Raw genomic sequence first — 55556 nt, 5'->3', positions numbered from 1 at the left:
AAGCGCTGAGCAGCCTGTGGTTGGCCCATCGGTTGTTCAGGGCCTGGACCAGGAAATAATTCATGGGAAGCCTCGTCAAGACAGTGTGGGAGCGAGCCTGCTCGCGATGGGGACTCACATCCAGCATAGCCGGCTCTGGCAGACCGCTATCGCGAGCAAGCTCGCTCCCACAAGGGATTTTGTATGAGCTGCAAATCCTCCTTGCACCTTGGTCCCTGTGGGAGCGAGCTTGCTCGCGATAGCGGCGGCGCAATCACCGCCAGTTAGCGCCATGCCCTTGGGTTAAAGCCCCACATCCGGCAACACCGGCCGATTGGCCAGGGCCTTGGCCATGATCTGCTCCACATACACCCGGTCCGCTTCCGGCAGGGCCAGGCGCGGTGGGCGGGTGAGGGCGCTGCCACGGCCGGCGATGGCTTCGCACAGCTTGATGCATTGCACCAGGTCGGCGCGGGCGTCCAGGTGCAGGATCGGCATCAGCCATTCATAGATTGGCATCGCTTCGGCGAAGCGCCCGGCGCGGGCCAGGCGGAAAATGGTCTCGCCTTCCTGGGGGAACACGTTGGACATGCCCGAGACCCAACCTTCGGCCCCCACGGCGAGGCTTTCCAGCACCACGTCATCGAGGCCTGCGAACAACACAAAACGGTCGCCGACTTCGTTGCGCACGTCGATAAAGCGCCGGGTGTCGCCGGAGGAATCCTTGAAACACACCACGTTGTCGCAATCGGCCAGGGAAATCAGGATGTCCGGTGTCACGTCATTCTTGTAGATCGGCGGGTTGTTGTAGACCATCAGCGGCACGTCGGCGTGCCGGGCCACGTAGCGGAAATGCTCGGCGGTCTCGAAGGGCTTGGAGCCGTAGACCAGCGCCGGCATCAGCATCACCCCGTCGACGCCGACCTTGCGCACCGCGTTGGCAACCTTGGCGGCTTGCACGCTGGTGAACTCGGCCACGCCGCAGATCACCGGCACGCGGCCACGGGAGGCGTCTACCGCGACTTCGGTCACGGCGATTTTTTCCTCGGCGCTTAAGGAAGTGTTTTCCCCCACCGACCCGCAGACCACCAGGCCGGAAACGCCGTCACGAATGACGTTGGAAATCACTTGGTGGGTTTTTTCCAGGTTGATGGAAAAGTCATCGTTGAATTGGGTGGTGACGGCGGGGAAGACGCCGCTCCAGTTGATGCGTTTGCTCATGGGTTGTCTCCGGTTATGGTATTTCGTATACGCAAGTAAAGTTGGATTCACAACAAATCTCCTGTGGGAGCAAAGCTTGCTCGCGATGCAGGCGCCTCGGTTTCCCGGAAGACCGAGTCATTTTCATCGCGGGCAAGCCTTGCTCCCACAGAGGCGACGCCAGTTCAAAAAATCATGCACCCGGCCAGGTATCCGAAAGCCGATAGCCCTCGGGCCACGGATCGGCCGGGTCGAGCAACAACTGATGCGTCCCGGTGATCCATGCCCGTCCGGCGATGCACGGATAAATCGCCGGGCGTCCGGCCACGTCGGTCAGCGAATCGATGCGGCAGTGGAATTCGGAACCGATGATCGAGCGGCCGATAAAACGCTCGCCGACCTGCATCAAGCCCTTGGCCTGCAGCACCGCCATGCGTGCCGAGCAGCCGGTGCCGGTGGGCGAGCGGTCGATCTTGCCGGGCTGGATCACCACGGCGTTGGCGCCGGTGGCGATGCCGTTTTCATGGACGATGGGCGCGGCGATCTGGCAGAACGAGATGTGCGACCAGTCGGGGTTCAACGGATGCACGAAGCCCAGTTGTTCGTTGGCGGCGCGGGTGATCTTCAAGCCCACGGCCACCAGTTCGGCGGCTTCGTCAGGACGGATGGCAAAGCCCAAGCGCTGGGCGTCGACGATGACAAAGCTGTCGCCACCATACGCCGTGTCCACCTGCAACGAGCCCAGGCCCTCGACTTCGATCCAGGCATCGAGGCGGTCGGCGAAGGAGGGCACGTTCTTGATCTCGACCCGTTGCACCTTGCCGTCGCGGCAGTCGGCCACCGCTTCGATCAGGCCGCCCGGGGCTTCGAGCACCAAGCGGGTCTGGGGCTCGGTCATTGGCAGGATGCCGCTGTCCAGCAGCACGGTGGCGACGCACAACGAGTTGGAGCCGGACATCGGCGGGGTATCGGCCGGCTCCATGATGATCCAGGCCATTTGCGCCCGCGGGTCCTTGGCTGGCACCAGCAGGTTGACGTGGCGGAACACACCACCGCGGGGCTCGTTGAGGACGAAGTTGCGCAGGGTCTGGTCCTGGGCGATCCAGCGTGACTGTTCCCACACGGTGGCGCCGGGCGGTGGGGCGACGCCGCCGACGATCACGTCGCCGACTTCGCCTTCGGCGTGGCAGCTGACTACATGGATGATTTTTGATGAGCGCATGGATCAATCCTTGTGTTGTCTGGTCGGGCCTCATCGCGGGTAAGCCTTGCTCCCACAAAGGGTTTTGTGGTGCACCCGAAATAGTGTGGGAGCGAGCTTGCTCGCGAAGGGGCCATCGGCTATTTCACCGACTTGAGAAAAGCCGCCGTCTCCGGCTGCACCGGATTGCCAATCACCTGGTCCGGCGGCCCGATCTCATGGACCCGGCCATTGCAAAAGAACGCCACGCGGTCGGACACGTCCCGGGCGAAGCGGATCTCGTGGGTCACCAGCACCATGGTCATGCCGTCTTCGGCGAGCATGCGCATGGTGTCCAGCACTTCGCCCACCAGTTGCGGGTCCAGGGCCGAGGTGGCTTCGTCGAAGAGCATGTAGTCCGGCGACATGGCCAGCGCCCGGGCGATGGCCATCCGTTGCTGCTGGCCGCCGGAAAGCTTGCCGGGGAAGGCCTTGAGCTTGTCCCCCAGGCCCACATGCTCAAGCTGTTGCACCGCCAGTGCTTCGGCCTCCTGCCTGCTTTTGCCCAACACTTTGCGCGGCGCCAGCATCACGTTTTCCAGCACGGTCAGGTGGGGGAAGGCGTTCCATTGCTGGAACACGATGCCGATCTTCTGCCGCAGGCGATTGAGGTCGGTGGCGCGGTCATGAACCTCGATGCCGTCCACGCGGATGCTGCCTTTCTGGATCGGTTCCAGGCCGTTGATGCACATCAGCAGGGTCGACTTGCCGGAGCCGGAACCGCCGATGATCGACACCACTTCGCCCTTGTCCACGGTCAGGCTCACACCCTTGACCACTTCCAGGTCACCGAAGGATTTGTGCACGTTTTCGATCTCAATCATTTTCCTGCCACCTTCTTTCCAGGCGTGCGCCGAGGCGGGCGACCACCAGGCTCATGACGTAGTAAATGAGGCCCGCGATGCACAGCACCAGCAGGGGTTCCTGAATGCGCGTGACGATGGTTTGCGATGCCCGCAGCAATTCGACAATGCCGATCCACATCACCAGGGCGGTGTCTTTCATCACGCCCAGCACCAGGTTCAGCCAGCCGGGAAAGGCCACCCGCGTGGCGATCGGCAGGACGATGAACCGCAGGTCCTGCACATAGCTCAGGCCCAGTGACCGACTGGCCCGACGGGTGCTCAACGGCACCGCCAGCACGCCACCGCGGACGATCTCGGTGAAGTAAGCCGCGGCGTAGACGCCGAGGACGATGCAACCGACGGCAAAGGCGCTGAGGTTCAGGCCGGCGATGCTCTTGAGCGAGTTGAACAGCACGAACTGGATCAGCAGCGGCACGCTGCGAAACACGTCCAGCAACCAGGCCAACGGCAGGCTGGCCCGTGGCAACAACGCCCGCAACAGGCCGAACAGCAACCCGGCCAGGGTGCCCAAAAGGATCGACCAGACGGTCAGTTGCAGCGTGACCCAGGCCCCCTCGAGCAAATACAGCAGGTCGTTGACGCTGAGGCTTGTAGAAAACATGACCCACGCTCCTCAATAACGAAACAACCGCCAGGACAACAGCCGGGCCAACCCGACGATCAGCTTGGCGATCAGGTAATACAGCAGCGCCGCGAGGGCGAAGTATTCGAAGGTGCGGAAGGTCTTGACGTTGTATTCCTGGGTGACACCGGTGAGGTCGTTGTTCAGGCCGACGACCACGCCCAGGGATGTCATCAGCACCGCCCAGACCATCTGGTTGGTCAACGGGTAGAACACGATGCGCAACAGTTGTGGGACGATGATCATCCGGTACGCCTGGAAGGCGCTCATCCCCAGGGAGCGGGCGGCGCGCATTTGCGTACCGGGTACGGCCTTGAGGCCGCCGCGAAAGTTTTCCGCCAGGTAGCCGGCGTTGTTGAAGGTGATCCCGGCCAGCAAGGCCAGCCAGGAACTGACGTGCAGCCCGAGGGAGCCGAGGCCGAAGTAGAGAATGTAGATCTGGAACAGCGAGGGCGTGTTGCGGGCGATGGACACCCAGCCATTGCCCACGCCCCGCAGCAAGCGATTCGGGGCCTGGCGCATCACCGTCAGCACCAGGGCGATCAGCACGCCGAAAATCATCGACAGCGCGGCCGTCTCGAACGTTACCCAGGCCCCGGCGAGCATGTCGGGCAGGGCGCGCAAGGCCGGACGCCATTGGAAGCTGTAGTCAAACATGAGTCGGGCTCCCCCTGCGGGCGATGGGTTGCAGCCATGTCGGCGGCTGGCCGCGGGTCGAGGCGGTGCAGGCGGCCTCGACGCATTCGGCGAGGGCGGCAAAGTGCACCCCACGCCCGACCAGGCCGGGTGCGTAGTGGGCGTATTTACCGGAGTTGGTCATCAGCGTGGTGGCGTGGGGCGGAATCACCGGTTCGCCCAGCATGCACCAGCAGGTATCGGTCACCAGCACCGCGCCGAAGGTCTCGATGGCGGCCAGATACCCGGCTTTGCGGGCCTGCTCCAGCACTGTCCGGCCGCAGGTGATCGCCAGCACCACATACGGATGCTTGACCCGGCCCGTGCACAAGGTCGCGAGGGCGGCGAATTCGCTGAGGGAGAAATGCGGGTTACCCAGGGACACCACGTCCACCCAGTTGTCCCGGGCGCTGTTGAGCTCGCGCCAACTGGCAAGCAGGCCGGCGGCATCGACGCTTTCCTGCGGCAAGGTGACGTCGCTCTCCAGGACATCGGCAGGGTCGAGGGCTTCCGGCGTTACCCCGGCGATGTGGAACAACGGCGCGGCGCTGGTGGTGGCGAACGCGGCGCCAAAGGCCTTGAGGTCGTCCAGGGTGGGGGCGGCATGTTCCAGCCCACGTATCAGCGGGATGCGCCGGCCCGCCAGGCTGCCGATGTGATAACCCAGCAGCGGATAGAAACTGTCGTCCACGTGACCCAGCGCCGGTACGTCGACGATCAGCCGGGCCTTGCGCGGGTCGTCGAGGTGGCAGCCGGTCAACGGTGCCCGTCCGCACAAGGCGATGCAGATATCGAGGAAGTCCGGATACTTCTGCGTGCGCGCCCCCAGCACGCTGTTGGCGTAGACCACCGCGTTGGATTCGGCCCAGACGATTTGTTCGCCGGCCTTGGGCGCGGTGTCCAGCAGGTAGGGGGCGCAGGTGAAACTCAGTTGCGCGCCCATCGCCATGTAGGCATCGCCCAGGGCACTGGCCGGTTCACCCAGGGCCGGATCGACCCCCAGTTCCCGCCAGCGCCGCTGGTCCACGGAAATGGAGTTGAGGGTGGTGGGCACGCGAACCTTCGCCCCCCACTGCACCAGTTGTTCGGCAAAGCGCAGGCTGGCCGGGCCGGTGTAGATGCAGCCGTCGATGTGGGCCTGGGTCACGTCCAGCAGTTGCGTGGCGCCCTGGATCTCGGCCATGCGCAGCACGATTTGCATTGCCACTTGGGCAGCCTTGCCGTGAGCGCCGTCGAGCAATGCCCGGTCCTGTTCGCTCAGGGCCAGGCTCGAGGACGTGGGCAGCTGCGGCGCTACGTCAGAACCTTGCCAACCGTCGTTTGGCGGCCGGCCAGACAGTGTCAGGACGTCGCCTTCCAGGCGCACGAAACCCTGGCCGCGCAGCCCATTGAAGGCCTCGTGCCCCACGCACACCACCGGCAGCGAGCGTTGGAAAATCACCTGCGCTACCAGCACGCCCAGGGTCAGGATTTCATCGGCTTCGGCGAGCACCAGGGCTGCCGGTGCGTGGCCGTTGCTGATCAGTTCCATCAAGACGCTGCTGCCGGTGCAGGAGCCGCGTCCGCTGGGGATCGCCAGCACGCGCCCGGCCAGGCGTTGACCACTCAAGGGATGGTGGCGGTCGATGATTTCACCGCTGGCTGGATCGACCCCGCCCCAGAAACTCAGCCCCACGTCGGCGAACAGCAGGGCGCCCTGGGCGGCACCCTCCACCAGGCTGCGGCCTTTCACACGGACAGGCGTGCTTGGCATGCGCCGATCCTCAGTAGTAGACCTGGGGAACGGTCAGGTTGGCCGGCGGGATGTCGGTGCCGACCCATTTGACGAACAGTTCCTTGTAGCGACCCGTGCGCACCTGCTGGTTGACGAACAGGTTGAGGTAGTTGAGCAAACCGTATTCGCTGCGCTTGGCGCCGAGGGACACGTAGTCGATGACGTAGGGCGCGTCACCGGCGATCTTCAGGCCCTTGTACTTGCCCGACTTGATGGTCGCGGCGGCCACGGTGTTGGTCACCACGGTGGCGTCGATGTGCCCCTGGGCGACGGCCAGCAAGGTGTCGTTCTGCGACTGGTAGGCGCGGAAGCTGCCACTGCCCCAACTCTTCTGGTCCTTCTCCAGGGCGATGGCTTCGTAGGTGCTGCTGGTGTTGCCCAGGGCTTTGCCCTTGAGGTCGGCGTAGCTGTTGATGCCGGTGTTGTCGCGGGTCAGCACGACCATCTGGAAGGCGAAGTAGGGCACGGTCAGGCCCACGGTCTTGGCCCGCTCCAAGGTGTCGGAGGTGGAGGCGACGATGACATCGGCGCGGCCGGACAGCAGCGCGGGGATTCGGTCGGAGAATGGGGTTTCCACCACTTCGGCATCTACACCAAGGACCTTCGCCAGGTCGTGGCAATAGTCCACGTCGAAGCCCGCCGGTTTGTTGCTTTCGTCGCGAAAACCCATCGGGGGAAAGTCCAGGGTCACGGCGCAACGCAGCTTGCCGGAGCCGATGATGTCATCGAGCTTGTCGGCGTGGGCGGGGGCGATGAAAAGCGGGGTGAGGACAACGCTGAGGGCTACGGCCAATGCAGGGTTTTTCATAAATGCCTCGCTGTCGAATAAATGCGGTGAGATATCGTATTGAGGATTTCGTATACGATATTAGATAAGCAATCGGCATGCCCGTTTCCGCTTGGGGCGCAGTAATGCCACTGGAGGGCTGATCTAGAGGCTTTCCCGACTGGTGATGACGCATTATGGGCAGGGCGCTACGTTGTCGCGGGTGTTACAGATGGGAGCAGCCACGGGGCCCGACGCCCCATCAGGGAACAAAGGTCAGCGCTGATTCTCGCGATATTGGCTGGGCGACAGGCTGGTCAGGGCCCGGAACTGGCGGCTGAAGGCGCTGTGGTCGGTGTAACCGCAGCGCAGGGCGATCTCGGTGATCGGCAGGTCTTTGTCGAGTAACAGCCGTGAGGCTTCTTCCAGCCTTGCCTTGTGAATCATCTGCCGCGGCGTGAGTTGGAAGATGCGTTTGCAGTGCCGCTCCAGTTGCGCCACCGATAATTCGGCAATGGCGGTCAGCTCGGCAAGGCTGATGGGGCGGGCGAAGTGCTGCTTGATATGGGCGTCCACCGCCGCCAGTTTGTGGAACGCCGGATGGCTCGATTGCGGCAGTTGCAGGTCGCGGGAAATGCCGGCCAGGCCGACGATCTGACCGTTTGGATCGTGCAGGGCGAGCTTGTGGGTCAGGCACCAGACGGGTTGGTTGCCGTAGTACAAATGCAGTTCGAGCTGGTCGGCCAACTCCCGCCCGCTGGCCAGTACCCGGCGGTCCTGTTCGGTGTACAGCGGACCGAAGTGCTCGGGGAACACTTGTTCGGCGGTGAGACCGAGCAGGTCGCCGCTGTGTTTGAAACCGCAGCGGCGGGCCAGGGTCTGGTTGACGAAGGCGTAGCGGGCCTGCTTGTCCTTGATGAAAAACACCACGTCCGCGAGGGTGTCCAACAGCGGGGCGATGGGTTGCAGGCTGCGCAGCAGGGTGTCGAGGTCGCAGGGGGCTAGGGAAGTGAGCGAGGGGTACATGGCCGGCGGCGTCTTTTTTTGTGGGAGCTATGGCGCAGTGTCAGTCGAAAATGTGCTGTCTGTCACGCCGCCATCGCGAGCAGGCTCGCTCCCACAGGATTCCGGTGTGTTCACAGATCTGGGGGTTATGACAATCCCCTGTGGGAGCCGAGCTTGCTCGCGATGACGGCGGCACAGGCAGCATCTCTACCAACTGACCCACCGCTATCGCGAGCAAGCTCAGCTCCCACAGGGTATGCGGTGAGTGCAGGTTGTATGACTATGCAGGTCTGAGTGGGATGTGTGTCGGGTTCAGGTGGGCGGGGTTTCTTCCAGGTCCAGCAAGGTTTCGATTCGCGCCGGGCTGAAAGGCGGGCGGGGTGTCGGTGGTGTCCAGTCGAACAGGTGTTCCAGGGCGGCGCCGCACACTCGGCCCTGGCAGGCGCCCATGCCGCAGCGGCTTGCCAGTTTCGCTTCGCGCCAGTTTTCGTGGCCGACCAGTTCGCCATATGGCACGTCTTCGCAGCGGCAGATCAGGGTGTCGTTGCGGGCCAGGGTCTTGAGCCGTGGATCGAGGGCGAAGGCTTTGTTCAATGCCCCGGCGAAACCCTGCCAGCGTGCGCGGCGCGGCCACAGCTGCTGGGCGGCTTCGGTGTCGCCGACGGCGGCATGGCCGGCGATGGCGCCTTCCACCAGCGCCAGTTCGCTGCCGCCAAAACCGGTGCATTCGCCTGCCGCGTAATGTTCATGGCGAGTGGTCGCTTGCCAGGCGTCAACCGCCAGCGCCTGGTCTTCAACCGCGCAGCCCAGGGCCTGGCCCAGTTGGGTATTGGGAATGAGCCCGAAGCCACAGGCGAGCCGGTCGCAGGCCAATTCAATTGTCTTGCCTTGTTGATGCAGACGCACGCCCTCCAGCCGTTCCCGACCGAGTGCTTCCACCACATGGGTGTCGGTACGGTAGTGCCGGTCGAACAGATTGAACGATTGGAAAAACTTCCCCGGCCAGCGCGGCAGTTGCGCGGCGAAACCGCCAACAGCGGTGCGACGAGCCTGCTCGGCGATACGCAACACCTGTGCGCCTTGATGCTTCGCGGTGGCGGCGCTGGCCAACAGCAAGGGGCCGCTGCCGGCGATGACCAGCCGTTCGCCACGCACCGGCAAGCCCCCTTTGATCAGCGCCTGCAACCCGCCGGCGCCGGTCACGCCGGGAAGTGTCCAGCCGGGAAACGGCAGCAGCAGCTCACGGGCACCGGTGCAGAGGATCAAGCGTTCGTAGCTGATCTGCCAGCCGCGCTCGGCATCTTCCACCAGCAAGGTTTTATCCGCCGCGCAGGCGATCACGCGAGTACCCGCATGGCAGCGTACGTTGGCGCAGGTGTGCAGTTGCTCGCGCAGGCGTCGGGCGGCGCTGGGCAGGTTGGCCTGGGGGCCGTCACGCCAGATCTGCCCGCCGGGCAGCGGGTTGTCGTCCAGCAACACGATGCGCGCGTCGCTGCTGGCTGCGGCGAGGGCGGCGGCCATGCCAGCGGGGCCGGCGCCGATGATCAGCAGGTCGGTGGTTTCGTTCATGGGCGGGTCTGCACCTGCATGCCGTCGTGGCACAGGGTCTGGCAGGCCAGGCGTCGACGGCCGTCGATCAGTACCCGGCACTCCTGGCAGATACCCATGCCGCACAACGGCGCACGGCGCTGGCCGCTGACCGAGGTGCGACTGCAACCATCCGCGCCCAACGCCAATGCCGCCGCGACGCTGGTGCCGTTGGCGACGTACAGTGGGCGGCCGTCCAAAAACAAGTCAGGCATGGCTCCAATACTCCTTGGCTAAGTGGATGTCAGGAGCACACCCAAAACCTGTGGCGAGGGAGCAAGCTCGCGCTGGGCCTGTAGGAGCTGTCGAGCGGAGCGAGGCTGCGATCTTTTTCCTGATAGCTGGAATCTCAAGCGAAAGATCAAAAGATCGCAGGCTTCGCCAGCTCCTACAGAGTCCTGCGCGAGCTAGCTCCCTCGCCACAGGGGATGTGTGTCGGGCTTCAGGCATGGGTCGGTTCTCCCAGAAAACGCTGCGGCAGGTAAGGCTGCGCGGCCAGTGGTGGGGTTTCGTCGAACAGTTGCGCGACGAGCAGGTCGGCCGTTGCCGGCGCCGTTGTGACGCCCAGGCCTTCGTGACCTACCGCCAGCCACAACCCTTGGCGCTGTGGATGTTGGCCCACCAGCGGTAAGCCGTCGGGGCTCGCTGCGCGAAAACCGGTCCAGGCCCTGATGCCGTTCAGATGCGCCAATCCTGGCAAGTATTCGACGGCGCGCTTGAGCATTTTCGCCAGCATCCAGCCTTCCACCTGCGGGTCGACGGTGCCGAACTGCCGCGAGGCACCGATGAACAATTGCCCGGTCGGGCGCGGCTGGATATTGCACGCCACCGACGGTCCGCTGGCGTTATGGGCGCTGGTGACGTAGCCCAGTTCCACCAGGGTGTGGGTGACGGTAGCGGGGTAGCGGTCGGTGATCAGCAGGTGGCCCTTCTTCGGCACGATCGGCAGTTCCGGGCACAATTCAGTGGCCTGGATGCCATTGGCGAGAATCACCGCTTCGGCGCTCAACCAGCGACCGTCATTGAGGCGCACGCGAGCGCCGTCGACTTCGCTGACCTGTGCCCGTTGCTGGCGAATGTTCGGCGCGTCGAGCATCCAGCGCGCGGCCGCCGGGGCGTAGAGGATGCCGTCGCCCTTGATCAGCAGCCCACCTTCCAGCCCCGGGCGCAGCTCGGGTTCACGCTGATGCAGCGCGGCGTGGCCGATCAATTCGCATGCTTCACCGTGGGCCAGCAGGTTCAGGTACTTGCTGTGGGCCACCGCCATTTCTTCGGCATTGGCTGCGAGCCACAAGGTGCCGTTGTTGCGCCAGGCGCAGCCGTCGGGCAGGGACGGGGCCAGCTCGCGCCAGCGCTGCAGGGAATATTGACTGAGGGCCAGTTCCGCCGGGTTGTCATCCAGCACCAGCAGGTGCCCCATGCCGGCCGCCGTGGCGCCGTGCCAACCGGCGTCCAGCACCAACACGTTGATGTTGCGTCGGGCCAACGCCTGGGCACAGGCCGCACCGATGATGCCTGCGCCAATGATGATCACGTCGGCGACATGGCCCTCGCTCACGGACGAATGCCCCAGGCGAATGGGTCATCCGCTTCGATGATCAGTGTGGTTTCGGCGCTGATGTAGGCGCGACCGCGAATGGTCGGCACGATGCGCTCGCCCGAGTGCTCGTAGGAACCCTCGAACTCACTGCCAATGACACTGGCCTGGCGCCAGATCTGCCCGGGTTGCAGTTTTCCATCGGCCGCCAGGCACGCCAGTTTGGCGCTGGTGCCGGTGCCGCAAGGGGAGCGGTCATAGGCCTTGCCCGGGCAGAGCACGAAGTTGCGGCTGTCGGCTTGCGGGTCGTCGGCAAACAGTTCGATGTGGTCGATCAGGCCGCCGTCCTCGCCGCGAACACCCTGTTGTTCCAAGGCTTGCTGCACGGCGTAGGTGTAGGCGGTCAAGGCGTCGAGATTATCGCCGGCCACGCGTTGGCCATGGTCGGCGATCAGGAAAAACCAGTTGCCGCCCCAGGCCACGTCGCCCACCACCTGGCCGATGCCAGGCACCTCCAGGGCCAGCGCCTTGCGGTAACGGTAGGCCGGCACGTTGCGCACGCTGACCGAGCGGTCTTCGTGCAAGGTTGCCTGTACCGTGCCCACTGGGGTCTCGATGCTGTGCACGCCGGGGCCGATCCTGCCCAGGTGGGCCAGTGACGCCACCAGGCCGATGGTGCCGTGGCCGCACATGCCCAGGTAGCCGCTGTTATTGAAAAAGATCACGCCGGCACAGGCGCTCGGGTCCACCGGCTCACAGAGCAGCGCCCCCACCAGCACATCGCTGCCCCGCGGTTCCAGCACGCAGGCGCTGCGCCAGGCGTCGTGTTCCGTGGCCAGGCGTTGCTTGCGCTCGGCCATGCTGCCCTGGCCCAGGTCAGGAAAACCGTCGGTGACCAGTCGGGTCGGTTCGCCGCCGGTATGGGAATCGATCACGGTGATGCGTTTCATGGGAGGGCCACGTCCGTTCAGATGAGTGACGGCAAGCGTGGCCCGCGCCGGGGGGCGACGGCTTGATGGTTTTATCTGTCGCCGATGACGAAATCGGCACAGGGCCGATCCATCAATGGCTGGAAGGCAGGAACTTGAACAAGGTCTCGCAGACGCCGGCGATGTGTTCGTCCAGTAGCATCACGGCGCGCTCGACGTCACCGGCGCGGCAGGCCTTGATGATTTCCCGGTGCTCGTGATCGGCGCGTTCCTTGCCCGCCGAAAGGCTCATCTGCATGCGCAAGTAGCGCTCCAGCTTGTCATGGACCGAGCGGATCAAACCCACCATGAAGGGCCGTTGCGCCGGTTCGTAGAGGCAGGCATGCAGTTGCCAGTTCAGCTCGGCCCAGCGCCCGACGTCGTCTTCACCGACGAACTCCCGGCAGATGCTTTCGGCACGGGCGAAGGTGGCTTCGGTCATGTTGGGAATCGCCAGGCGCAGTACTTTGTCTTCCAGCAGCATCCGCACCTCGAACATCTGCGCCAGCTCCGCCTCGGAAATGCGCGTCACCATCGCCCCGCGATTGCGCTGGAACATCACCAGGCCCTCGGCCTCCAGACGCTTGAGGGCTTCGCGAACGGGGATCTTGCTGACGTTGAACTGCCGGGCGATGTCATCCTGGCGAATGGGCTCGTCCTCTGCAAAGTGCCCGGCCACAATGGCATCGCGCAGGTGGCGGGTGATGATTTCCGAGGTGGAAGGGGTGTTGCCCAGGTCAGGCAGGTTGAACTTGGATAAAGTCACGGCGGCGGGTCGTTCGGCTTAGGTGGGGATATGGTATACGACTTTTCCGGGCGCGGTGTCCGGGGAGGCGCTGTAGGAGCTGGCGAAGCCTGCGATCTTTTGATCTTTCGCTTGAGATTCAAGTGTCTGGGGAAAGATCGCAGCCTCGTTGCACTCGACAGCTCCTACACAGCTCCTACACAGCTCCTACACAGCTCCTACGCAGTTCCTACGCAGTTCCTTGGCAAAGGGTTTGGGTCAGCCGTGGGACGGGTGGCTCACATAAGCGTTTGTCCGGACGATGCGCCATCCGGTGATAGACGCCCCCGCCAGCAGTGCCAGGCCGAACACGATCAACGCCACGTCAGCACCGAAAGCGTCAGCCAGCAACCCGGTCACCACCACCGGGATGCTGAATCCGACATAGGCGAACAGGAAGAACCCGGCGCTGACCCGGGCCTTTTCCGTGCCGGCCATGGCCGTGACGGCTGACAACCCGCCCAGGTACAGGAAACCGTAGCAAGCGCTGCTGGCGCCCAGTGCTCCGAGCAACACGGCGAGCAGGGAGCCGGCGCTCGCGCCCCAGGCCAGCAAAACGTAGCTCGCGGGCAGGATCAACAGGCCCAAGCCCGTGGCCCTGGCCGGTTGCATGCGTCGAACCCAGGGTTGGAAGAGCAAGCCGCAACTGATGACCGTGAAGGTCGACAGGCCAGACCAACGCTGCAAGTCGTGGGTCGCCAGCACTGACGGCAATATGGCGATGACCAGGCCCGAGGTCGCCCAGGCCAGCAGCATGGAAAAACTATAGGGCAGGCTGCCAGCGGGAAACAACGGCAGGCGCAGCAGCGGTGCGTCTTTGATCTTCAGCGCCGGGTCCGGTAACCGCCAGACCACGACGATCGCGATGGCAGCCAACATCAGCTGCAACCAGAAGCTGCCGGGCGTGGCGCTGTGATGGACGAACAGGAACAGACTGGTCAACGCCGCGCCCAGGCCAAAGCCCAGGGAAGTGCTGGCGGTGACCCGGTTGGCCGGCGAGCGGGGATCGCGGGTTGCCATGAGCTCGGCCATATAGGCGGTCGACGTGGCCGAGGCCAGCCCCGTGCCCACCCCCATCATCAGGCGCGCCACACCTAGCGCTTCCAGGCTCGGCCAGAGCAGTGTCACCAGCGTCGCCAGCATCGACAGCCCGAGCGCGACGAGGATCAACGGTTTGCGTCCCACCCGGTCGGCCAGCCCGCCGAACGCCAGTAGGACCGGCAGTACGCCCAGCACATAACCGGAAAACGCCACCGCCGTGGCGCCGGCCCCGTAGCCGGACAACTGCGCGTAGGTGGTGTACAGCGGCGCCTGCAGGTTGACCGCAAGGGTGATCAGGCAAAGGCCGAAAGCCAGTCCCCAGGAATGTCGATGGGATGGGTTCAAGGGGGTTCCTTAAAGGGTGTGCATGAAGTCCCGGGGACTATCTCTGCCGGGCACAGCGCAAACAAGGAACAGACCCAGGCCATTTGTGCTTAACTGTTCGCTCAAAATTCGAGAACACTTAGCCAAGAGTGCCAGCCGTGGACCTGAAGATCGATCGCAACGTTGCCGAGCCCGTGATCCGGCAACTCGTGACGCACCTCATGGGCTGGATCAACGCCCATGGCATCCGCCCCGGCGCGCGCATGCCGTCGATTCGCCAACTGGCCCGGGAAAACGGCCTGAGCCTGTCGAGCGTGATCAAGGCCTATGACCAACTGGTCGCCAGTGGGGTGCTGGAGTCCCGGCACGGCGCGGGTTTTTTTGTCGCGCAGCAGTTGGTCCGGCCCGTGGAGCCGGAGCCCGAAATGGATAACGCGCGGTGGCGGTTGTTCGACAATGAATCGACGCAGCTCAAGCTGGGGTGTGGCTGGCTGCCCGACGCCTGGCGCGACGACACCGACCTGGGCCAAGCGATCCGCCAAGTGGTGCGCAGCGACAACCACGCGTTGTTCAACTACAGCACCCCGTTGGGCTCGCCTCATCTGCGCCTGCAACTTCAAAAGCGCCTGGGCCTGATCGATATTCACGTCGACCCGGCGCAAATCATCACCACCCAAGGTGCCAGCCAGGGCCTCGACCTGCTGGTGCGAACCCTGCTCAAGCCCGGTGACCTGGTGCTGGTGGAAAGCCCCGGCTACTACAACCTGTTCAATCTGCTGAAGCTGCATGGGGTCAAGACCGTGGCGGTGCCAAGAACCGCCCAAGGCCCGGACATCGCCTGCCTGGAACAGCTTCTCGGCGAGCATAAACCTTCGTATTTCTTCATCAACAGCATGTACCAGAACCCCACCGGCACCAGCCTGGCGCCGAGCGTGGCCTATCGTCTGCTGCAACTGGCAACGGCCCATGACTTTCGCCTCATCGAGGACGATATCTACGCCGATTTCCAGAACGGTCCGACCTCACGCCTGGCCTCCCTGGATGCCCTGGACCGGGTGATCTACCTGGCGAGTTTTTCCAAGACGCTGTCCAGTTCGCTGCGCGTCGGCTACGTGGTCGCCCATCCCGAGATCATCCAGCGCCTGGCCGAAGTCAAGATGATTACCGGCATCGGTTGTTCGCTGCTGGCTGAAAACGTGGTGGCGACGTTGCTGGCCAACGGTGCCTATCGCAAGCTGATCCAGCGCTTGCGCCAGCGCCTGAACAAGCAGATGGCAAGTACGCTGCGCCAACTGGACCCGGCCCACTGGGAGGTATTTGCCGAGCCGATGGGGGGCCTGTTCGTCTGGGCCAGGCCGCGGTGCCTGGCGGCACAACGGGTGCAGCAGATCGCCCGGGAGCTGCAGATCCAACTGTCCCAAGGCTCGACGTTCCTGCCCCAGGGCGAGGCGTGCGACTGGTTGCGGTTGAACGTGGCTTATACCCAGGATCATCGTGCGCAGGTGTTCTTCCAGCGGGTGGAGCAGGAGTCGATTGTGGCGGGCCAATAGGGTATGGGGGGATTGTTCTGGCGCCATCGCGAGCAAGCTTTGCTCCCACAGGGGAGGGCCGGGGCCAGTCACAAGACTTGTACCCACTGAAGATCTCTGTGGGAGCAAAGCTTGCTCGCGATGACGGACTGACCGGTCACAAAAAACATCAGTGTTAATGGGAATAGATATCAAACGACAATGAGTTACTGTATCTTTCGCGACACATTTTTGTCAGCCTCCCGATGTGGGTGGCTTGTTTCCATTAGGATTGTGCATCGATGCGTCGGATTCTCGTTTCACTCTGTGTGCTCCAGGCTTATTCCGTTCCTACCTGGGCCGAAGAGCCAATCCCTGCCAAGCCGGCCTCCCTTGAATTACAAGCCACGGATATCGTGGGTGATTCAAACTATGAATCAGCACAGGGCCCGGTGAAGGGTTATCACGCCACCCGTTCGGCCAGCGCCACCCGTACCGACACGGCGATCCATGAAACCCCGCAATCCATTTCCGTGGTGTCTCGCGACGTTGTCGAAGACCTCGGCGCCACGCGCCTGCAGGACGCCCTCGATTACGCTGGCGGGGTAGGCCGGGGCAACAACTTCGGCGGCCAGGGTCTGACCACCTTCACCGTACGCGGTTTCACCACCGGAGAGTTCTACCGCAACGGCTTCCCGATCAACCGTGGCTACCCGAACATGCCGGACGCCAACACCATCGAGCGGCTGGAAGTCCTGCGCGGCCCGGCCACCATGCTCTATGGCCGTGGCGACCCGGGCGGCACCTTCAACGTGGTGTCCAAGCAACCGTTGGCCGAGCGCACGGTGACCCTGGGCAGCCAGGTCAGCGACCAGGGGATGCGTCGCGGTACGCTGGACGCCTCCGGTCCGTTGGATGAAGAAGGGCGCCTGGCTTATCGCCTGAACGTGATCGGCGAGGGCGGCGACACGTTCCGCGACCACGTCGAGACCGAGCGCTACGGCATCGCGCCGGTGGTGAGCTGGCAGGTCAACGACACCACGCGCCTGACCTTCGAAGGCGATTTCATGCGCAACAATGCGCCGCTGGACCGTGGCGTGACCCATTACGCCGGCCAGCGCGGCACCGCGTCGCGCGATACGTTCTTCGGCGAAAAAGACGCCGGCAAGTTGCATAACGACAACAACATGCTGCAGGTGCGTTTCGAGCACATGCTCAACGACGACTGGACCCTGGCCGGCGGTACCCAGTGGCTCGACGGCACCTTGCAGGGCAATGCCATCGAAGGCAATGGCATCGCCGCCGATGGGCGTACCCTGGGTCGCAACTTCAACTACCGCAAATTGGAATGGACCGACCGCGACACTCAGCTCAACCTCACCGGGCATTTTTCCACTGGCGGGTTCGAGCACACGTTGCTGACGGGTATCGAGTATGAAGACTACGACTACCAGTCCATTATCCAGCGCTCCTCCGGCGCTGTCGGGGCCTACCCGATCGATATCTTCGACCCGGTGTATGGCCAGCCACGCCCGGCGTTGACGCGCACGCCCACAAATGACCAGGAAAATCTGAAGACGTTTGGTGTGTTCGTCCAGGATCAGGTGGCGCTGACTGAGCGCTTGAAGCTGTTGGCCGGGGCGCGTTTTGAGCGGTTCGAGCATGAGTACGAGAGTTTTGTCCCGCAGAACCCGCCCGGTAGCCGGAACTGGAACGTCACCGACAGCGCCGTCACCCCGCGCCTGGGTGTGATCTACGACTTGACCGACACCGTGGCTGTCTACGCCAACACTGCCCGATCGTTCAAACCCAACAGCGGTGCCAGTCGCGAAGGTGGCGGGTTCAAGCCGGAAGAGGGCAAGTCCTACGAAATGGGCGTCAAGTGGGAAGCGCTGGATCGCCAGTTGAGCGTCGATGCGGCGGTGTACCAGATCGAAAAACGTAACGTGCTCACCACTGACCCGGTGGACTCCACCTTCAGCGTGGCCGCCGGCGAAGTGCGCAGCCGTGGTTTCGACCTGAACGTGGCGGGCAATTTGACGCCGGAGTGGCGCATGATCGGTGGTTACGCCTATGTGGATGCCGAAGTGACCAAGGACAGCAATATCCCGTCCGGCACCCGCTTGCTCAACGTGCCCAAGAACACCTTCAGCCTGTTGAACGTCTATGAGTTCCAGGATGGCGGCCTCAAAGGGCTGGGCCTGGGGCTAGGCGCCAAGTATGTGGATGAACGGGCCGGCCAGACGGCGGCGAATGCGTTCTCCATGGACAGCTACACGGTTGTGGACCTGCTCGGCTACTACAAGGTCAACGAGCGGATCCGCCTCAACCTGGATCTGAAGAACCTGTTCGACGCCGACTACGAAGAAGGCGCATTCGGTAACGTCTATGCCTACCCAGGCGCACCGCGGACCGTGCAGGCCGGTATTTCCTACACGCTCTGAATCCAATGCGTCATGAAAACCCCGAAGGTCCTGCCTTCGGGGTTTTTCTTTTTACCACTTGCCTGTTTACCACTTGCCTGTGCTCATCCCACCGTCCACCGGCAGTATCGCGCCAGTCGTGAAATCGGCGCCCGCCAGGTACAACACGGCCTCGGCAATTTCCTCGACGGTGCCCACGCGACCGGCCGGCGCCAGGTTGTCGAGGAATTCGCGGTGAGCCGGGTCGTGCATGGGCGTGTCGATGATGCCGGGGGCGACGGCATTGACCTTGATGTTGTGGGGCGACAGTTCCAGGGCCAGGGCGCGGGTCATCTGGTTGACACCGCCCTTGATCAACACCGGCAGTGCTGCCGGCACCTGGATGTTCGGTTGCAGGGCCACGGCGGCTGAAATGTTGATGATGAAGCCTTGCTGGCGCCCGATCATGTGCGCGGCAGCAGCCTGGCTGGCGTAGACCAGCCCCTTGAGGTTGGTGTCCAGTAGCGCGTCCAGGTCCTGGGGGCTGTATTCGACGAAGGGTTTTGGCAGGAAGAAACCGGCATTGTTCACCAGCCCGTCAACGGCGCCAAACGCCGCGACGGCTTGGCTGATGAGGGCGGTTGAAGTGGCCGGGTCAGCGATGTCGCCGGCCACGCCGATGAAACCGGCCGGGTGGCCGAGCTCGGCGGCGGCAGCGTCCAGGCCGGACGGGGAGCGGGCATTGCCCACCACGTTATAACCCCGACCCAGGAACGCCTTGACCAAACCCAGGCCGATCCCGCTGGAAGCGCCGGTGATGATGACGGTTTTGTTGAGGCTCATGATTGACTCCTGATCACATTGAATTGAACCGGTGCGCCTGTGTTGGCGGTGGTTGAGCTCAGGGTATTGATGCGCCAGGGTTTGATAAATAAGGCTTCTGGTACTTGAGTTGATACGTCATGTAATCAATGATCGGATCAACACAAACCACTGTGGGAGCGAGCCTGCTCGCGATAGCGGCATATCAGCCGACTCAAATGTTGACTGACATACCGCTATCGCGAGCAGGCTCGCTCCCACAGAGTTATTGGGGTGGTAGACATAGAAAGCCCGGTCAGTTGGACCGGGCTCGAAAGGGCAGAGCGTTATTCCTTCGGAAGACTTCGATACGCTGTCGTCGTCATCCCCGCGTACCCCCAGTTATCGGTGTCGACTTCCTCGATCACGATATGGGTCAAGTGCGGGTCCTTGCCCAACACGCGCTGGAGGGTTTCGGTGATTTCGGAAATCACCTGGGCTTTCTGTTCCCGGGTGACGCCGTCTCGGGTAATTCGCACATTGACGAAAGGCATGTTGCACTCCTGCTGCTGAGAAAGTGCGCAGGAAGAATCCCACGCCGTTGAGGGCCCACTGTATTTATATGCCGCAGACTGATAAACAGGCCTTTGGAAACTTCAGTTGATACGCGGTGTAATGGATCATGAAGCGTCATTTCGAAGACCTGCAGTTGGGCAGCATAGAACTGTTTTGCCTGGCGGCGGAGGCGGGCAGCTTCACGGCGGCGGCGCAGTTGGCGGGGGTAACCCCGGCGGCGGTGAGCCGCTCGATCTTTCGCCTGGAAGAGCGCCTGGGTTCACGGCTTTTCGTGCGCACCACCCGCAGCATTCGCCTGACGGAAGCCGGCAAGACCTATTTCGAGCAATGCCGCCAGGCGTTGACGCAACTGGTCGAGGCGCAACAGGAAATGATGGGCGCGCAATCGGTGCCGTCCGGGCAGTTGCGCATCAGCCTGCCCACCACCTACGGTCATCACCGCATCCTGCCATTGCTGCCGGCCTTTCGGGCGCTGTACCCGCAAGTGACTGTGGACCTGCACCTGAGCAATCGAAACATCGATTTTGTTGCCGAGGGGTATGACCTTGCCATCCGGGTGCGAGCCCAACCCGACTCGTCGATGATCGCCCGGTTGCTGGAAGACGCGAAACTGGTAGTGGTCGCGTCCCCGGACTACCTGCACAAGGCCGGCACGCCGCAGACCCTTGAAGACCTGGACGACCACGAGTGCATCCAGTTCGAATTGCCCAGTAGCGGGCGACGGATTTCCTGGTTGTTCAATGTCGAGGGCAAGGAGAAGGAGGTGTTCGGCGAAGGGGGTTACTGTTGTTCGGACGATGTGCTTGGTGGCGTGACACTGGCCAAGCATGGTGCCGGTTTGTTCCAGACTTACAAATTCATCGTCGAACAGGAGCTCGCCAACGGGCAGTTGGTGGAGGTGCTTGCGCCTTTCGCGGGTCGCTCCCGGCCGTTCACCTTGCTCTATCCTCACGGCCGGTACGTACCGCAGCGGGTGCGCGCTTTTGTGGATTTTTTGCTGCAGTACCGGGAGCAGTGGGCCGCGGATTGAGGGGAAAAAACTACCGGTGAGGGGAGCAAACCGTCATGTGATTTTTAAGGCTGATGGGAATGTCGCCAGGGACGCTCCGCGTTCCGCTTCTGGAGTGTGACGCAGAGCGTCACGGGATGCATTCCCACGCAGAGCGTGGGAACGATCAAAAACAGATATCTCGTGGACCCGGTCAACCCGCTATCAGAACCGAAACGCCTGACGACCGATCAGCAGCCACTTGCCATTCTTCTGCTTCTGCCAGATCTGGAAGTTCTCGATTTCCGTTGGCACCACCTCAGTGCCCTTGAGCGCCTGGGCCGAGAAGTGGTTGCGCACCAGCGCCACATCACCGGACAGGGTGATTTTCTGGTTCTTCATTTCCAGGGTCTTGAACGCGCTCTTGCCCGTTTCGATGTCGGCGATGAAGGCTTTCTTGTCCTGGATGTTGCCGCTGGAGTGGCCGTAGGTCAGGTTCTCGGCAGCCAGTGCCTGGAGTTGTGGGATGTCTTTGTGCAGCATGGCTTGGGTCAGGTGGTCGACGGCCTGGGCCACTTCCTGCTCGGCCGATGAAGTGGCTGCCGCTGCGTAGCCGCTGAACAGGCACAAGAAGCTGATGACCAATGTGGCTTTTTTCATGGGGATTTCCTTATTTTTGTAGGTATCGGGAGCGCGAGCGATGGGTGCTCGTCGGTCATCGTACAACTAGGAGTGAGATGTTGGCAAACCAGCCGGGTGCATGGCTCAAGAGCGCTGACAATGTGGCGAGGGAGCTTGCTCCCGCTGGGCTTGTGTAGGAGCTGCCGAAGGCTGCGATCTTTTGATCTTGATCTTGATCTTGATCTTGATCTTTCGCTTTGGACTCAATGGACAGAGGAAAGATCGCAGCCTCGTTGCACTCGTCAGCTCCTACACAGCTCCTACACAGCACCTACAGGCGCAGCCCAGCGGGAGCAAGCTCTCATGGAACACGTGGGAATGTCGCCAGGGACGCTCCGCGTTCCGCTTCTGGAAGGTGACGCAGAGCGTCACGGGATGCATTCCCACGCAGAGCGTGGGAACGATCAAAGTCCAATCGGTCTATGAGGAACCGCAGGTAAATATCGGGCAAGGTGCCATGTGATAACGCAACAATTTATAGCCGGTCAACTGTAGGAAAATTCCCCAAAGCATCCGCCAACATATTATCTACGGCATGACCTCGTTTAATATCGATGAGGCCAAAGCGTCCCGTAAGGCACTGTATTTACACCAATACAGCCCCAAGAAATAACGAAGAAAAATCGCCCCGTTTAATTGCCATAAACATATCCAGCTCGACACGTTTAAATACATTCCACATTACGCTCTAAAGGCTACGAGACCTTGCGTCCTTACTTACGCATGCGTCAGAATCCGCCGGCTTTTGCGCTTTGCCCCTGGCCTCTATCGTTGACCTGCCACTGCCCATCAGTGGTCGGGTTTAGTCGCCCATCAGGTTTGGTAAGGTGCTTGAGCACCGTTCAGTCAGGTTATTTATATTCCTGCACTAAATGGTGGTTGTGCGCAGGGCGCCCTCGAGCGCGCCGGGTTTTACCAATTCCTACCGGTCGACTAACCTGCGTACAGCCGCCACCCTTCTTTTAGTCGAGAACGGTTGCAGCTCCAATGTAGGAATTGTCACTTATGTTCAAAGTAACTCCCAACCCCCCGGATATCGATTCGGTACTCTACGGCGACTCTCTCGACCCCGAAAAGTTGAAAGAGGCGGCAGACCGCGCGCTCAAGTACTACCTGAACCCCGGGGCGACGAAAACGCAGATACCGCCCCGCAAGCCCAGCACGATCTTCACCATCGACGCAGCGGTGGATGACGAAACGTTGCTCGTTGAGGCGTGCCAATCCTTGGCATCCGCCAGCGTGATGGTCAGCGACCTCACCGATTTGACGGACGGCCCAAGACGCCAAACGATGCTGGTGCTGCAACGGGTCATCATGTTGGGTGAGCTAGCGGTCAATCGAGTACTGGATAACCACAAGCCTGGGTAGTCGCCAGGTAGTGTTGTGGGGGGCGCCGCAAGCGCCCTCACAACCTAAGTCCGCGAAGCTCGGTGGAACGTTGGGTTCCGTCAGGCACTGCCAACCGCACGGGCCTTGTTGCTCCGCCTTCACAAGCCTTCCCGAACCGCCCCCCGAATCCCCTCCAGCAACATGGTGAACGCCGGGTTGTCGTTGTCCTCGCGCCACACCAGATGCAATTCGCTTTGCACCCCTTCGCCCAGGTCGATCTCGCGAAACACTACCTGCTTGAACACCACGCTGCTGGCGCAACGCGGCACCAGTGCCAGGCCCATGCCGGCGTTGACCAGTGCCAGGATCGTCAGCGACGACCCCAGCCATTGCACGAACTGCGGCGCAACCCGGGCCGAGCGCAGCATGCCGGTGAGCAGTTCGTTGAAGGGCGGGTAGGCGGCGTGGGAGTACATGAGGAACGGTTGGGCGTCCAGATCCTGGACGCTCACGGTCTCGGCGCTGGCCAGCGGATGTCCGGCAGGCACCGCCAGCACGAAGGGTTCGCGCACCAGGCATTCGGTGGCATAGCCGGTCTCTAGCAGTGGCGAGCGGACGATGCCCAGGTCGATGCGCCGGGCGCGCAGGGCTTCATGCTGCTGGTAGGTGTTCATCTCCGCCAGGACGATTTTGACCTGGGGCTGTTTCAGCCGGGCCTCGGCAATCACCTTGGGCAGAAACTCGTACACCGCGCTGCCGACGAAGCTGATGGTCACCGAACCGATGTCACCCTGGGCAAAGCGCCGGGCGGCGATGGCGGCTTGTTGCGCCTGTTCCAGCAGGTTCTGCGCTTCGATGAAAAACGCCCGGCCGGCAGCAGTGAGCGCCACGCTGCGGGTGCTGCGGGTGAACAGTTCGACGCCCAGGTGGTGCTCCAGCAATTGGATCTGCCGGCTCAGCGGTGGCTGGGTCATGTTCAGGCGTTCGGCGGCGCGACGGAAGTTGAGTTCGGTCGCCACGGTGGTGAAGCAGCGTAGCTGGGCCAGTTCAAACATTGATTCAATCCAGGTATCAATCAAGTGCCAAGTTAGATTAGACGGGAACAATCCGCCGCGTCCATCATCGTCCCGTTCCTCACAAAAACAATGATCGGGAGGCACCTCTTGAATAACGTAACGGACTCCACCCATGACAGCACCCTGGCGCTCGCGGCGGCCAAGGTCAAACGTCATGTCCTGCCGCTGGTGGTGGTGATGTTCATCGTCAACTACATCGACCGGGTCAACATCGGCTTCGTGCGCAGTCACCTGGAAACCGACCTGGGTATTGGCGCCGCAGCCTACGGGCTTGGTGCCGGGCTGTTCTTCGTCGGCTACGCGCTGTTTGAAGTGCCGTCCAACATGCTGTTGCAACGCTACGGCGCGCGGGCGTGGCTGACACGCATCATGTTCACCTGGGGCGCGGCGGCCATGGCCATGGCCTTTGTGCGCGGCGAGACCAGTTTCTATGTGCTGCGCTTCATCCTCGGAGCTGCGGAGGCGGGGTTCTTTCCCGGCATCATCTACTACTTCACCCAATGGCTACCCGCCAACGAGCGCGGCAAGGCGATGGCGATCTTCCTCAGCGGCTCGGCCATCGCCTCGGTGATTTCCGGCCCGGTGTCTGGCGCCTTGTTGCACATCAGCGGTATGGGCCTGCATGGCTGGCAGTGGATGTTCCTGATCGAAGGTTTCGCCTCCATCGTGCTGTGCGGGTTTGTCTGGTTCTGGCTGCAGTCGCACCCGAGCCAGGCGAAATGGCTGAGCGCTGAAGAGAAAACCGTATTGATCGCCGCCATCGCCGAAGAGCAACGGGCCCGGGAAGCGGCCCAGGTGGTCAAACCATCGATGTTCAAATTGCTGGCCGACCGGCAGATCGCGCTGTTCTGTTTCATCTACTTTTCCATCGCCCTGACCATCTACGGTGCCACGTTCTGGCTACCGAGCATGATCAAGAAAATGGGCAACCTGGGGGATTTCCAGGTCGGTTTGCTCAACTCCATTCCATGGATCATTTCCATCATCGCGATGTACGGCTTTGCCGCCCTGGCCGGCAAATGGAAATTCCAACAGGCCTGGGTCGCGGTGACGCTGGTGGTCGCCGCGTTCGGCATGTTCATGTCCACCACGGGCGGGCCAATCTTTGCCTTCGTGGCGATCTGTTTTGCAGCGATCGGTTTCAAGGCGGCGTCGGCGTTGTTCTGGCCGATTCCCCAAGGCTACCTGGATGCGCGCATCGCGGCGGCGGTGATCGCCTTGATCAACTCCATCGGTAACCTCGGCGGCTTTGTCGCGCCGACGGCCTTCGGTTTCCTGGAGCAGACCACCGGCTCCATCGAGGGCGGCCTGTATGGGTTGGCTGCCACTTCGCTTGTCGCCGCCGTGGTGATCTTTTTCGCCCGCACCGCACCGAAGCGCGATACCCCGAATTCACTGTCCGGCCGGCCTGAAACCGTTGTCGAAGCCGATCAGTCGCAAACCTCTCAAGCTTTGAAACCTGGCCCATCGGGAGCCGCTGTATGAAGATCAAACGCGTCACTGTCACCCCCATCGCTTTTCGCGATCCACCCTTGCTCAACGCCAGCGGCATCCATGAACCGTTCGCGTTGCGCTCGATCATCGAGATCGAGAGCGACAACGGTTACATCGGCCTGGGGGAGAGCTACGGCGATGCGCCGGCCCTGGCGATCCAGCAGCAGTTGCAGAGCCAGTTGATCGGCCTGGATCCGTTCAACCTCAACCAGTTGCGGGCTATCGTCCAGGCGACCGTCGCCGCGCAGAAACCGGTCAGCGTTGCCGGTGCCGAACTGGCGCCGGGTTCCCACGCGAGCAAGGCGGTGAGCAATGCCTATTCGGCGTTCGAAGTGGCTTGCCTGGATTTGCAGGCCCATTACCTGAACGTGCCGCTGGTGGACCTGCTGGGCGGCGCGATTCGTGACGAGATTCCGTTCAGTGCGTATCTGTTTTTCAAGTACGCCGAGCACATCGACTCGCCGTACCCGCCCGACAGTTGGGGCGAGGCGCTCAACGAAGAGCAGATCGTTGTCCAGGCCCGGCGGATGATCCAGGACTATGGCTTCAAGAGCATCAAGCTCAAGGCCGGCGCCCTCGATCCGGAGCATGAAGTCGCCTGCATCAAGGCCCTGAAACGGGCGTTTCCTGGCTACCCGTTGCGCATCGATCCCAATGGCAACTGGTCCCTGGAAACCTCGATTCGCATGGCCGAGCTGCTGGGGGATGACCTGCAGTATTACGAAGACCCGACGCCGGGGCTTGAGGGCATGGCCGAGCTGCATAAACGCACGGGGCTGCCGCTGGCGACCAATATGGTGGTCACCGATTTCGATGAGTTTCGCCGCAGCGTGGCGCTGGACAGCGTGCAGATCGTGTTGGCCGACCACCATTACTGGGGCGGCCTGCGCGACACCCAGGCCTTGGCGAAAATGTGCAGCACCTTCGGCCTGGGCGTGTCGATGCATTCGAACTCGCACCTGGGCATCAGCCTCATGGCCATGGCCCACGTGGCGGCCGCGGTGCCGAACCTGGATTACGCCTGTGACACCCATTACCCGTGGCAGGAACCGGATGAAGAAGTGATCAAGGGCGGCAAGCTGCCGATTGTCGACGGCTGCGTGAAGATCACCCGGGCGCCTGGTCTTGGCCTGGAGTTGGACCGGGATCAACTGGGCAAGCTGCATGAGCAGTTCCTCAGTTGCGGCATCCGCCAGCGCGACGATGTGCGGCAGATGCAGCGTTACCGGCCGGAGTGGAAGACCGTCAAGCCGCGGTTCTGATACCTGTGGGAGCAAGGCTTGCCCGCGATAGCCGCGCCGCGGTCGAACAGCTGAACCGCGTTATCGTTCATCGCGGGCAAGCCTTGCTCCCACAGACTTCCTACAGGTTATCGTTCATCGCGGGCAAGCCTTGCTCCCACAGACTTCCTACAGGTCTTGCTCCCACAGATACCCCCTCGCCACAAGTCGGTGCTACTCCAGCACCAACCCTGCATTCCATAGGCCGCCCTGCGGCCCACACCCAAAGTACCGCGCCCGCCAGCCTCGCCGTCTTACACCCAAACTGCCGCGCCGGGCCGGCGCTGCCAAAGCATCCGCCAATTGCCTCCAAGGCAGCGTATGACGCGCCCGGGCGCCTTTCGATAATCGCCTCCGACATCCCGTCCCCTGTTGCGGAGCGCGCCATGCACAACAATAAAAATACCCGCCAACGTTTTTTGCCTGCGGTCATCGTAGGTGTTTCGAGCCTGGGCCTGATGCCTTGGGCCAACGCCGAAATCATGCTGTACGACAAGGACCAGACCACCTTTTCCACCGACGGCTACATCAACGCCTTTTACGTCAACAGCGACGTCGACCGCGCCGGTGAGCAGTACGACCGTCGGCAGGCGCGGGTCAAGATGGGTTTCTTGCCCAACTACCTGGGCTTCAACATGGGCAAGCAGGTCGATGACCTCAAGCTCGGTGCCCGGGCCTCGTTCTGGGTGACCATCAACGACAGTGAAACCAATGGCACCGACACCGCCATCGACGTGCGCCAGTTCTACGGTACCGTGGCCAACCCGGAGTGGGGTGAGGTGCTGATCGGCAAGGACTTCGGCCTGTTTGCCCGCTCCAACATCCTGCTGGACGAGTTGCTCGCCGGTTACGGCCAGGTCAGTGACACCCTGGGTTTGGTGGACGGCGGTGGCGTCTCGTTCGGTAACATCGGCAGCGGTTATCCGTACCCGTTCCCGACCTCGCAGATCACTTACCGCACGCCGGTGATGGAGGGCTTGCGCGTGGCGGTGGGGATCATGGACCCGGTGGACACCAACGACAACAGCGCCACGGGCAAGGCCTATCAGGAAAACCCGCGCACCGAGAGCGAGATCACCTACCAGTTCGACCTGGGCGGGGCGAAGATCTACAGCTGGCTCAACGGCAGCTACCAGACCTCGGACAACACCGACGCCACCGTTGAGTCGGTCACTTCCAAGGGCCTGGGGTATGGCGTGCAGGCCAAGATGGGCGGGTTGTCGCTGACCGGCTCGGGGTTCCAGGCCAAGGGCATCAACCCGTTTTTCACCAACAACGCCGGTGAAGCCACCCTGCGCAATGTCGACAGCAAGGGCTACCTGTTGCAGGGCTCCTACAAGCTGGGCAAGAACCGCCTGGCGTTGTCCTACGGCAAGACCGATGACGACGGCAACGGCGTGGTGGGCAGTGGCGCCGACTACGAAACCCGTGGCGTCGCGCTGTTCCACGACATCAACGACAACCTCAAGCTCGTGGCCGAGTACAACCAATTCGAAATCAACGGCCACGACACCAGCGCCCAGAACGAAGACACCGACACCTTTGCGGTGGGGGCGGTGCTCACCTGGTAATAGTTGGATCCTTTGGGTCCGACGCCGTCTGTGGGAGCAAGGCCTGTGGGAGCAAGGCTTGCCCGCGATGAACGATAACGCGGTCCAGCAGTTCGACCGCGGCGCGGCTATCGCGGGCAAGCCTTGCTCCCACAGATAAATCCCCTCGCCACAATAGTCATTCCAACTGGACACCGTCGCAGTCTTTTGTGGCGGGGGAGTTTACTCTCGGGGGGCTGCGCATCAGCCCCCCTTTTTTTCAGTGTGACGTCCCCTCGGCGAACTCGATCTTGTTGCCGACGTTGTACTTGCCCGAAGGCTTGTTCATGGGCAGGCGCTTGATTTCCTTGAGGGTGTTGCTGTCGTAGACGATCAGCGCGCCATCGGTATCCCAGATGCTCAGCAGCAGGTAGCGGCCGTCGCGCGTGAACTCGACGTGGGCGGCGGTTTTGCCGGGCATGGGCCGCAGGGTATGGGCGATTTCCAGGGTCTGTTTGTCGATCAGGTGGATGGCATCGTTGTCCGGGCCGAAGAACACATCGGTCCAGGCGTAGCGAGAGTTGACGTGGCTGCGCAGGAAGAAACCCGGCCCCAGGGTGGGGATCTGCTTGATGACTTTCCAGGTGTCGAAGTCGATCACCGAAATCAGCCCCTTGCTGATGTTGGGCGTGGCGAACACCCAGTGCCCATCGCGTTTCCAATAGGTCCCCGAGCCCAGGTGCGGCATGCCCGGCAGCGCGATGTCGGTGACGATCCGCCCCGTGTCGAGGTCGATCACCTGGCCGCCCTGGGCCTTGCGCGAGGTGGCGAGCAGCTGTCGGTAATCGGGCGAGAAGGAAAAATCATCGAGGTAATCCTCGGCCTCGATCCGCCTGGGCACAAAGTCCGGATTCGGACCGGTGGACAGTTCCCAGACCTCTTTCACATCTTTCAAGGCGACGATGAAGCTGTTGCGCGGTGGCGCGGTATAGACCGCACTGACCCGCGACGCCTGGCCGTCCAGCCCCACCGTTGCAACGGTCTTGACCAGTGACAGGTCGCGGGCATCCAGCACCACCAGGTTGCCGGGCAGCGTGTTGCCCACCAGCACCCAGCGCCCGTCCTTGCTCACCGCCAGGTTGCGGGTATTGAGCCCGGCCCGCACCTCGGCGATGAGCGTGAGGTTGTGCAGGTCATACAGGCTGATCCAGCCGTCCCGGGAGGCGAAATAGACGAAGCGTCCGTCCGGCGAAAACTTCGGCCCGCCATGTACCGCGAAATGTGAGGCGAAGCGCGCCAGGACCTCGAAGCGATCCCCATCGACGATATCGACGTGATGATCGCCAGCCTCCACCACCACGAACAGGTTCAGCGGGTCGGCGTGGTGCTGGGGTTTATCGGGCAGGCTGGCGACATCCGCCAGCAGGCGATGGCTGCGGCGCGTGTCGTCCTCGCTCCAGGTCGGTTCGACGGCGGGTGGACGCTGGAGATAGTGGGTCAAGCCATCGATCTGCGCAGGCTCGAGCACCGCACCGAACGCCGCCATCTGGCTGGCCGGGCGGCCATTTTCGATCACTTGGCGGATTTCGTCGGGCTTGATCCGACTCAGGCTTTGGGGCAACAGCGCCGGCCCCGCACCACCGATACGGTTCACCCCGTGGCATTGCTGGCAGTGTTGCTGGTAGTTCTGCTCGGCCAACGTCAGGTCCGGTTCAGGCGCCGTGGCGCCGTGGACGGCACCGATCCACAGCAATGGGGCAAGCCAGCCGATTCTCATGAGGCCACCCTCGCGATACCTGGCTGGAGCGGCAGGGCCGGGCGCAGCCGGGCCGGATGCTCCAATGCCTGATGGGCAAACAAGCCAACCACCTTGCCGATCACCGTCAGGGTCGGCAGGCCTTCGCCGCATGCCTGCGCCATCTCTGGCAATTGCTGGAGGGTGCCGCGCAGGACCTGCTGGTCGGGGCGCGTGCCGTTGCTGATCAGCGCCGCCGGCGTATCAGTCGCCAGGCCCGCCGCGATCAGTTGTGCGGCGATGGTGCCGAGGTTCGACAGACCCATGTAGAACACCAGGGTCTGGCTGTCATCCGCCAGGCTTTGCCAGGGCAGGTTCAAGTCGCCTTCGCGTTGCAAATGACCGGTGATGAAGCGACAGGAATTGACCAGGTCGCGATGGGTCAGGGGAATGCCGGCATAAGTGCTGCAACCGGCCGCGGCGGTGATGCCGGGCACGACTTGGCAATCGATGCCGCGGGCCAGCAGATACTCCAGCTCCTCGGCACCGCGACCGAAGATGAACGGATCACCGCCCTTGAGTCGCACCACCCGCTGTCCCTGGTCGGCCAGGTCGGCCAGCAGTTCGTTGATCTGTGGCTGGGGCAGGCTGTGGCAGCCGGCGGCCTTGCCGACGTAGTGTCGGGCGCAGGTCAGCGGGATCAGGCTGAGCAATTGCGAACTGATCAAGCGGTCGTAGACCACCGCGTCGGCCTGCATCAACAGGCTCCAGGCGCGCAATGTCAGCAGGCCCGGGTCACCGGGGCCGGCGCCGACCAGGGCGACTTCACCCGATCTGAAGGGCGATTGCAGGGCAGCGGGCAAAACAATGGAGGCAGGCATGGGACTTCCTTGGTTCGGTATCAGGTTCGCCGTCGGTTGATCAGGCGCAGGGCATCGCAACGCTGGGGATCGCGTGCAAGCCGATTTCTTCGTCGCTGAGGTGGCAGCCGGGGTCCTGGCCCCACAGGTCGCCGTCGGCCCAGGCGCGGGTGCGGGTATTGCCGTTGCAGATCGCCAGCCAGCGGCACTGTCCGCAGCGGCCGCCCACGGCCCGTGGGTGTTCGCGCAGTTTCAGCAGCAGGGTATCGGGGCGATCGAGCCAGAGTGTCTTGAATGGCGTCTGGCGGACATTGCCCACCGAGTGCTGCCACCAGTACGTGTCGGGGTGGACCTCGCCGGTATTGTCGATGTTGGCGATGCCGCTGCCCGAGGCATTGCCGCCCCAGGCCCGCAGCATCTGCTCCAGTGCGGCGTAGTGTTGGGGCAGGCGCCGGGCGACCCATTGCAGCAGCAGGATCGCGTCGGCGTCGTTGTTGCCGCTGACGAAGTCACTGTCGCGGCCTTGTTCGATGTCGCGCCAGGCTCGTTCGAAGATCAAGGTCATGGCCTCGCGGCTCATCTGCTGATGGGCATCGAGCTTGCGACTGCGCTTGCCCCGGCCACTGTAGTTGAGGTGCGACAGGTAGAATTTCTGTACGTCGTACTCATTCATCAAGTCCAGCAAACGTGGCAACTGGGCATGGTTCTGCTGGGTGAGGGTGGTGCGCAACCCGACCCGGATACCTTGTTCGCGGCAGAGCCGGATGGCCGCCATGGAGCTGGCGAAACTGCCCTTGAGCTGACGGAATTCATCGTGGGTCGCTTCCAGGCCGTCGATGCTGATGCCGACGTAATCGAAGTTTGCCGCCGCAATCTGTTCGATATTGGACGCGTCGATCAGCGTGCCGTTGGTGGACAAGGCGAGGAAAAAACCTTTGTCGCGGGCATAGGCGCTGAGTTGGAACAGGTCCTCGCGCAACAACGGTTCGCCGCCGGACAGGATCAACACGCGCACGCCGGCATCGTGCAGGTCGTCGATGACCTGAAGCGCCGCCGGAGTGTCCAGTTCATCGCGAAACACGCTGTCGGCCGACGTTGCATAGCAGTGCTTGCAGGTCAGGTTGCAGCGCCTGAGCAGGTTCCAGATCACCACTGGCGGACGGCTGCTGCCCGGTGGCGCGACACGTGGGGCGGGGCAATGCCCGGCCAGGGCTCGCAGGTAATGGCTGATCCTCAACATAAGGCGCTCCTTCGATTTCGATCGATGTCCGAGTTCAGCGCGGCTTATCCCCGCGTTGTGGGAGCAAGCCTTGGTGGGAGCAAGGCTTGCCCGCGATGAAGCCGATGCGGTCCTTCATAAAACCGACGCATCTGTTTCGCGAGCAAGCTTTGCTCCCACAGGTGACAGGCGCAGGCCGGTTTTTTTCAGGATGCGGCTGCTCACCAGCATGTCGTCGGCGGCGCAGGCGTCCCCCAGCAGGTAGCGCAGGTGCTCGCGGTAGCTGTCGATTTCTTCGCGGCTGCGGCCATGGACCATGGCGAACAGGTTGTAGCGCCAGCCGGGCCGGCGCGGGCGCCTGTAGCAGTGGCTGACGAAGGGCTGCGCCCCCAGCAGGGCGCCGAGACGGGAGATGTCGGCATCGGCCACGTCCCAGACCGTCATGCCGTTGTGGCGATAGCCCAGGCGATAGTGATTGGGCACGGCGGCAATGCGGCGGATCGCGCCTTCGTCCTGCAGGCGCTTGAGCAGGTCGAGGGTGGATTCCACGCTCAGTTCCAGTTGCTCGGCCAGCCAGGCCCAGGGGTCTTCAAGCAAGGGCAGGCCAGCCTGGGTCAGTTCCACCAGGCGCAGCGCCAAGGGTGTTTCATCCAGCCGTGGCGGCACATGCCACAAAGACTCAGACGGGGAAATACAGGCCGACATGGTAGGTCTCCTCTTTGGGCAGGTTCAGCGGCACCAGGCCGGTCAGGTGTTCGATGCGCAGCAGGGTGTCGTTGATCGCCTGTTCGCTGGGGCAGGCGAGCACGAACCACATGTTCCAGCTGTGCTCGCGGCGGTAGTTGTGGGCGACCTCGGGCATGTCCGCGAGCAGCTCGGCGATGGCCTCGAAGCGCGGCTCGGGCACCGCCAGCGCCGCCAGGGTGAATGCACCGCCCAGGCGATCGATGTCGAACATCGGGCCGAAGCGGGTGAGTACACCGTCGTTGAGCAGCTCATGCAGGCGGTCGAGCAATTCGCTACTGCTGCTGTCCAGCTCTTGGGCCAGGGCCTGCCAAGGGTGGCGCACCAGCGGCAGGCCCAGTTGCAGGCGATTGATCAGGTGCCGGTCCAGGTCATCCATCGATACGGGCTCCGGCCGGGGCGGCGAAACGTCCGCCGCATTGCTTGAACAGGTGCGTGCTGAACAGCAACTGGTGGGGCAGGTCGTCCAGCAGATGTTCTTCAAGCAGCGCCTGGACCTGGGCCTCGACACGGTCACGCTGGCGCCCGTGGATCATGCAGAACAGGTTGTATTGCCACTGGGGCAGGCGCCTGGGGCGTTGGTAGCAAAGGCTGATGCCCGGGGTTTGCCCGAGGCGACGCCCGACTTCATCGACCAAGGCGTCCGGCACGTCCAGCACCAGCATCGCGTTGGCGGCAAACCCCAAGGCGCGATGGTTGACCACCAGGCCGACACGGCGGAACAACCCCTGTTCATGCCAATGCTGCACTTGCTCGAGCACCTGCGGCTCACTGGCCTCGATCTGCTCGGCCAGGGCCTGGAAGGGGCGCGGTGTCAGGGGCAGGCCGGTTTCCAGCAAGCGGCGCAGTGCCAGTGACTGTTGTTCGCTCAGGGCGTTTTTCATGGGGTGGCCTCCAGGGCAAAGCCCAGGTCAATGCGGTAGGCGGTCAGCATGGGCAGGTCCAGTGGCGTGAGACCGGTGTCGTTCTCCAGTTCCTGGAGGATGTTTTCCAGGTGGGCGCGGTTGGGGCCGGTCAGCACGAACCAGAGGTTGTAGCGATGTTCGCGGGCATAGTTGTGATTGACTTCCGGGTATTGGCTGATGCGTGCGGCCACCTGGTGCAAGCGCTCTTCGGGCACGGCCAGGGCGGCCAGGGTACTGGCCCCGGCCCGGGTGTGTTCGAACACCGGGCCGACCCGCGACAAGGTCCCGGCCACTTGCAGGTGCTGCAGGCAGTCGATGACCTGGGCTTCGCTGCAGCCCAAGGTCTCGGCCATGGCCCGATAGGGCTCGGCGCACAATGGCAGGCCATGCTGGAATTGATCGATCAGGCGCCGGGCCAGTGAGCTTGAAGTCATGGTCAGTACCCCGGCTTGTGCGCGCGACTGCTGAAGAAAATGCCGCTCGGGCTGAGGGCCGGCAGGCTGTTCAGGCGTTCGAGGCGATAAGGATCCCAGACCTGCACCTGACCACCATCCCGGGCGGACAGCCACAACTGGTCACCCCGCGCGGTGAACTCCATGTGCAGCACCGCCGGGCCTGGCCGCAGGTCGGCGACGATGGCGTGGGTCTGGGTGTCGATGACCTGGACGCGGTCGTTGTCCGGGTAGGCAAAGTTGACCCACAACTGCCGACCGTCCGGACGCGCCGTGACGAACACCGGTTGGCCGGCCACGGCGATGGCGTCGGTCTGCTGCCAATCCTGGGCGTTCATCACCAACACCTGGTGATGCCCGACGGCAGGCACGAAGGCTTGCTGGTCGGCCAGGGCCCAGCCTTCCAGATGCGGCATCTTGTACACCGGGAGCCGCGCCTGGCCGCGGCCATAATGGCCCAGTACCCGTTTCACCCCGCGCTCCGGGTGCCAGAGATCGAGTTGGGCCATGCCGTCTTCACCGAACAACCCGGCCATGTAATAACGCCCGTCCGGGGTGATCAGCGCATCGTAGGGTTGCTGGCCGATGGCGGTGAAACGCTCGATGCGCGGGGTGACGCCTTGGCTGAAGTCGGCGGTCCAGATCTCGCCGGTGTCGAACAGGCTGAACACGAAGCGTTGCCCTGGCGCATCCACCAAACCGACCACCCGTGAGCGCTTTTGGCCGCCGGCCAACGGCGTGGCGGGAATGTCGGCGACCTGTTCCAGGGTCTGGGCATCGAATACCTTGACGCCGCCAGGCTCGTAGTTGGAGACGGCGATCAGCTTGCCGTCCTGGCTGATTGCACCGCCGATGCTGTTGCCACCCTGGATGATCCGGCGCTCGATGCGCGCGCTCAGCAGGTCGACTTTGCTCAGGCCACCGTCGCGGCCGAACACGTAGGCGTAGCGTTGGTCGCGGGAGAACACCACCGAGGCGTGGGACAAGTCGCCCAGGCCTTCGACGCGCCCCAGGGCGGTGCGGGTGTCGCTTTCAATGATTTGCAGGCTGCCGCTGGCGCGCTCCACCACCACGCCCAAATCGCCGGTGCCGCGCAACGGTGTCTGGGCGCAACCGCAGAGCAGCAGGGCGATGGCGGTGGAGGAGAGCAAAGAACGGATCATGAGGCGGGTTTTCCTTGAAGGAGCCGGTCCACCAGCCAGCGAATGTCGTCGGGTGCGAGCAGTGGTGCCCAACCGGGCATGGCGCTGCCGGGCCGTCCGAGGGTGACGGTGGCGATGAGGCTGTCGCGGGATTTTCCGGCCAGGGCTTCGTGGGTCAGGGGCGGGCCGAGGCCGCCGGTCATGTACAGGCCGTGGCAGGCGCCACAATCCTGCTCCAGCAGGTGTTGCAGTTGGGCCTGGCGCTGGCTGTCGGGAGCGGCCAGCACGCAGGAGGAGAAAACGAAGAGGAGGGTGGTTATCAAGGTTGCAGAGCTGTGTCGTTCCATGACGTCCTCCTGAATGAAAGGCTTTGTGGCGGTTGGACCTGTAGAAGCTATGTAGCTATGTAGCTATGTAGCTATGTAGCTATGTAGCTATGTAGCTATGTCGGAGCTGTGTAGGAGCTGTGTAGGAGCTGTCGAGTGCAACGAGGCTGCGATCTTGTCCCAGACAGTTGAGTCTCAAGCGAAAGATCAAGATCAAGATCAAAAGATCGCAGGCTTCGCCAGCTCCTACAGAGCCCAGCGGGAGCAAGCTCCCTTGGGTGGTTATTTAAGGGTCAAGACCCAAGCAGCCAGGATCTTGGCTTCCTCTTCCGTCACGGGGTTGGCCGGCATCGGCATGGGTCCCCAGTTGCCTTGCGTACCTTCCTTGATGTGCTTGGCGAGTAAATCCTGTGCTCCGGCGACGCCGGCGTTTTTCGCCGCGACCTCCTTGAGTGCCGGGCCAACCACCTTGGTGTCGATGGAGTGGCAGGCCGCGCAGGGCTTGCTCTTGAATAGCGTCGGGCCGTCTTGTGCCAACGCCGGCAGGCTGTAGGCGGCAGTCAAGGCCAAGGCAATCAGAATAGGCTTCATGGTTTTTCCTCTTATTGATGGGGCTCAATAGATGTCGTGTTGGGTGTTGTAGACGTTGAATTTCCCGGTCGGAGTGATCAGGCGTTTGTCCTTGATCACGTTCTTGACCTTGAGGGTCTTGTCGTCGATCACCACCAGCGCCGACTCATCTTCCTGGCCACTCCAGACCGAGAACCAGACCTCGTCGCCGGCCTTGTTGTATTCCGGTTGCACCACACGCAGCGCGCCTTTCTTGATGCCGGCGTACTCGGCTATCGGCAGCACGGTGTAGCCGGCGTCGAGCTTGTCGATGTTGAACACCGCTACCGACTGGCTGAGCTTGGCGTCGGGGCTGAGGGTGGTGTCGACATACAGGTGGCGAGACGCGGGGTGAGTCTTGATGAACAGCGAGCCGCCACCCTGGCCCTGGAGCGAGCCGACCTGTTTCCAGGCGTATTGCGGGTGCTTGACCGGGTCGGTGCCGATCAGCGAAACCCCGGCATCGCCCAAGTGGCTGGTGGCCCAGACCGGTCCGTAGAGGGGGTGATTGAAGTTGGCGCCGCGTCCCGGGTGCGGGGTCTTGCCAACGTCCACCAGGGCAGTGAGCTTGCGTTCCTTGGAGTCGATCACCGCGACTTTGTTGGAGTTGTTGGCGGCCGTCATGAAGTACCGATGGCTGCTGTCCCAACCGCCGTCATGCAGGAACGGCGCGGCGTCGATGCTGGTGATGGTGAGGTTCTTGATGTCCTGGTAGTTGACCAGCATCACCTTGCCGGTTTCCTTGACGTTGACGATGAACTCCGGCCATTCGTGGGAGGCGATGATGGCTGCGACGCGAGGCTCGGGATGGTATTGCTGGGTGTCGACGGTCATGCCGCGCGTCGAGACGATCTGCTTGGGCTCCAGGGTCTCGCCGTCCATGATGGTGAACTGCGGCGGCCAGTAGGAACCGGCGATGGTGTACTTGTCTTCGTAGCCCTTGAACTTGGAGGTTTCCACCGAGCGGGCCTCGATACCCACCTTGATTTCCGCGACCTTGGTCGGCTCTTTCGGCCACAGGTCGATCATGTCGATCTTGGCGTCCCGGCCGATTACCAGCAGGTAGCGACCCGACGCCGAGATGCGCGAGATGTGCACTGCATAACCGGTGTCGATCAACTTGACGATCTTCTTGCTGTCGCCGTCGATCAGGGCAATCTTGCCGTCGTCGCGCAGGGTCACCGAGAACAGGTTCTGCAGGTTGAGGGTGCTGAGTTGCCTGGTCGGCCGGTCTTCGGGTTTGACCAGCACTTTCCAGGTCTTGCGGGTTTCCGCCATGCCCCATTCCGGTGGGGTCGGTGGGGTGTGCTGGATGAACTTGGCCATCACCGTGATCTGGTCTTTGGTCAGGGCATTGGAGGTGCCCCAGTTCGGCATGCCGGCGGCCGAGCCGTAGGTGATCAGCGCCTCCAGATAGGCCTGGCCGCGCGATTGGGTGATGTCGGGTGTCAGCGGCTTGCCAGTGGCGCCTTTGCGAAGCACACCGTGGCAACCGGCGCAGCGCTGGAAGTAGATTTCCTTGGCCGTGTCGAAGTCGGCCTGGCTCAGGTCGGGCGCGCCTTCGGTCTTGACCACGCGGGGTTGTTCCGGCGCAGCGGTTTGGTCGGCGAAGGCGTGGGGGGCGGCCAGCGCTGTACACAGCGCCGTGACCCGCAGGGCCCACGATTTTTTGTGGCTGATCAGCATTCCATTTCTCCTCAGGCGTGACCCGCGCTGCGCTGTAATTGATGTTCGGCGCGCAGGTTCTTGGTGCGGTGCAAGGCTATGCCCGAGGCGGTGGTTAGCCGCTTGACGGCGATCAAGTTTGCCGGCCGCAGCCCTTGCCAGGTTGTCGCAGGGCACCGTAGCGTGGCCTGCAATCGTGTTGTCTGATCAGGCCTTGCCATGAACGCTATCCACACTTTGCAGCACCCCGACGAACCCTTTTATCAACCCCAGGACAACGAGCAGGCGATGTTCGAACAGGCCTGGCATCACGGCATGCCGGTGCTGATCAAAGGCCCGACCGGCTGCGGCAAGACCCGTTTCGTCCAGCACATGGCCCACCGCCTGAAACTGCCGCTGTACACCGTCGCCTGCCACGATGACTTGAGCGCGGCCGACCTGGTGGGCCGTCACCTGATCGGCGCCCAGGGCACCTGGTGGCAGGATGGGCCCTTGACCCGGGCGGTGCGCGAGGGCGGCATCTGTTATCTGGATGAGGTGGTCGAAGCGCGCCAGGACACGGCCGTGGTGTTGCACCCGCTGGCCGATGACCGTCGGCAGTTGTACCTGGAACGCACCGGCGAAGTGCTGCAGGCGCCGCCGTCCTTCATGCTGGTGGTGTCGTACAACCCCGGTTACCAGAACCTGCTCAAGGGCATGAAGCCCAGCACGCGCCAGCGTTTCGTGGCGATGCGCTTTGGCTATCCGGCGGTGGCCGATGAAGAACGCATCGTCGCTCGCGAGGCGGGGGTTGATCTGGCCCTGGCGGCCCAAGTGGTGCGATTGGGGCAGGCGCTGCGCCGGCTCGATCAGCATGACCTGGAGGAAGTCGCCTCGACGCGCCTGCTGATTTTCGCGGCGCGCATGATCGGCTCCGGCATGGACCCGCGCCAAGCCTGCCTGGCGTGCCTGGCCGAGCCATTGAGTGACGACCCGCAGACCGTCGCGGCGTTGATGGATGTGGTCGATGTCCACTTTGGCTGAATCCATTGCCGTGCCCCGGCGGTTGCCCGGGGACCTGGCGATGTGGTTTTTCATCCTCGCCGAGCTGTCGGTGTTCGCGCTGTTGATCCTGACGTTCACCGTCGCCCAGGCGTTGTACCCGCAGACTTTCAGCGAAGGCCGGCAATTGCTGGACCGCTCCACGGGCCTGGCGATGACCCTCAGCCTGCTCACCGCTGGCCTGTTCGCCGCCCTGGCCCAGGAGCAAGTCAGGCAGGACCGGCCGCGTCGAGGCGCGCTGTTGTTGTGTGTGGCGTTGTTGCTCGCCTGCGGCTATGTGGGGATCAAGCTCACCGAGTACGCCCATCTGTTGGCGAACGGCTTGGGCATGGAGCACAACACGTTCTTCACCTTGTACTGGATCCTCACCGCGTTTCATTTTCTCCATGTGTTGCTGGGCATGGTGATCCTCGCCTGGCTGGCCGAGGGGTGTCGGCGACGTCGTTATGGGGCGCAGCGCAACAGTGGGTTGGAATCCGGCGTGCTGTATTGGCACATGGTCGATCTGGTCTGGGTGCTGCTGTTCCCGGTTGTTTACATCCTTGATTGAGCGGAGGTGCTCATGTCGGCTTCACGAGTCTTGATCGCTTGCTGGATGACGTTGGCCGTGTTGAGCACCGGCACCGTTGCCCTGGGCCAGATCGCGGCTACCGGACTGGTGTCCATCGCCATCCTGGTGGTCGCGGTGACCAAGGCCTGGCTGATCGCCGACGGCTTCATGGAGTTGCGCCATGCGCCGCGGTTGTGGCGCCGGTTGGTGTTGAGCTGGGCGGCGCTGCTGGCGACGGTGATCGGGCTCGTCATCTCGTTCGCGATCTGACCCTCTGATCGTTCCCACGCTCTGCGTGGGAATGCATCCCGTGACGCTCTGCGTCATCTTCCTGAAGCGGAACGCGGAGCGTCCCTGGCGGCGTTCCCACGCAGGAGCGTGGGAACGATCGAAACTCATCTGCCCGGAACAACCCACCAAAACCATCGGAGATTCTTGATCGCCATCAAGCGGTTTCCGACCCCTCGCTTCCTAGAATGAACACGCCAAGCAATGAGGAAGTGACCATGTCAGATACCTTCACCAAAGGCATGGCCAGGAATATTTATTTCGGGGGAAGCATCTTCTTCTTCCTGATATTCCTGGCCCTGACCTACCACACGGAACAGACCTTTCCAGAACGCAGCAACCAGGCGCAATTGACGGAATCGGTGATACGCGGCAAAGGCGTCTGGGAGCGCAACAACTGCATCGGCTGCCATACCCTGCTGGGCGAGGGCGCGTACTTTGCGCCGGAGCTGGGCAACGTGGTCAACCGTCGCGGCGGCGATGAAGCCTTCAAGCCGTTCCTGCAGGCCTGGATGAAAATGCAGCCGCTGAACGTTCCGGGTCGTCGGGCCATGCCGCAGTTCAACCTGAGCGAGCAGGAGGTCGACGACATCGCCGAGTTCCTCAAGTGGAGCTCGAAAATCAATACCAATGGCTGGCCGCCAAACAAGGAGGGCTGAGAGATGAGCATGGCTAATCCGCATCTGAAATTCGCCTCGCAGGCCGTCGCCAAACCCTACTTCGTGTTCGCCCTGATGCTGTTCCTGGGGCAGGTGCTGTTCGGTTTGATCATGGGCCTGCAATACGTGGTCGGCGACTTCCTGTTCCCGCTGATCCCCTTCAACGTGGCCCGCATGGTCCACACCAACCTGCTGATCGTCTGGCTGCTGTTCGGCTTCATGGGCGCGGCGTATTACCTGATACCGGAGGAGGCCGACCGCGAACTGCACAGCCCGAAACTGGCGCTCGTGCTGTTCTGGGTGTTCGCCGCCGCAGGTGTGGCGACGATCCTGGGCTACCTCTCGGTGCCTTATGCGACGCTGGCGAAATTCACCGGCAACGACTTGCTGCCGACCATGGGCCGCGAGTTCCTCGAGCAGCCGACCATCACCAAGATGGGCATCGTGGTGGTGTGCCTGGGGTTCCTCTACAACATCGGCATGACCCTGCTCAAAGGTCGCAAGACCACGGTCAGCATGGTGATGATGACCGGGCTGATCGGCCTGGCGGTGTTCTTCCTGTTCTCCTTCTACAACCCGGAAAACCTCGCGCGCGACAAGTACTACTGGTGGTGGGTGGTGCATCTTTGGGTGGAAGGCGTCTGGGAACTGATCATGGGTTCGATGCTCGCCTTCGTCCTGATCAAGATCACCGGTGTGGACCGTGAAGTGGTCGAGAAGTGGCTCTACGTGATTATCGCCATGGCGTTGATCACCGGGATCATCGGCACCGGCCACCACTTCTTCTGGATCGGCGCGCCTGAGGTCTGGTTGTGGGTAGGCTCGATCTTCTCGGCGATGGAGCCGCTACCGTTCCTGGCCATGGTGGTCTTCGCCTTCAGCATGGTGAAAAACCGTCGCCGGCAACACCCGAACCGCGCCGCCACGTTGTGGGCCAAGGGCACCACGGTTACCGCGTTCTTCGGTGCGGGCGTCTGGGGTTTCCTGCACACCCTGGCACCGGTCAACTACTACACCCACGGTTCGCAACTGACCGCGGCCCACGGTCACCTGGCCTTCTACGGTGCCTACGCAATGATCGTGATGACGCTGATCAGCTACGCCATGCCACGCTTGCGGGGCTTGGGTGAAGCAGCGGACGAACGCTCGCAGCGCCTGGAGATCTGGGGCTTCTGGTTGATGACCTTGTCGATGGTGATGATCACCTTGTTCCTCACCGCGGCCGGTGTCGTCCAGGTCTGGTTGCAGCGCTGGATGACGGATGGCAGTGCCTTGCCATTCATGGCCACGATGGATCATTTGAAGCCGCTGTTCTGGGCACGACTGGTCAGCGGCGTCGGGTTCCTGGCCGGGTTGCTCTGCTACCTGTTCAGCTTCCGTCAACGTGGCCGTGCGGCCCTGCGCGCACCGGCGGCGGTGGTGCCTTCGTAAATCATCGCCACTACTGAGCCGGACTCATTTGTGATGAGAGGATTTATGTGGGAGCAAGGCTTGCCCGCGATGGGGGCGATGCGGTCTTTCAGAGATCAAGGCGCCTGTTTCGCGAGCAAGCTTTGCTCCCACGTGAATCCCCTCGCCACAATGTGTTTGGCTTAAGAGGAGAACAACCATGGCATTCACCCTGGAGCTGGAAGAATGGGTCGGCAGTGTCTGGCATCGTTTCATCACCCGTCGGGCCAGTGTCGATTTTCCTGAGGCCCGGGTCGAGTTGGTCCCCCGGCAACGCTCGTTGCAGGTGCTGTTTCGCGCCACCGGCGGTGCGCCTCACCTGGGGGTGGAAGCGGTCAGTGATCGCGACCTGCTGCTGCGTCGCAATCTGTTGCAGCAGATCGCCGGCACCTGCAAGCAAGTGCCCCTGGCCTGTTGCGATGGCGATAACCTGCGGCTGCCGGCGAGCCTGGCGGCGTTCCCTGATGTCGGGCTTAACGAAGAGTTGTATCGCTGGCTCGCGTTGCTGGCCGCGCAGTCGGGGCCGATGAAACACTGGGGCCGGGACAATCAGCGTTGGACCCTGGCGGTGTTGAAGCGCTACCCGGCGCTGCGCCCGCGCTACCGGCGGCTGGTGGATGCGCACCTGTCCTTGCGTCCCGATCCGGCCACGCTCAACCCGGCCGAAGCTGCGTTGGAGCGGGCGTTGTGCCAAGCCTTGCGCGAACCGGGCAGTGTCGAACATTTTCCACGCAGCGAGCGGGCGGCCTGGCCGTTGCCGCTGTGGCTATACCCACCCCAACACCTGGCCAATCCCCAGGCCGCCAACCTTGAGGAGTCCGAGCAATACCTGGCGACGCCGCCCGGTGAGCAGCAGGGCGGGCGCAAGCGCGCCGAGCGAATCGACGACACCACCCGTGACGGTGGGCTGCTGATCGTGCGCCTGGAAAACCTGTTCAGCTGGACCGAACACGTGGACCTGGATCGCTGGGCGGATGACAGCGAAGACCCGGACGCTGCCCGCGTCGCCGAAGACCTGGACCAATTGACCCTGTCGCGCACCCGCTTGCGCAAGGGTGGTGGTTTGAAACTGCACCTGGACCTGCCGCCGGCCGATGTGGATGACATCCCGTTGGGCGCAGGCATCCTGTTGCCGGAATGGGATTACCGCAAGCAACGATTGCAGGACGACTTCGTCAGCCTGCAAACCTTCACCCCTCGCGATTGCCCGCCTCAGCCGTTGCCCGCACGCCTGCGGAGCTCGGCCCAGCGCCTGCGTCGCCAGTTCGAACACTTGCGTAACGACCGTCAATGGTTGCGCCAGCAAACCCAAGGCTCGGAACTGGACCTGCAAGCCTGGCTGGATTTTCATGTCGAGCGCCAGCACGGGCAGTGCAGCGAACGCGGACTGTTCATGGACCAACGCCAGACGCGCCGCGACCTGGCTTGCCTGCTGCTGGCCGACCTGTCGATGTCCACCGATGCCCACCTCAACGACGAGCACCGGGTGATCGACGTGATCCGTGACAGCCTGTTGCTGTTCGGCGAAACCCTGTCGGTGCTGGGGGATGATTTCGCCTTGTATGGGTTCTCTTCCTTGCGCCGCCAGCAGGTGCGCATGCATGAGCTCAAGGCCTTCAACCAGCGCTACGACGATCACACCCGCGGACGCATCCAGGGCCTCAAACCCGGTTACTACACGCGCATGGGCGCGGCGATCCGCCAGGCCACGCAACGGTTGGCGGGCTGCAAGCGGCGGCGCAAATTGTTGTTGCTGCTCAGTGACGGCAAGCCCAATGACCTGGATCTTTACGAAGGACGCTACGGTGTGGAAGACACCCGCCAGGCAGTGCTGGAAGCCCGGCGCCAAGGGCTGACGCCGTTCTGCATTACCATCGATCGCGAAGCGGGGGATTATCTGCCGTACATGTTCGGGGCCAATGGCTACACCTTGATTCGGCAGCCCGAGCAACTGCCGCTGCGTTTACCGCAGTTGTACCGGCAATTGACTCAGGATTGAGGGTTCAGACGATGCTGCGGGGCAGCCAGAAGAACATGACGATGCAGAAGATCGTCAAGCCGACACAGAACCAGGTGAAGCGCCGCAGCCTGCGCTCGCCGGCCAGCGCAGCCTCGGCCGGCAGGGGCATGCCGCACTGGCGGCATTCGGTTGCATCAACGGGTTGGGTCTGTTGGCAATACAGGCAAGTGGGCTGCGCGCTCATTCGAATTGCTCCAGGCGCAGGCGATCGAGAATGGCGATCTGGCGACCGTCCTGGGTGATGATTTTTTCATCGATCAGGCGCCGGATGATCCGCGAAAAGGTTTCCGGCTGGATCGACAAGTGCCCGGCGATCAGTTGCTTGGCCATCGGCAATTCGAACTGGCTGTCCACGGTTTGCAGGCGCACCAGTTGCGTCAAGAGGTAGCGCACCACGCGGTGAGTGGCGTTCTTCAGCGACAGGGTTTCAATCTCGTTGACCCGTTGGTGCAGGCGCACGCAGAGCTTGCCGAGCAGGGCGAAGGTCAGCCGGCTGTTGCTTTGCAGCAGACGCATGTAGGTGGCGTTTGACAGCCGGTACACCTGGGTCGGGCCGACGGCTTCGGCGGACGCGACGTAGTTGGGGGTGTCCATCAGCATCATGGCTTCGGCGAAGGTCTGGCGCTCGCCGATCACCTCGAAGACTTTTTCCTGGCCGTCCGGGGTCAGCCGATAGATTTTCACCGCGCCGGAAATCACGAAGTAAAACGCCTGCGCCGGTTCTCCCTGGCGGAACAGCGGATCGCCCTTGTCGATGTTCAGCAGTTGGCTGTTGCTCATCAATTCGTTGAGCTCTTCTTCGTTCAAGGGCTGGAACAGGTGATGGCTGCGCAGAATCTGGTGATGGACGCGGTGGAGCACCATGGCATGGAATCCTTGTAAAGGCGAAAGAGGTGATCGGGGTCAGACCAGGCTCAGGGACAGGCCGCTAGCAAGCGCCACGACGCAGGAGAGCAAGACGAACCAGGTAAGCGGCAGAACGACGGATTTCATGGAGGACCCCGACAAGAAAGGTGATGCCGTGCCTGAGCAAGAGACGGGCCATGCCTGGGGGCGTTGATTCCTGGGGTGTTGAAGATGAGGTGGGTAAAAATGACCCTGGTCTGACAGGGTTAAAACAACCATGAAAGGGTAACTAATACCCCATTCAGCTACAGTCTCTATGGGGGCGAGCCGTTGTGGGAGCAAAGCTTGCTCGCGATGAACGATAACGCGGGCCAGCTGTAGACCGCGGCGTCTTCATCGCGAGCAAGCTTTGCTCCCACAACGGCAAGCCCCTTGCAAGTACCTGTTCGAGACGGGAGGTTGCCGATGAACTGGCTTGATCTGAGACAAGGCCAGTCAGCGTCGATAGCCGATCATTCGAACCCTGATTTGTCGTACCTCGCTGGCGGTTCAGCGAGGCAAAGGAGTGGTGTATGCAAGTGCTTGACCGTCGCAAGGCCATGGCCATTTTGCCGTTTTGGCGCCTGGCGTTCCGGCCGTTCTTTTTGGCCGGGTGTGTATTGGCGCTGTTGGTCGTTCCCCTTTGGCTTGCGGCGTTCACCGGGCGCTTGTCGGCCTGGCAGCCGGCCGGCGGCTGGTTGGCCTGGCACCGGCATGAACTGTTGTTTGGTTTCGGTTTGGCGATCATCGCCGGGTTCCTGCTGACGGCGGTGCAAACCTGGACCGGAATCCCGGGCCTGAGCGGCAAGCGCCTGGCAACCCTGGCGTCGTTGTGGCTGGGCGCGCGACTGGCCTGGCTGGTGGATGCGCCCTGGCCGTTACTGACGCTGCTGGAGCTGGGTTTTGCCCTGGCGGTGGCTGCGTTGATGGGCGTGATGTTGTGGCGTGTGCGGCAGAAGCGCAATTACCCGATTGTGCTGGTATTGCTGCTGTTGGCCGCCGCCGATGGGTTATCCGTATACGGCCTGGTGCAGCACAACGAGGGCTTGCAGCGCCAGAGCGTGCTCACCGGCCTGTGGCTGGTGGCGGCGATGATGGGGTTGATCGGCGGGCGTGTGATTCCATTCTTTACCCAGCGCGGCCTCGGTCGGGTCGAAGGCGTTGCCCCTTGGCCGTGGCTTGATCGCCTGTTGCTGGCAGGGTCGGCGCTGGTGGCGTTGTTGTATGCCTTCGGTCCGGCGCTGGTGGCCAGCGTCTGGGTCGGCCTGTTGTTCACCGCGTTGGCGGTGGGCCACGGGATTCGACTGGTGCGTTGGCATGATCGGGATTTGTGGCGAGTGCCGCTGCTGTGGTCGTTGCACCTGGCCTACGCCTGGCTGGCGGTGGCCTGCCTGGGCATGGCGCTGTGGCACTTCGGCGTGCCGGTGAACCCGAGCCTGGCGGTGCACGGCCTGACCATCGGTGCCATGGCCGGATTGATCCTGGCGATGGTTGCCCGTGTCAGCCTGGGTCATACCGGACGCGCTCTCGAACCGCCGGCGGGCATGACCCTGGCGTTCATCCTGTTGAACCTGGCGTGCCTGAGTCGCGTGCTGCTGGTGCTGCTGTTGCCGTTGGCCGGGCTGTGGCTGGCGGCGCTGTGCTGGACACTGGCGTTCGGTCTATACGCCTGGCGCTATGGGCCGATGCTGCTCAAGGCCCGGGTGGATGGGCATCCGGGATGAGCCGGTTGGGCAGAGGGCATCGATAATGTACGGGGTCTTGCTAATTACCCACCTGTTGGCGGCCATCGCCTTCATTGGCACGCTGTTTTTCGAGGTCTTCATCTGGCATAGCGCCCGCCGGCCGCTGGCGCAAGGCACCCGGGACGCTGCCGACCAGGCCATCGCCCAGCGCTCGCGGCACGTGCTGCATGGCTTCGTGCTGGTGCTGTACGGCGCCGGCATGGCCCTGGCCTGGCAGCATCGCGGCGCATTGAGCCAGCCGTTGAGCAACAGCTTTGGCCTGCTGCTGAGCCTGAAGATCCTGCTGGCGCTGAGCATCATAGGTCATTATTTGTGGCTGGCGTACTGGCTCAAGAGCGGTCGCCTGACGCCCAGCCGCGCCTGCTGGTTGCGCCGCAGTATCCTGGGGCACATGGTGCTGATCGTGGTGTTGGCCAAGGCGATGTTCTATTGGCAGTTTTGAGCAGCAGATGAGGGCAGCAAATGAGAGCAGCAAATGCCTGTGGGAGCACAGCTTGCTCGCGATGGCTGTGAATCAGTCAACATTGATATTGACTGACACTACGCCATCGCGAGCAAGCTTTGCTCCCACAGGAGTAACACAGAAGTAATGGGCAATGTTTGAGAGTTAGTGAGCAGGCTTCATCGCATTGACGAACAACACATTGTTTTCCAGGTGGATGTGCTGCATCAGGTCATCACGAAACTCCACCAGCCCGCGATACAGGGCGCGCCAAGTGTTGCAGGCGTCGGCGGGCGGGGTGATCTGGTCGGTCAGGGCGAGCATGGTTTCCAGGGCTTCACCGTGCTGGTCGTGTTCGTAGCGCAGTACCTGGATTGGCGCCGAGGCGCGTTCGCCCAGGCCTTGTTGCAGCATCGGGAACAGCACCTGTTCTTCCTTGAGCATGTGGCCTTCGAGTTCCTGGTACATGTCCTGCAGGTGATCGGCCAGGCCGTTCGGGCAACTGGGTCGCGCACCGTGGACCTGCTCGACGCGCCGGGCCAGGCGGATCAGTTCCGGCAGTTGTTCGCGATGGCGTGCGTGGTAGCGCTCCAGGATGTGGGCAATCAAGGTCGCCTGGGGCTCGTCGCGCCAGTCATGGCCCAGCTCCCCGGCGGCTTGCAGGGTGCGCAGGGCGTCGGCGATCAGCAGCGGGTTCAGGCCTTTGCCCAGCGCCGCTTCACGCAAGGACTTTTGCCCGCCGCAGCAGAAGTCGAGGTTGTAATGATGGAAGGTACGGGTTGCACCGGGAATGTCGCAGGCCAGTTGGCCGAGGCTTTGTTCCAGCAGATCGAGGCTCATCATGTTTCCTTGGGTTGAATCCCGGCAGGGACAGATGAACGCTGTCGTTGCAGCCGACGTGCCAGATTCAACTGATTGAAAACAAAGTATTAAATTTTTGCCAGGGTGATTGTCACCCTGATTGTGAAGGGTCAAACGAACCCTGGAGGGTCATCACTACCATGCTGCGTGAAAGCCTGGCCGCCGACCTGATCGTCGAGCTGCCCAATGCGGTGCGATTGCAGCGCCTGGTGCAGACCCTGCGCGAATACTTCAACAGTGGCGCCGTGGGGCTGCTGCGCCTGGACGATGACAGTCTCAGGCCCGTGGCCACCGTAGGCCTGGTCCACGAGGCACTGGGACGGCGCTTCGTGATTGCCCAGCACCCGCGCCTGGCGGCGATCATGGCGTCGCGCGAGCCCACCTGGTTCGAGCCGGACAGCCGTTTGCCGGATCCTTATGACGGCTTGCTCGACAATCACGTTGGTGAGCCGCTGCCGGTGCATGACTGCATGGGCGTGAGCCTGTACGTGGAAGGACGGCTCTGGGGGGCGATCACCCTGGATGCGTTGCACGCCGGCACTTTCGACAGCCGCGCTCGCGAGGAACTCAAACGCTGTACTTTGCAGATCGAGGCGGCGGTGCGGGTCACTCGCCTTGAGCAGGAAAACCGTAGCCTGCGAGCATCGCGCAGCGACCAGACCGACCTGCGGTTACCCGCCGAAGAGGGCGAGATCCTCGGGCGCAGCGAGGGCTTGCAGCAATTGCTCAACGAGCTGGATGTGCTGGCCGACTCCGAACTGCCAGTGCTGTTGCTGGGCGAAACCGGTGTCGGCAAGGAGTTGTTCGCCCGGCGCTTGCATCGCCTGTCCCGGCGCAGCCACAAGCCGTTGGTCCAGGTCAACTGCGCGGCGTTGCCCGAGTCCCTGGCCGAAAGCGAGTTGTTCGGTCACGTCAAAGGCGCGTTTTCCGGGGCGACCGCCGACCGCGCCGGGCGCTTCGATGCGGCCAATGGCGGCACGCTGTTTCTCGATGAGGTCGGCGAGTTGCCGTTGAGCGTGCAGGCCAAGTTGCTGCGCACCCTGCAGAACGGCGAGATCCAGCGCCTGGGGGCGGACAAGCCACTGCATGTCGATGTGCGGATCATCGCCGCCACCAACCGGCACCTGCCCGACAGCATTCGCGACGGGCTGTTTCGCGCCGACCTGTATCACCGGCTCTCGGTCTATCCGGTGCCAATCCCACCGCTGCGCGAGCGCGGCCACGATGTGTTGATGCTGGCCGGGCACTTTCTCGAACTGAACCGCACGCGCCTGGGCTTGCGTGGGTTGCGCCTGTCACCGGCGGCCGAACAGGCGCTGCTGGCGTACAGTTGGCCGGGCAATGTGCGGGAGCTGGAGCACGTGATCAGCCGCGCGGCGTTGAAGCAACTGAGCCGCGGCGCCAGTCGCAGCCTGATCATGACCCTGGAACCGCAGGTGCTGGACCTTGACGTCAACGCCAGCGCGGCTTCGGCGCAGTCGATGGCGGAACAACCGCTGGAAGCGCTCGAGACGCCGTTGCAACCCTTGAGTGAGACCGTCGATAGCTGCCAGCGACAGGCGATCCTCAAGGCCCTGGAACGCTGCGGGCAGAACTGGGCGGGGGCGGCGCGGTTGTTGGAGGTTGACCCGAGCAATCTGCATAAGCTGGCGCGGCGGTTGGGGCTTAAGTGAATCTTTGGCCACCTGTTCCTGTAGGAGCTGCCGAAGGCTGCGATCTTTTGATTTTTTGATCTTTCGCTTGAGACCAAAGTGGCCCGGAAAAGATCGCAGCCTCGCTGCGCTCGACAGCTCCTACAGGGGAGACCACATTTGATGGGGGTCAAGGTGGACCCGCATGGCCAGGCGCAGACTGGCCCAAACCCACAGTGGAGATCACCCTCATGCCCCTTTCCCTGGCCAAAATGCGCCGCCAGTACACCCTCGATGGTCTGGATGAAACCCAGGCACCCGACGCCCCCATGGCTTTGTTCAGGCTCTGGATGCAACAGGCCCGCGACACCGAAAGCCCACCCGTGGAAGCCAACAGCATGGCCCTGGCGACGGTGGACGAGCAGGGTCGGCCGCATTGCCGGATCCTGTTGCTCAAGGGCTTCAGCGATGAGGGCTTTTCTTTTTTCGGCAACTACGACAGCGCAAAGGGCCAGAACCTGGCGGCCAACCCCTGGGCGGCCATGACGTTTTTCTGGCCGGGGCTGGAGCGGCAAGTGCGCATCGAAGGGCCGGTCGACAAACTCGATCCGGCGTTGTCGGATGCCTATTTCGAATCCCGTTCCGTCGCCAGTCGCCTGGGTGCCTGTGCCTCGCCACAAAGCCGACCACTGGAGGACAGGGCTGCGCTCGAGTCCTTGCTGGCGCAAACCGAAAAACGCTTTGCCGATCAACCCGTGCGGCGCCCCGACCATTGGGGAGGCTATTGCCTGCGGCCCGAACGGATGGAGTTCTGGCAAGGCCGCGCCGACCGTTTGCATGATCGCCTCGACTACCGCCTGGAGGATGGCGTCTGGCAGCGCAGCCGCCTGGCACCCTGAATGGATGCCTTGTAGGAGCTGCCGAGCGTAGCGATCTTTTGATCTTTTGATCTTTTGATCTTTCGCTTGAGACTCAAGTGGCCCGGGAAAGATCGCAGCCTCGCTTCGCTCGTCAGCTCCTACGGGGACAGGATCGTTCTTGCATGGGGTGCCAAGGGAGGTACCTCCAAGGAGGAATAGGCCCGGCAACGATTGCGGTTCAGGCTGGGCCATCTTTTCTGACAGGACGGCTGATCATGGCCCATCTGACGCAACGCCTCTTTCAACCGCTGAACATCGCGGTACTCACCATCAGCGATACCCGAACCTTCGAAACCGACACCTCGGGTCAAACCCTGGCGGACCTGCTGCAAACGGCCGGACACGTGCTCATCGACCGTGGGCTGGTGAAGGACGATATCTACCAGATCCGCGCCCAGGTCTCCCAATGGATCGCCGACCCCAAGGTGCAGGTAGTGTTGATGACCGGTGGCACCGGGTTCACCCCGCGCGACAACACCCCCCAAGCGGTAGCGCCGTTGTTGGACAAACACGTCGACGGTTTCGGCGAGTTGTTCCGCCAGGTGTCGCTGGCGGAGATCGGCATGTCCACCCTGCAATCGCGCGCCTTGGCGGGCATGAGCAATGGGGTGCTGGTGTGCTGCTTGCCGGGTTCGCCGGGGGCGTGCCGGACCGGCTGGGAGCAGATCCTGGCCGGGCAATTGGACAGCCGCACCGGCCCGTGCAATTTCACTCCGCACCTCAAGCCCCAGGACGGCATCGCCCCGACGGCTTGCGAGACACGCTCGTGAGCGGCCGGGTGTGCGACAGCGGCGTGCTGATGCCGGTGGATGAGGCGATCCGTCATCTGCTCGACCAGGCACCGCCGCCACCGCCCATGCAACGGGTTGGCCTGGACCAGGCCCTGGCGCGTGTGCTGGCCACTGACATTATGTGCCCGATGAACCTGCCGGCCTGGGACAACAGCGCGATGGACGGCTATGCCCTGCGGGCCGCTGACCTGCCGGCTGACGGCGGCTACCTGGCGTTGGCCGGGCGGATCGCCGCCGGTGACGAGCCAGGCGAGCCGTTGCAGGCCGGGCAGGTCGTGCGGATTTTTACTGGCGCGCCGCTGCCACCGGGAGCCGACACGGTGGTGCCGCAGGAAAGCTGTCGCGTCGATGGCGAGCGGGTCTGGTTGCCGTCGGTCAATGGCGGCGACCATGTTCGCAAGGAAGGTGAGGAGTTGCGTCGAGGAGACCGGCTGCTTGAAGCCGGCACGCGCTTGCGCGCTCAGGAGTTGGGTTTGCTCGCCGGTGCCGGCGTCGGCCAGGTGGACGTTTATCGCCCCTTGCAAGTGGGCTTGCTCAGCAGCGGCGATGAGCTGCGCGAGCCGGGCGAGCCACTGGCACCAGGACAGATCTACAACAGCAATCGCCATAGCCTCGCCGCACTGTTGCGCGGTTGGGGTGTCGAGGTGCATGACTTCGGGGTCATGCCCGACCAGCTATTGGCCAGTCGACAAGCGTTGCGCCTGGCCGCCGCCGAATGCGATGTGCTGATCACCTCGGGCGGTGTCTCGGTGGGTGAAGAAGACCACCTCAAGCACGCCATCGAAACCTTGGGCAGCATCGACCTCTGGCGCCTCGCCATCCAGCCGGGCAAGCCCCTGGCCTTTGGCGATGTGGAAGGCAAACCTTGGATCGGGCTGCCGGGCAACCCGTCGGCGGCGTTGATTACCGCGCTGATCGTCGTGCGTCCGTTCCTGTTCCGGGCCCAGGGCATGGGCGACGTGTTACCTGTGCCGTTGCAGGTGCCTGCCGGGTTCGACTGGCTCAAGCGCAACCGACGCCGGCAGTACCTGCGGGCCAGGTTGGTCCCGGATGCCAACGGCCACCTGTGTGTGGAACTGCACCCTCAGCAAAGTTCGGCGATGCTGACGGCCGCTTGCTGGGCCGATGGGCTGGCGGTGGTGGAGTGTGAGACGCAACTGCACAAGCACGACAAGGTGCTGTACCTGCCATTCGCCGAGCTGATGCATTGACGGCAATTGATTGCCGTCAATGTCGCCGGCCGAGGGCTGGCTAGACTGGCGGCGCTTGAGTTTTCTCATGAGGATGCCCCATGCAACTGGTTTGCCCGGCAGGGAATCTGCCTGCCCTCAAAGCGGCGGTGCGCCAAGGCGCCGATGCCGTCTATGTCGGCTTTCGCGATGACACCAACGCCCGGCATTTTGCCGGGCTGAACATGGACGACAAGCAGTTCGACGCGGCTGTCGCACACATCCGTCAGCACCAACGCAAGCTGTACGTGGCGGTCAACACTTACCCGCAACCCAAGGGTTGGGAGCGCTGGCAACGGGCAGTGGACCGTGCCGCCGATTTTGGCGTGGATGCCCTGATTGCCGCCGACCCCGGCGTGCTCAGCTACGCCAGCCAGCGCCATCCGAAACTGGCGCTGCACCTGTCGGTACAAGGCTCGGCGACCCACGCCGCGGCCCTGGCTTTTTACGCCGAGCGCTATGACATCCGCCGCGCCGTGCTGCCACGGGTACTGTCCCTGGCCCAGGTGCGCCAGGTGGCGGCGGGAAGTCCGGTGCCGATCGAAGTCTTCGGTTTCGGCAGCCTGTGCATCATGGCTGAAGGCCGTTGCCACTTGTCTTCCTACATCACCGGCGAATCGCCGAACCTGTGCGGCGTCTGCTCGCCCGCCAAGGCGGTGCGCTGGAGCGAGGATGCCCAAGGCCTCAGCGCCCGCCTGAGCGAGGTGCTGATCGACCGCTACACCCCCGAAGAACCGGCCGGTTATCCGACCCTGTGCAAAGGCCGCTTCCTGGTAGGCGGCAAGCGCTTCCATGCGCTGGAAGAACCCACCAGCCTCGACACCCTTGACCTGTTGCCGGAGCTGGCAGCCATCGGCGTCGAAGCGGTGAAGATCGAAGGTCGCCAACGCAGCCCGGCTTACGTTGAACAAGTGACCCGGGTCTGGCGCGCCGCACTGGATGCTCATAAGACCGCGCCGCAACGGTTCCGGGTGCAGGAAGAATGGCGCCAGGTGCTGGCTGGCTTGTCCGAAGGCAGCCAGACCACCCTGGGTGCCTACCATCGATCATGGCAATGAGGGGAGGCCAGATGAAACTCAGCCTGGGACCGGTCCTGTTTTACTGGGACAAAGCGCAACTGGGGAATTTCTATGCCGAGATGTCGGCATTGCCGCTGGACGTGATTTACCTGGGGGAAACCGTGTGTTCGAAACGCCGGGCGTTCTCCCTGGATCAATGGCTGGGGTTGGCGCGCGAGCTGCAAGCGTGCAGCCAGGCACAGATTGTGTTGTCGAGCCTGACGCTGATCGAAGCGGCCTCGGAGCTGTCCTCGCTGCGACGCCTGTGTGACAACGGCCAGTTGTTGGTGGAAGCCAATGACATGGGCGCGGTGCAGTTCATGGCCGAACGCAAGCTGCCTTTCGTTGGCGGCCCGGCGCTGAACCTGTACAACGGCCACGCCCTGGGGCAATTGCTCGACAGCGGCATGATCCGTTGGGTGCCGCCCGTGGAATGTTCGGCGGCACTGATCGGCGATGTGCTGGAGCAGGTGCGGGACATGGACCGTGAGGTGCCCGAGGTGGAGATTTTCGCCTACGGTCATCTGCCCTTGGCGTACTCGGCGCGCTGTTTTACCGCCCGAGCCGAAAATCGCCCCAAGGACGACTGTCAGTTCTGCTGCATCAACTACCCCGACGGCCTGGCGCTGAGCAGTCAGGAAGGCCAACAGCTGTTCACCCTCAACGGCATCCAGACGATGTCCGGCGAGGTGACGAACCTGCTGGCCGACTACAACGCGTTGATGGCCTGCGGCGCCGATGTGCTGCGCCTGAGTCCGCGTGCCCAAGGCATGGCCGAAGTGGTGACGGCCTTCGACAAGGTTCGCCAGGGCGAGGCACCCCCGCTGTTCGTGGACGGTTGCAATGGTTACTGGCACGGCCATGCCGGCATGTTGAAGGTAGAGGAGGCGGGTCTGTGTTGAGTCCGAAGAAATGGGTGCTCAAAGGCGCCGACCGCTTGCTGCCGTTGGTGGGCAAGGTGCCGTTCGTGGTGCAGCGACTGGCGTTGCAGCAGGCGCTCAATCGCTGCCTGGCCGAGCCGTTGCGCGATGGCGGGTTCGATGTGCTGCGTGGGCGATGGTTGTGCCTGCGCGTGCCTGACTTGAAGTTGTGTTGGTACCTGACCTTGACGCGGGACGGTTTGCGCATTGCCGAGCACGCCGAGGCTCAGGTCACCATCAGCGGCAACTGGCGCGAGTTCCTGTTGTTGGCCAGTCGGCAGGAGGATCCTGACACGTTGTTCTTCCGTCGCCGGTTGGTGATTGAGGGGGATACCGAGTTGGGGTTGGCGCTGAAAAATCTGATCGACAGTCTTGATCCGGACGTCCTGCCGCCTTGGCTATGGCGCAATCTGGAAAGGGCAGGCAAGGGGTTGGCGACGGTCTGATGAAAGCCCCGAGTTTATTGCCTCTGGTGTATTCGTGTTCCGGTTGTTCCAACGTGGCGCAACTGGCCAACACCGTCGCCCTGCGGCTGGATCGTGCGGGGCTGGCTGAAATGTCCTGCATTGTCGGGGTGGGTGGGGGTGTGGCGCCGCTGGTTGACAAGGCGCGGTCGGGGCGGCGGATCATTGCGTTGGATGGTTGTCCGTTGCAGTGCGTTCAGGCGTGTTTGCGGCAGCATGATTTGGTCGCGGATGTGCATGTGATTCTGAACCAGCTGGGGTTGCGCAAGCGGTTTGGGGTGGATTGCGCTGAGCCCGAGATGGAGTTGGTATTTTCGCGGGTGGTGGGGTTGATTGATGTGGGTTAGGTTGGGTGAATATCCATTTCTTTGGTAACGGCTACTTAGGGTTCCGCCCTGACGGCGGCTCACTTTTGARAAGCGCAAAAGTAAGCAAAACGCTCTTGCCCCACCCGGCGTTTTTCAAGGTAGTTGTCGCGTCAACCGTTTTGCTATGCCGCTTTTTTCTCGGTCTGCTGTTCACCCGGCGTTTTTCAAGGTAGTTGTCGCGTCAACCGTTTTGCTATGCCGCTTTTTTCTCGGTCTGCTGTTCCCGATCCGGGTTCAGCAGCACCGTTCCTATCGGCTCCCAGTTGCGTGTTTGTCCTGACCACCGTTCAGGTCTTTTCCGACGCTCCCGCTCATACAGCTCATGCCGGAGCGCCAGGATCTGRTGATCTTGCCCACYATGGCGCTCTGATGGGGTGACGAAGCGGATCCGGCTGTGCCTGTGTTCGTTGTTGTACCAAYGCATAAAATCCCTCACCCAAGTCCGTGCAGCGTCCAAGCTGGCAAAGCCTTCTAATGGCCATTGCGGGCAGTATTTCAGTGTTCTAAACAGCGATTCCGAGTACGGATTGTCATTGCTTACGCGCG

Annotated in this window: 57 protein-coding genes (1 of these 57 running past the window's edge); 23 read left to right on the top strand and 34 right to left on the bottom strand. The window is 62.8% G+C overall.

Annotation, left to right across the window (positions count from 1 at the left end; all coding sequences use genetic code 11):
* From ASC85_RS27630 to ASC85_RS27560, 15 genes are all read right to left on the bottom strand, one after another.
* On the bottom strand, positions 1-64 hold the start of the coding sequence (locus ASC85_RS27630; RefSeq protein ID WP_057452170.1) for a DinB family protein. 491 nt of this gene lie to the left of the window's left edge; only the first 64 of its 555 coding nucleotides appear in the window; it begins with the start codon at positions 62-64; its stop codon lies off the left edge, out of view.
* Positions 65-282: 218 nt separating this feature from the next.
* Positions 283-1200, bottom strand: coding sequence for a dihydrodipicolinate synthase family protein (locus ASC85_RS27625; RefSeq protein ID WP_003202565.1), 918 nt, complete (start codon positions 1198-1200; stop codon positions 283-285).
* A gap of 172 nt (positions 1201-1372) precedes the next feature.
* The gene (locus ASC85_RS27620) at positions 1373-2401 is read right to left on the bottom strand and encodes a trans-3-hydroxy-L-proline dehydratase (protein WP_057452169.1); all 1029 of its coding nucleotides are present in this window, start codon (positions 2399-2401) and stop codon (positions 1373-1375) included.
* A 119-nt stretch (positions 2402-2520) separates the two neighbouring features.
* Positions 2521-3243, bottom strand: coding sequence for an amino acid ABC transporter ATP-binding protein (locus tag ASC85_RS27615; RefSeq protein ID WP_057452168.1), 723 nt, complete (start codon positions 3241-3243; stop codon positions 2521-2523).
* Entirely contained in the window at positions 3236-3886 is a 651-nt protein-coding gene (locus ASC85_RS27610) for an amino acid ABC transporter permease (RefSeq protein ID WP_003202560.1), read from the bottom strand. The genes ASC85_RS27615 and ASC85_RS27610 overlap by 8 nt, the downstream gene beginning before the upstream one ends.
* Positions 3887-3898: 12 nt before the next feature.
* Positions 3899-4564 (bottom strand): amino acid ABC transporter permease, encoded by a 666-nt coding sequence (locus ASC85_RS27605; protein WP_057452167.1) that lies wholly within the window; start codon positions 4562-4564, stop codon positions 3899-3901.
* The gene (gene lhpI / locus ASC85_RS27600; protein WP_057452166.1) at positions 4557-6335 is read right to left on the bottom strand and encodes a cis-3-hydroxy-L-proline dehydratase; all 1779 of its coding nucleotides are present in this window, start codon (positions 6333-6335) and stop codon (positions 4557-4559) included. The genes ASC85_RS27605 and lhpI overlap by 8 nt, the downstream gene beginning before the upstream one ends.
* Positions 6336-6345: 10 nt before the next feature.
* Entirely contained in the window at positions 6346-7164 is an 819-nt protein-coding gene (locus ASC85_RS27595; RefSeq protein ID WP_057452165.1) for an ABC transporter substrate-binding protein, read from the bottom strand.
* Positions 7165-7398: 234 nt separating this feature from the next.
* Positions 7399-8148, bottom strand: a complete 750-nt coding sequence (locus ASC85_RS27590; RefSeq protein WP_057452164.1) for an AraC family transcriptional regulator — start codon at positions 8146-8148, stop codon at positions 7399-7401.
* 291 nt (positions 8149-8439) lie between these two features.
* Positions 8440-9696, bottom strand: a complete 1257-nt coding sequence (locus ASC85_RS27585) for an NAD(P)/FAD-dependent oxidoreductase (protein ID WP_057452163.1) — start codon at positions 9694-9696, stop codon at positions 8440-8442.
* Positions 9693-9929: a 2Fe-2S iron-sulfur cluster-binding protein gene (locus ASC85_RS27580; RefSeq protein ID WP_057452162.1), complete on the bottom strand. Its 237-nt coding sequence runs from the start codon at positions 9927-9929 to the stop codon at positions 9693-9695. The genes ASC85_RS27585 and ASC85_RS27580 overlap by 4 nt, the downstream gene beginning before the upstream one ends.
* A 227-nt stretch (positions 9930-10156) precedes the next feature.
* A complete protein-coding gene (locus ASC85_RS27575) occupies positions 10157-11272 on the bottom strand; it encodes an NAD(P)/FAD-dependent oxidoreductase (RefSeq protein WP_057452161.1) in 1116 nt (371 codons plus the stop codon).
* Positions 11269-12201, bottom strand: coding sequence for a 4-hydroxyproline epimerase (locus ASC85_RS27570; RefSeq protein WP_057452160.1), 933 nt, complete (start codon positions 12199-12201; stop codon positions 11269-11271). The genes ASC85_RS27575 and ASC85_RS27570 overlap by 4 nt, the downstream gene beginning before the upstream one ends.
* A gap of 112 nt (positions 12202-12313) precedes the next feature.
* Complete coding sequence (locus ASC85_RS27565; protein ID WP_057452159.1) at positions 12314-12985, bottom strand: GntR family transcriptional regulator; 672 nt, start codon at positions 12983-12985, stop codon at positions 12314-12316.
* A gap of 237 nt (positions 12986-13222) precedes the next feature.
* The gene (locus ASC85_RS27560; protein WP_057452158.1) at positions 13223-14389 is read right to left on the bottom strand and encodes an MFS transporter; all 1167 of its coding nucleotides are present in this window, start codon (positions 14387-14389) and stop codon (positions 13223-13225) included.
* Between the two features lie 137 nt (positions 14390-14526).
* Here ASC85_RS27560 and ASC85_RS27555 point away from each other — a divergent pair, with 137 nt between their 5' ends.
* The gene (locus tag ASC85_RS27555; RefSeq protein ID WP_057452157.1) at positions 14527-15918 is read left to right on the top strand and encodes an aminotransferase-like domain-containing protein; all 1392 of its coding nucleotides are present in this window, start codon (positions 14527-14529) and stop codon (positions 15916-15918) included.
* Between the two features lie 260 nt (positions 15919-16178).
* Entirely contained in the window at positions 16179-18320 is a 2142-nt protein-coding gene (locus ASC85_RS27550) for a TonB-dependent siderophore receptor (protein WP_057452156.1), read from the top strand.
* 66 nt (positions 18321-18386) lie between these two features.
* Here the strand turns inward: ASC85_RS27550 and ASC85_RS27545 are convergent, their stop codons facing one another.
* Positions 18387-19121 carry an SDR family NAD(P)-dependent oxidoreductase gene (locus tag ASC85_RS27545; RefSeq protein WP_057452155.1) on the bottom strand — a complete coding sequence of 245 codons (735 nt, stop codon included), beginning with the start codon at positions 19119-19121 and terminating at the stop codon, positions 18387-18389.
* 305 nt (positions 19122-19426) lie between these two features.
* A complete protein-coding gene (locus ASC85_RS27540; protein ID WP_013693518.1) occupies positions 19427-19633 on the bottom strand; it encodes a tautomerase family protein in 207 nt (68 codons plus the stop codon).
* A 128-nt stretch (positions 19634-19761) separates the two neighbouring features.
* On the opposite strand from ASC85_RS27540, the gene ASC85_RS27535 reads away from it, so the two are divergent.
* Complete coding sequence (locus tag ASC85_RS27535) at positions 19762-20685, top strand: LysR family transcriptional regulator (RefSeq protein ID WP_057452154.1); 924 nt, start codon at positions 19762-19764, stop codon at positions 20683-20685.
* 183 nt (positions 20686-20868) lie between these two features.
* On the opposite strand, the gene ASC85_RS27530 is transcribed toward ASC85_RS27535, so the two are convergent.
* The gene (locus tag ASC85_RS27530; protein WP_057452153.1) at positions 20869-21303 is read right to left on the bottom strand and encodes a nuclear transport factor 2 family protein; all 435 of its coding nucleotides are present in this window, start codon (positions 21301-21303) and stop codon (positions 20869-20871) included.
* Positions 21304-22329: 1026 nt separating this feature from the next.
* On the opposite strand from ASC85_RS27530, the gene ASC85_RS27520 reads away from it, so the two are divergent.
* Complete coding sequence (locus ASC85_RS27520; protein WP_014339143.1) at positions 22330-22692, top strand: DUF6124 family protein; 363 nt, start codon at positions 22330-22332, stop codon at positions 22690-22692.
* A 119-nt stretch (positions 22693-22811) separates the two neighbouring features.
* Here ASC85_RS27520 and ASC85_RS27515 read toward each other — a convergent pair whose 3' ends face one another.
* Positions 22812-23708, bottom strand: a complete 897-nt coding sequence (locus ASC85_RS27515; RefSeq protein ID WP_057452151.1) for a LysR substrate-binding domain-containing protein — start codon at positions 23706-23708, stop codon at positions 22812-22814.
* 108 nt (positions 23709-23816) lie between these two features.
* Here ASC85_RS27515 and ASC85_RS27510 point away from each other — a divergent pair, with 108 nt between their 5' ends.
* The 3 genes from ASC85_RS27510 (at position 23817) to ASC85_RS27500 (ending at position 28074) form a co-directional block, all read left to right on the top strand.
* Positions 23817-25214: an MFS transporter gene (locus ASC85_RS27510; protein ID WP_236712416.1), complete on the top strand. Its 1398-nt coding sequence runs from the start codon at positions 23817-23819 to the stop codon at positions 25212-25214.
* Entirely contained in the window at positions 25211-26485 is a 1275-nt protein-coding gene (locus ASC85_RS27505; RefSeq protein ID WP_057452149.1) for a glucarate dehydratase family protein, read from the top strand. Before ASC85_RS27510 ends, ASC85_RS27505 begins: the two co-directional genes overlap by 4 nt.
* Before the next feature lie 404 nt (positions 26486-26889).
* The gene (locus ASC85_RS27500; RefSeq protein ID WP_057452148.1) at positions 26890-28074 is read left to right on the top strand and encodes a porin; all 1185 of its coding nucleotides are present in this window, start codon (positions 26890-26892) and stop codon (positions 28072-28074) included.
* Between the two features lie 238 nt (positions 28075-28312).
* Here the strand turns inward: ASC85_RS27500 and ASC85_RS27495 are convergent, their stop codons facing one another.
* From ASC85_RS27495 to ASC85_RS27445, 11 genes are all read right to left on the bottom strand, one after another.
* Positions 28313-29809 carry a nitrite reductase gene (locus ASC85_RS27495; RefSeq protein ID WP_057452147.1) on the bottom strand — a complete coding sequence of 499 codons (1497 nt, stop codon included), beginning with the start codon at positions 29807-29809 and terminating at the stop codon, positions 28313-28315.
* Positions 29806-30648 (bottom strand): uroporphyrinogen-III C-methyltransferase, encoded by an 843-nt coding sequence (gene cobA / locus ASC85_RS27490; RefSeq protein WP_057452146.1) that lies wholly within the window; start codon positions 30646-30648, stop codon positions 29806-29808. The genes ASC85_RS27495 and cobA overlap by 4 nt, the downstream gene beginning before the upstream one ends.
* 40 nt (positions 30649-30688) lie before the next feature.
* Complete coding sequence (gene nirJ, locus ASC85_RS27485) at positions 30689-31867, bottom strand: heme d1 biosynthesis radical SAM protein NirJ (protein WP_057452145.1); 1179 nt, start codon at positions 31865-31867, stop codon at positions 30689-30691.
* 114 nt (positions 31868-31981) lie between these two features.
* Positions 31982-32551, bottom strand: a complete 570-nt coding sequence (gene ahbB / locus ASC85_RS27480) for a siroheme decarboxylase subunit beta (protein WP_082534523.1) — start codon at positions 32549-32551, stop codon at positions 31982-31984.
* Positions 32526-32969 carry an Lrp/AsnC family transcriptional regulator gene (locus ASC85_RS27475; protein ID WP_057452144.1) on the bottom strand — a complete coding sequence of 148 codons (444 nt, stop codon included), beginning with the start codon at positions 32967-32969 and terminating at the stop codon, positions 32526-32528. The genes ahbB (ASC85_RS27480) and ASC85_RS27475 overlap by 26 nt, the downstream gene beginning before the upstream one ends.
* Positions 32962-33474 (bottom strand): siroheme decarboxylase subunit beta, encoded by a 513-nt coding sequence (gene ahbB, locus ASC85_RS27470; RefSeq protein ID WP_057452143.1) that lies wholly within the window; start codon positions 33472-33474, stop codon positions 32962-32964. Before ahbB (ASC85_RS27470) ends, ASC85_RS27475 begins: the two co-directional genes overlap by 8 nt.
* Positions 33471-33929, bottom strand: a complete 459-nt coding sequence (locus tag ASC85_RS27465) for an Lrp/AsnC family transcriptional regulator (RefSeq protein WP_046065825.1) — start codon at positions 33927-33929, stop codon at positions 33471-33473. Before ASC85_RS27465 ends, ahbB (ASC85_RS27470) begins: the two co-directional genes overlap by 4 nt.
* Before the next feature lie 2 nt (positions 33930-33931).
* Positions 33932-35110, bottom strand: coding sequence for a cytochrome D1 domain-containing protein (locus ASC85_RS27460; RefSeq protein ID WP_057452142.1), 1179 nt, complete (start codon positions 35108-35110; stop codon positions 33932-33934).
* Complete coding sequence (locus ASC85_RS27455; RefSeq protein ID WP_057452141.1) at positions 35107-35436, bottom strand: c-type cytochrome; 330 nt, start codon at positions 35434-35436, stop codon at positions 35107-35109. Before ASC85_RS27455 ends, ASC85_RS27460 begins: the two co-directional genes overlap by 4 nt.
* 261 nt (positions 35437-35697) lie before the next feature.
* Entirely contained in the window at positions 35698-36006 is a 309-nt protein-coding gene (locus ASC85_RS27450; protein ID WP_014339157.1) for a c-type cytochrome, read from the bottom strand.
* Positions 36007-36030: 24 nt separating this feature from the next.
* On the bottom strand, positions 36031-37710 hold the full coding sequence (locus ASC85_RS27445; protein WP_057452140.1) for a cytochrome D1 domain-containing protein: 1680 nt from the start codon (positions 37708-37710) through the stop codon (positions 36031-36033).
* 267 nt (positions 37711-37977) lie between these two features.
* On the opposite strand from ASC85_RS27445, the gene ASC85_RS27440 reads away from it, so the two are divergent.
* The 6 genes from ASC85_RS27440 to ASC85_RS27415 all read left to right on the top strand — a co-directional run bounded on the left by ASC85_RS27440 (position 37978) and on the right by ASC85_RS27415 (position 43675).
* On the top strand, positions 37978-38712 hold the full coding sequence (locus tag ASC85_RS27440) for a CbbQ/NirQ/NorQ/GpvN family protein (RefSeq protein WP_371856181.1): 735 nt from the start codon (positions 37978-37980) through the stop codon (positions 38710-38712).
* On the top strand, positions 38696-39280 hold the full coding sequence (locus ASC85_RS27435; protein ID WP_057452139.1) for a cytochrome c oxidase subunit 3 family protein: 585 nt from the start codon (positions 38696-38698) through the stop codon (positions 39278-39280). The genes ASC85_RS27440 and ASC85_RS27435 overlap by 17 nt, the downstream gene beginning before the upstream one ends.
* Positions 39281-39292: 12 nt before the next feature.
* A complete protein-coding gene (locus tag ASC85_RS27430) occupies positions 39293-39550 on the top strand; it encodes a cytochrome C oxidase subunit IV family protein (protein WP_057452138.1) in 258 nt (85 codons plus the stop codon).
* Between the two features lie 236 nt (positions 39551-39786).
* Entirely contained in the window at positions 39787-40227 is a 441-nt protein-coding gene (locus tag ASC85_RS27425; protein WP_003202495.1) for a c-type cytochrome, read from the top strand.
* A 3-nt stretch (positions 40228-40230) separates the two neighbouring features.
* On the top strand, positions 40231-41658 hold the full coding sequence (locus ASC85_RS27420; RefSeq protein ID WP_057452137.1) for a cbb3-type cytochrome c oxidase subunit I: 1428 nt from the start codon (positions 40231-40233) through the stop codon (positions 41656-41658).
* Between the two features lie 178 nt (positions 41659-41836).
* On the top strand, positions 41837-43675 hold the full coding sequence (locus tag ASC85_RS27415; RefSeq protein ID WP_057452136.1) for a nitric oxide reductase activation protein NorD: 1839 nt from the start codon (positions 41837-41839) through the stop codon (positions 43673-43675).
* A 4-nt stretch (positions 43676-43679) separates the two neighbouring features.
* On the opposite strand, the gene ASC85_RS27410 is transcribed toward ASC85_RS27415, so the two are convergent.
* Both ASC85_RS27410 and ASC85_RS27405 read right to left on the bottom strand, forming a co-directional pair.
* A complete protein-coding gene (locus tag ASC85_RS27410) occupies positions 43680-43880 on the bottom strand; it encodes a hypothetical protein (RefSeq protein ID WP_057452135.1) in 201 nt (66 codons plus the stop codon).
* Entirely contained in the window at positions 43877-44560 is a 684-nt protein-coding gene (locus ASC85_RS27405; protein WP_057452134.1) for a Crp/Fnr family transcriptional regulator, read from the bottom strand. Before ASC85_RS27405 ends, ASC85_RS27410 begins: the two co-directional genes overlap by 4 nt.
* A gap of 554 nt (positions 44561-45114) precedes the next feature.
* Between ASC85_RS27405 and ASC85_RS27395 the strand changes: the two genes are divergently transcribed.
* Positions 45115-46305 (top strand): NnrS family protein, encoded by a 1191-nt coding sequence (locus ASC85_RS27395; protein WP_057452132.1) that lies wholly within the window; start codon positions 45115-45117, stop codon positions 46303-46305.
* Positions 46306-46330: 25 nt separating this feature from the next.
* On the top strand, positions 46331-46768 hold the full coding sequence (locus ASC85_RS27390) for a hypothetical protein (protein WP_057452131.1): 438 nt from the start codon (positions 46331-46333) through the stop codon (positions 46766-46768).
* 165 nt (positions 46769-46933) lie between these two features.
* Here ASC85_RS27390 and ytfE read toward each other — a convergent pair whose 3' ends face one another.
* Positions 46934-47608: an iron-sulfur cluster repair protein YtfE gene (gene ytfE / locus ASC85_RS27385; protein WP_003202481.1), complete on the bottom strand. Its 675-nt coding sequence runs from the start codon at positions 47606-47608 to the stop codon at positions 46934-46936.
* A gap of 161 nt (positions 47609-47769) precedes the next feature.
* Between ytfE and norR the strand changes: the two genes are divergently transcribed.
* The 8 genes from norR to ASC85_RS27345 all read left to right on the top strand — a co-directional run bounded on the left by norR (position 47770) and on the right by ASC85_RS27345 (position 54989).
* Positions 47770-49302, top strand: coding sequence for a nitric oxide reductase transcriptional regulator NorR (gene norR, locus ASC85_RS27380; RefSeq protein ID WP_057452130.1), 1533 nt, complete (start codon positions 47770-47772; stop codon positions 49300-49302).
* Positions 49303-49511: 209 nt separating this feature from the next.
* Positions 49512-50159, top strand: coding sequence for a pyridoxamine 5'-phosphate oxidase (pdxH, locus tag ASC85_RS27375; protein WP_057452129.1), 648 nt, complete (start codon positions 49512-49514; stop codon positions 50157-50159).
* 236 nt (positions 50160-50395) lie between these two features.
* Positions 50396-50950: a molybdenum cofactor biosynthesis protein B gene (moaB, locus tag ASC85_RS27370; RefSeq protein WP_057452128.1), complete on the top strand. Its 555-nt coding sequence runs from the start codon at positions 50396-50398 to the stop codon at positions 50948-50950.
* A complete protein-coding gene (locus ASC85_RS27365; RefSeq protein WP_057452127.1) occupies positions 50947-52182 on the top strand; it encodes a molybdopterin molybdotransferase MoeA in 1236 nt (411 codons plus the stop codon). The genes moaB and ASC85_RS27365 overlap by 4 nt, the downstream gene beginning before the upstream one ends.
* 80 nt (positions 52183-52262) lie before the next feature.
* Positions 52263-53258 (top strand): ubiquinone anaerobic biosynthesis protein UbiU, encoded by a 996-nt coding sequence (ubiU, locus tag ASC85_RS27360; protein WP_057452126.1) that lies wholly within the window; start codon positions 52263-52265, stop codon positions 53256-53258.
* Positions 53259-53269: 11 nt separating this feature from the next.
* Positions 53270-54160, top strand: coding sequence for a U32 family peptidase (locus tag ASC85_RS27355; RefSeq protein ID WP_003202470.1), 891 nt, complete (start codon positions 53270-53272; stop codon positions 54158-54160).
* Positions 54154-54624, top strand: a complete 471-nt coding sequence (gene ubiT, locus ASC85_RS27350) for a ubiquinone anaerobic biosynthesis accessory factor UbiT (RefSeq protein ID WP_057452125.1) — start codon at positions 54154-54156, stop codon at positions 54622-54624. Before ASC85_RS27355 ends, ubiT begins: the two co-directional genes overlap by 7 nt.
* The gene (locus tag ASC85_RS27345) at positions 54624-54989 is read left to right on the top strand and encodes a putative zinc-binding protein (protein ID WP_057452124.1); all 366 of its coding nucleotides are present in this window, start codon (positions 54624-54626) and stop codon (positions 54987-54989) included. The genes ubiT and ASC85_RS27345 overlap by 1 nt, the downstream gene beginning before the upstream one ends.
* 214 nt (positions 54990-55203) lie before the next feature.
* Here the strand turns inward: ASC85_RS27345 and ASC85_RS31850 are convergent.
* On the bottom strand, positions 55204-55556 hold a 353-nt coding region (locus ASC85_RS31850; protein ID WP_156395724.1), incomplete at its 5' end, for an integrase core domain-containing protein.

It is taken from the genome of Pseudomonas sp. Root401 (assembly GCF_001425105.1).
Lineage (GTDB): Bacteria > Pseudomonadota > Gammaproteobacteria > Pseudomonadales > Pseudomonadaceae > Aquipseudomonas > Aquipseudomonas brassicacearum.
Note: the sequence above shows the minus strand (reverse complement) of the source record. Positions and strands in the feature narration are given on the sequence as shown.

Bases quoted from the DNA above. Each gene is read 5' to 3' on its own strand.
- ASC85_RS27395 (WP_057452132.1), top strand. From the start codon at position 45,115: ATGCAAGTGCTTGACCGTCGCAAGGCCATGGCCATTTTGCCGTTTTGG.
- ASC85_RS27345 (WP_057452124.1), top strand. From the start codon at position 54,624: ATGAAAGCCCCGAGTTTATTGCCTCTGGTGTATTCGTGTTCCGGTTGT.
- ASC85_RS27355 (WP_003202470.1), top strand. From the start codon at position 53,270: ATGAAACTCAGCCTGGGACCGGTCCTGTTTTACTGGGACAAAGCGCAA.
- ASC85_RS27610 (WP_003202560.1), bottom strand. From the start codon at position 3,886: ATGTTTTCTACAAGCCTCAGCGTCAACGACCTGCTGTATTTGCTCGAG.
- moaB (WP_057452128.1), top strand. From the start codon at position 50,396: ATGGCCCATCTGACGCAACGCCTCTTTCAACCGCTGAACATCGCGGTA.
- ASC85_RS27605 (WP_057452167.1), bottom strand. From the start codon at position 4,564: ATGTTTGACTACAGCTTCCAATGGCGTCCGGCCTTGCGCGCCCTGCCC.
- cobA (WP_057452146.1), bottom strand. From the start codon at position 30,648: ATGCCTGCCTCCATTGTTTTGCCCGCTGCCCTGCAATCGCCCTTCAGA.
- ASC85_RS27515 (WP_057452151.1), bottom strand. From the start codon at position 23,708: ATGTTTGAACTGGCCCAGCTACGCTGCTTCACCACCGTGGCGACCGAA.
- ASC85_RS27430 (WP_057452138.1), top strand. From the start codon at position 39,293: ATGTCGGCTTCACGAGTCTTGATCGCTTGCTGGATGACGTTGGCCGTG.
- ASC85_RS27465 (WP_046065825.1), bottom strand. From the start codon at position 33,929: ATGACTTCAAGCTCACTGGCCCGGCGCCTGATCGATCAATTCCAGCAT.
- ASC85_RS27425 (WP_003202495.1), top strand. From the start codon at position 39,787: ATGTCAGATACCTTCACCAAAGGCATGGCCAGGAATATTTATTTCGGG.
- ASC85_RS27535 (WP_057452154.1), top strand. From the start codon at position 19,762: ATGAAGCGTCATTTCGAAGACCTGCAGTTGGGCAGCATAGAACTGTTT.
- ASC85_RS27420 (WP_057452137.1), top strand. From the start codon at position 40,231: ATGAGCATGGCTAATCCGCATCTGAAATTCGCCTCGCAGGCCGTCGCC.
- ubiU (WP_057452126.1), top strand. From the start codon at position 52,263: ATGCAACTGGTTTGCCCGGCAGGGAATCTGCCTGCCCTCAAAGCGGCG.
- ASC85_RS27460 (WP_057452142.1), bottom strand. From the start codon at position 35,110: ATGATCCGTTCTTTGCTCTCCTCCACCGCCATCGCCCTGCTGCTCTGC.
- ASC85_RS27390 (WP_057452131.1), top strand. From the start codon at position 46,331: ATGTACGGGGTCTTGCTAATTACCCACCTGTTGGCGGCCATCGCCTTC.
- ahbB (WP_057452143.1), bottom strand. From the start codon at position 33,474: ATGAAAAACGCCCTGAGCGAACAACAGTCACTGGCACTGCGCCGCTTG.
- ASC85_RS27570 (WP_057452160.1), bottom strand. From the start codon at position 12,201: ATGAAACGCATCACCGTGATCGATTCCCATACCGGCGGCGAACCGACC.
- ASC85_RS27410 (WP_057452135.1), bottom strand. From the start codon at position 43,880: ATGAGCGCGCAGCCCACTTGCCTGTATTGCCAACAGACCCAACCCGTT.
- ASC85_RS27550 (WP_057452156.1), top strand. From the start codon at position 16,179: ATGCGTCGGATTCTCGTTTCACTCTGTGTGCTCCAGGCTTATTCCGTT.
- ASC85_RS27435 (WP_057452139.1), top strand. From the start codon at position 38,696: ATGTCCACTTTGGCTGAATCCATTGCCGTGCCCCGGCGGTTGCCCGGG.
- ASC85_RS27505 (WP_057452149.1), top strand. From the start codon at position 25,211: ATGAAGATCAAACGCGTCACTGTCACCCCCATCGCTTTTCGCGATCCA.
- nirJ (WP_057452145.1), bottom strand. From the start codon at position 31,867: ATGTTGAGGATCAGCCATTACCTGCGAGCCCTGGCCGGGCATTGCCCC.
- ASC85_RS27440 (WP_371856181.1), top strand. From the start codon at position 37,978: ATGTTCGAACAGGCCTGGCATCACGGCATGCCGGTGCTGATCAAAGGC.
- ASC85_RS27475 (WP_057452144.1), bottom strand. From the start codon at position 32,969: ATGGATGACCTGGACCGGCACCTGATCAATCGCCTGCAACTGGGCCTG.
- ahbB (WP_082534523.1), bottom strand. From the start codon at position 32,551: ATGTCGGCCTGTATTTCCCCGTCTGAGTCTTTGTGGCATGTGCCGCCA.
- ASC85_RS27405 (WP_057452134.1), bottom strand. From the start codon at position 44,560: ATGGTGCTCCACCGCGTCCATCACCAGATTCTGCGCAGCCATCACCTG.
- ASC85_RS27590 (WP_057452164.1), bottom strand. From the start codon at position 8,148: ATGTACCCCTCGCTCACTTCCCTAGCCCCCTGCGACCTCGACACCCTG.
- ASC85_RS27585 (WP_057452163.1), bottom strand. From the start codon at position 9,696: ATGAACGAAACCACCGACCTGCTGATCATCGGCGCCGGCCCCGCTGGC.
- ASC85_RS27520 (WP_014339143.1), top strand. From the start codon at position 22,330: ATGTTCAAAGTAACTCCCAACCCCCCGGATATCGATTCGGTACTCTAC.
- ASC85_RS27530 (WP_057452153.1), bottom strand. From the start codon at position 21,303: ATGAAAAAAGCCACATTGGTCATCAGCTTCTTGTGCCTGTTCAGCGGC.
- lhpI (WP_057452166.1), bottom strand. From the start codon at position 6,335: ATGCCAAGCACGCCTGTCCGTGTGAAAGGCCGCAGCCTGGTGGAGGGT.
- ASC85_RS27540 (WP_013693518.1), bottom strand. From the start codon at position 19,633: ATGCCTTTCGTCAATGTGCGAATTACCCGAGACGGCGTCACCCGGGAA.
- pdxH (WP_057452129.1), top strand. From the start codon at position 49,512: ATGCCCCTTTCCCTGGCCAAAATGCGCCGCCAGTACACCCTCGATGGT.
- ASC85_RS27620 (WP_057452169.1), bottom strand. From the start codon at position 2,401: ATGCGCTCATCAAAAATCATCCATGTAGTCAGCTGCCACGCCGAAGGC.
- ASC85_RS27495 (WP_057452147.1), bottom strand. From the start codon at position 29,809: ATGAGAATCGGCTGGCTTGCCCCATTGCTGTGGATCGGTGCCGTCCAC.
- norR (WP_057452130.1), top strand. From the start codon at position 47,770: ATGCTGCGTGAAAGCCTGGCCGCCGACCTGATCGTCGAGCTGCCCAAT.
- ASC85_RS27545 (WP_057452155.1), bottom strand. From the start codon at position 19,121: ATGAGCCTCAACAAAACCGTCATCATCACCGGCGCTTCCAGCGGGATC.
- ASC85_RS27615 (WP_057452168.1), bottom strand. From the start codon at position 3,243: ATGATTGAGATCGAAAACGTGCACAAATCCTTCGGTGACCTGGAAGTG.
- ASC85_RS27415 (WP_057452136.1), top strand. From the start codon at position 41,837: ATGGCATTCACCCTGGAGCTGGAAGAATGGGTCGGCAGTGTCTGGCAT.
- ASC85_RS27625 (WP_003202565.1), bottom strand. From the start codon at position 1,200: ATGAGCAAACGCATCAACTGGAGCGGCGTCTTCCCCGCCGTCACCACC.
- ASC85_RS27455 (WP_057452141.1), bottom strand. From the start codon at position 35,436: ATGGAACGACACAGCTCTGCAACCTTGATAACCACCCTCCTCTTCGTT.
- ASC85_RS27445 (WP_057452140.1), bottom strand. From the start codon at position 37,710: ATGCTGATCAGCCACAAAAAATCGTGGGCCCTGCGGGTCACGGCGCTG.
- ASC85_RS27450 (WP_014339157.1), bottom strand. From the start codon at position 36,006: ATGAAGCCTATTCTGATTGCCTTGGCCTTGACTGCCGCCTACAGCCTG.
- ASC85_RS27500 (WP_057452148.1), top strand. From the start codon at position 26,890: ATGCACAACAATAAAAATACCCGCCAACGTTTTTTGCCTGCGGTCATC.
- ASC85_RS27580 (WP_057452162.1), bottom strand. From the start codon at position 9,929: ATGCCTGACTTGTTTTTGGACGGCCGCCCACTGTACGTCGCCAACGGC.
- ytfE (WP_003202481.1), bottom strand. From the start codon at position 47,608: ATGAGCCTCGATCTGCTGGAACAAAGCCTCGGCCAACTGGCCTGCGAC.
- ASC85_RS27595 (WP_057452165.1), bottom strand. From the start codon at position 7,164: ATGAAAAACCCTGCATTGGCCGTAGCCCTCAGCGTTGTCCTCACCCCG.